General features: G+C 68.2%; 50 protein-coding genes and 3 tRNA genes (2 of these 53 only partly in view). 32 read left to right on the top strand and 21 right to left on the bottom strand.

The features are described 5' to 3' along the window. The 3 genes from AC0IZJ_RS06275 to AC0IZJ_RS06265 form a co-directional block, all read right to left on the bottom strand. Positions 1–971, bottom strand: partial view of a helicase HerA-like domain-containing protein gene (locus AC0IZJ_RS06275; RefSeq protein ID WP_471847764.1) — the 5' portion only. It extends 580 nt beyond the left edge of the window; 971 of the gene's 1551 nt are visible here — the first part of the coding sequence; it begins with the start codon at positions 969–971; its stop codon lies beyond the left edge, outside the window. Positions 972–1062: 91 nt separating this feature from the next. Beyond that, positions 1063–1776 carry a PEP-CTERM sorting domain-containing protein gene (locus tag AC0IZJ_RS06270; RefSeq protein WP_471847762.1) on the bottom strand — a complete coding sequence of 238 codons (714 nt, stop codon included), beginning with the start codon at positions 1774–1776 and terminating at the stop codon, positions 1063–1065. Positions 1777–1825: 49 nt separating this feature from the next. After that, complete coding sequence (locus AC0IZJ_RS06265; RefSeq protein WP_471847760.1) at positions 1826–3868, bottom strand: hypothetical protein; 2043 nt, start codon at positions 3866–3868, stop codon at positions 1826–1828. Positions 3869–4154: 286 nt separating this feature from the next. Here AC0IZJ_RS06265 and AC0IZJ_RS06260 point away from each other — a divergent pair, with 286 nt between their 5' ends. From AC0IZJ_RS06260 to AC0IZJ_RS06160, 21 genes are all read left to right on the top strand, one after another. After that, positions 4155–4877: a YebC/PmpR family DNA-binding transcriptional regulator gene (locus AC0IZJ_RS06260; RefSeq protein WP_471847758.1), complete on the top strand. Its 723-nt coding sequence runs from the start codon at positions 4155–4157 to the stop codon at positions 4875–4877. Then, a complete protein-coding gene (gene purD / locus AC0IZJ_RS06255) occupies positions 4877–6163 on the top strand; it encodes a phosphoribosylamine--glycine ligase (protein WP_471847756.1) in 1287 nt (428 codons plus the stop codon). The genes AC0IZJ_RS06260 and purD overlap by 1 nt, the downstream gene beginning before the upstream one ends. Continuing rightward, on the top strand, positions 6160–6780 hold the full coding sequence (locus AC0IZJ_RS06250; protein WP_471847754.1) for a 1-acyl-sn-glycerol-3-phosphate acyltransferase: 621 nt from the start codon (positions 6160–6162) through the stop codon (positions 6778–6780). The genes purD and AC0IZJ_RS06250 overlap by 4 nt, the downstream gene beginning before the upstream one ends. Next, a complete protein-coding gene (hemF, locus tag AC0IZJ_RS06245; RefSeq protein WP_471847752.1) occupies positions 6777–7712 on the top strand; it encodes an oxygen-dependent coproporphyrinogen oxidase in 936 nt (311 codons plus the stop codon). The genes AC0IZJ_RS06250 and hemF overlap by 4 nt, the downstream gene beginning before the upstream one ends. Further along, positions 7709–8296, top strand: a complete 588-nt coding sequence (nadD, locus tag AC0IZJ_RS06240) for a nicotinate (nicotinamide) nucleotide adenylyltransferase (protein ID WP_471847750.1) — start codon at positions 7709–7711, stop codon at positions 8294–8296. The genes hemF and nadD overlap by 4 nt, the downstream gene beginning before the upstream one ends. After that, positions 8297–8998: a ribosome silencing factor gene (rsfS, locus tag AC0IZJ_RS06235; RefSeq protein WP_471847748.1), complete on the top strand. Its 702-nt coding sequence runs from the start codon at positions 8297–8299 to the stop codon at positions 8996–8998. Beyond that, on the top strand, positions 8998–9465 hold the full coding sequence (gene rlmH / locus AC0IZJ_RS06230; RefSeq protein WP_471847746.1) for a 23S rRNA (pseudouridine(1915)-N(3))-methyltransferase RlmH: 468 nt from the start codon (positions 8998–9000) through the stop codon (positions 9463–9465). Before rsfS ends, rlmH begins: the two co-directional genes overlap by 1 nt. After that, the gene (locus AC0IZJ_RS06225) at positions 9462–10064 is read left to right on the top strand and encodes a Maf family protein (RefSeq protein ID WP_471847745.1); all 603 of its coding nucleotides are present in this window, start codon (positions 9462–9464) and stop codon (positions 10062–10064) included. Before rlmH ends, AC0IZJ_RS06225 begins: the two co-directional genes overlap by 4 nt. Positions 10065–10111: 47 nt before the next feature. Next, positions 10112–11596, top strand: a complete 1485-nt coding sequence (gene rng / locus AC0IZJ_RS06220) for a ribonuclease G (RefSeq protein WP_471847744.1) — start codon at positions 10112–10114, stop codon at positions 11594–11596. A 68-nt stretch (positions 11597–11664) separates the two neighbouring features. Beyond that, positions 11665–12963 carry a Tol-Pal system beta propeller repeat protein TolB gene (tolB, locus tag AC0IZJ_RS06215; protein ID WP_471847742.1) on the top strand — a complete coding sequence of 433 codons (1299 nt, stop codon included), beginning with the start codon at positions 11665–11667 and terminating at the stop codon, positions 12961–12963. A 93-nt stretch (positions 12964–13056) separates the two neighbouring features. Then, positions 13057–13593 (top strand): peptidoglycan-associated lipoprotein Pal, encoded by a 537-nt coding sequence (gene pal / locus AC0IZJ_RS06210; RefSeq protein ID WP_471847740.1) that lies wholly within the window; start codon positions 13057–13059, stop codon positions 13591–13593. Positions 13594–13610: 17 nt separating this feature from the next. Further along, positions 13611–14381, top strand: a complete 771-nt coding sequence (gene ybgF, locus AC0IZJ_RS06205; RefSeq protein ID WP_471847738.1) for a tol-pal system protein YbgF — start codon at positions 13611–13613, stop codon at positions 14379–14381. Beyond that, positions 14381–15166 carry a tRNA threonylcarbamoyladenosine dehydratase gene (locus tag AC0IZJ_RS06200; protein ID WP_471847736.1) on the top strand — a complete coding sequence of 262 codons (786 nt, stop codon included), beginning with the start codon at positions 14381–14383 and terminating at the stop codon, positions 15164–15166. Before ybgF ends, AC0IZJ_RS06200 begins: the two co-directional genes overlap by 1 nt. 70 nt (positions 15167–15236) lie before the next feature. Continuing rightward, a tRNA-Lys gene (locus AC0IZJ_RS06195) sits at positions 15237–15312 on the top strand. 72 nt (positions 15313–15384) lie between these two features. Next, a tRNA-Lys gene (locus AC0IZJ_RS06190) sits at positions 15385–15460 on the top strand. Positions 15461–16065: 605 nt separating this feature from the next. Continuing rightward, entirely contained in the window at positions 16066–16563 is a 498-nt protein-coding gene (locus AC0IZJ_RS06185; RefSeq protein ID WP_471847734.1) for a hypothetical protein, read from the top strand. Between the two features lie 7 nt (positions 16564–16570). Continuing rightward, complete coding sequence (locus tag AC0IZJ_RS06180) at positions 16571–17143, top strand: hypothetical protein (RefSeq protein WP_471847732.1); 573 nt, start codon at positions 16571–16573, stop codon at positions 17141–17143. 727 nt (positions 17144–17870) lie between these two features. Then, positions 17871–18230: a hypothetical protein gene (locus AC0IZJ_RS06175; RefSeq protein WP_471847730.1), complete on the top strand. Its 360-nt coding sequence runs from the start codon at positions 17871–17873 to the stop codon at positions 18228–18230. Positions 18231–18684: 454 nt separating this feature from the next. Then, on the top strand, positions 18685–19089 hold the full coding sequence (locus AC0IZJ_RS06170; RefSeq protein WP_471847728.1) for a hypothetical protein: 405 nt from the start codon (positions 18685–18687) through the stop codon (positions 19087–19089). Between the two features lie 207 nt (positions 19090–19296). Continuing rightward, positions 19297–19824, top strand: a complete 528-nt coding sequence (locus tag AC0IZJ_RS06165; RefSeq protein ID WP_471847726.1) for an SOS response-associated peptidase family protein — start codon at positions 19297–19299, stop codon at positions 19822–19824. Continuing rightward, on the top strand, positions 19805–19933 hold the full coding sequence (locus tag AC0IZJ_RS06160) for a hypothetical protein (protein WP_471847724.1): 129 nt from the start codon (positions 19805–19807) through the stop codon (positions 19931–19933). Before AC0IZJ_RS06165 ends, AC0IZJ_RS06160 begins: the two co-directional genes overlap by 20 nt. 4 nt (positions 19934–19937) lie before the next feature. Here AC0IZJ_RS06160 and AC0IZJ_RS06155 read toward each other — a convergent pair whose 3' ends face one another. Beyond that, positions 19938–20528, bottom strand: a complete 591-nt coding sequence (locus AC0IZJ_RS06155) for a hypothetical protein (protein ID WP_471847722.1) — start codon at positions 20526–20528, stop codon at positions 19938–19940. 470 nt (positions 20529–20998) lie between these two features. On the opposite strand from AC0IZJ_RS06155, the gene AC0IZJ_RS06150 reads away from it, so the two are divergent. Continuing rightward, a complete protein-coding gene (locus AC0IZJ_RS06150; protein ID WP_471847720.1) occupies positions 20999–21271 on the top strand; it encodes a hypothetical protein in 273 nt (90 codons plus the stop codon). A gap of 65 nt (positions 21272–21336) precedes the next feature. Here AC0IZJ_RS06150 and AC0IZJ_RS06145 read toward each other — a convergent pair whose 3' ends face one another. Beyond that, complete coding sequence (locus tag AC0IZJ_RS06145) at positions 21337–22155, bottom strand: substrate-binding periplasmic protein (RefSeq protein ID WP_471847718.1); 819 nt, start codon at positions 22153–22155, stop codon at positions 21337–21339. Between the two features lie 4 nt (positions 22156–22159). Continuing rightward, positions 22160–23671 (bottom strand): glycine betaine ABC transporter substrate-binding protein, encoded by a 1512-nt coding sequence (locus AC0IZJ_RS06140; RefSeq protein WP_471847716.1) that lies wholly within the window; start codon positions 23669–23671, stop codon positions 22160–22162. Between the two features lie 121 nt (positions 23672–23792). Between AC0IZJ_RS06140 and AC0IZJ_RS06135 the strand changes: the two genes are divergently transcribed. After that, positions 23793–23993: a hypothetical protein gene (locus tag AC0IZJ_RS06135; protein ID WP_471847714.1), complete on the top strand. Its 201-nt coding sequence runs from the start codon at positions 23793–23795 to the stop codon at positions 23991–23993. 71 nt (positions 23994–24064) lie between these two features. Here the strand turns inward: AC0IZJ_RS06135 and AC0IZJ_RS06130 are convergent, their stop codons facing one another. From AC0IZJ_RS06130 to AC0IZJ_RS06115, 4 genes are all read right to left on the bottom strand, one after another. After that, the gene (locus AC0IZJ_RS06130; protein ID WP_471847712.1) at positions 24065–32632 is read right to left on the bottom strand and encodes a GH36-type glycosyl hydrolase domain-containing protein; all 8568 of its coding nucleotides are present in this window, start codon (positions 32630–32632) and stop codon (positions 24065–24067) included. Positions 32633–32783: 151 nt separating this feature from the next. Further along, positions 32784–33122: a thioredoxin domain-containing protein gene (locus AC0IZJ_RS06125; RefSeq protein WP_471847710.1), complete on the bottom strand. Its 339-nt coding sequence runs from the start codon at positions 33120–33122 to the stop codon at positions 32784–32786. A gap of 49 nt (positions 33123–33171) precedes the next feature. Further along, complete coding sequence (locus tag AC0IZJ_RS06120; protein WP_471847708.1) at positions 33172–34593, bottom strand: sensor histidine kinase; 1422 nt, start codon at positions 34591–34593, stop codon at positions 33172–33174. Next, positions 34586–35269 carry a response regulator transcription factor gene (locus AC0IZJ_RS06115; protein WP_471847706.1) on the bottom strand — a complete coding sequence of 228 codons (684 nt, stop codon included), beginning with the start codon at positions 35267–35269 and terminating at the stop codon, positions 34586–34588. Before AC0IZJ_RS06115 ends, AC0IZJ_RS06120 begins: the two co-directional genes overlap by 8 nt. 180 nt (positions 35270–35449) lie before the next feature. Between AC0IZJ_RS06115 and AC0IZJ_RS06110 the strand changes: the two genes are divergently transcribed. From AC0IZJ_RS06110 to AC0IZJ_RS06095, 4 genes are all read left to right on the top strand, one after another. After that, positions 35450–36412: a Bug family tripartite tricarboxylate transporter substrate binding protein gene (locus AC0IZJ_RS06110; RefSeq protein WP_471847704.1), complete on the top strand. Its 963-nt coding sequence runs from the start codon at positions 35450–35452 to the stop codon at positions 36410–36412. Positions 36413–36563: 151 nt separating this feature from the next. Then, on the top strand, positions 36564–37082 hold the full coding sequence (locus tag AC0IZJ_RS06105; RefSeq protein ID WP_471848467.1) for a tripartite tricarboxylate transporter TctB family protein: 519 nt from the start codon (positions 36564–36566) through the stop codon (positions 37080–37082). 12 nt (positions 37083–37094) lie between these two features. Then, the gene (locus AC0IZJ_RS06100) at positions 37095–38579 is read left to right on the top strand and encodes a tripartite tricarboxylate transporter permease (protein WP_471847702.1); all 1485 of its coding nucleotides are present in this window, start codon (positions 37095–37097) and stop codon (positions 38577–38579) included. A gap of 107 nt (positions 38580–38686) precedes the next feature. Next, entirely contained in the window at positions 38687–39667 is a 981-nt protein-coding gene (locus tag AC0IZJ_RS06095) for a YihY/virulence factor BrkB family protein (protein WP_471847700.1), read from the top strand. On the opposite strand, the gene AC0IZJ_RS06090 is transcribed toward AC0IZJ_RS06095, so the two are convergent. From AC0IZJ_RS06090 to ssuE, 7 genes are all read right to left on the bottom strand, one after another. Then, complete coding sequence (locus tag AC0IZJ_RS06090; RefSeq protein ID WP_471847698.1) at positions 39638–40189, bottom strand: DNA-3-methyladenine glycosylase; 552 nt, start codon at positions 40187–40189, stop codon at positions 39638–39640. The two genes, AC0IZJ_RS06095 and AC0IZJ_RS06090, sit on opposite strands and share 30 nt — an antisense overlap. 36 nt (positions 40190–40225) lie before the next feature. Continuing rightward, positions 40226–41017, bottom strand: a complete 792-nt coding sequence (locus AC0IZJ_RS06085) for an ATP-binding cassette domain-containing protein (protein ID WP_471847696.1) — start codon at positions 41015–41017, stop codon at positions 40226–40228. Positions 41018–41261: 244 nt separating this feature from the next. Then, complete coding sequence (gene ssuC, locus AC0IZJ_RS06080; protein ID WP_471847694.1) at positions 41262–42020, bottom strand: aliphatic sulfonate ABC transporter permease SsuC; 759 nt, start codon at positions 42018–42020, stop codon at positions 41262–41264. A 2-nt stretch (positions 42021–42022) separates the two neighbouring features. Continuing rightward, positions 42023–43195 carry an FMNH2-dependent alkanesulfonate monooxygenase gene (gene ssuD / locus AC0IZJ_RS06075; protein ID WP_471847692.1) on the bottom strand — a complete coding sequence of 391 codons (1173 nt, stop codon included), beginning with the start codon at positions 43193–43195 and terminating at the stop codon, positions 42023–42025. A gap of 1 nt (position 43196) precedes the next feature. Continuing rightward, the gene (locus AC0IZJ_RS06070) at positions 43197–44144 is read right to left on the bottom strand and encodes an aliphatic sulfonate ABC transporter substrate-binding protein (protein WP_471847690.1); all 948 of its coding nucleotides are present in this window, start codon (positions 44142–44144) and stop codon (positions 43197–43199) included. Then, entirely contained in the window at positions 44141–45106 is a 966-nt protein-coding gene (locus AC0IZJ_RS06065) for a sulfonate ABC transporter substrate-binding protein (RefSeq protein WP_471847688.1), read from the bottom strand. Before AC0IZJ_RS06065 ends, AC0IZJ_RS06070 begins: the two co-directional genes overlap by 4 nt. A 124-nt stretch (positions 45107–45230) precedes the next feature. Further along, on the bottom strand, positions 45231–45788 hold the full coding sequence (gene ssuE / locus AC0IZJ_RS06060) for an NADPH-dependent FMN reductase (protein ID WP_471847686.1): 558 nt from the start codon (positions 45786–45788) through the stop codon (positions 45231–45233). A gap of 169 nt (positions 45789–45957) precedes the next feature. On the opposite strand from ssuE, the gene AC0IZJ_RS06055 reads away from it, so the two are divergent. After that, complete coding sequence (locus AC0IZJ_RS06055; RefSeq protein ID WP_471847684.1) at positions 45958–46233, top strand: hypothetical protein; 276 nt, start codon at positions 45958–45960, stop codon at positions 46231–46233. A gap of 552 nt (positions 46234–46785) precedes the next feature. On the opposite strand, the gene AC0IZJ_RS06050 is transcribed toward AC0IZJ_RS06055, so the two are convergent. Further along, positions 46786–46860 (bottom strand) — tRNA-Arg (locus tag AC0IZJ_RS06050). A 177-nt stretch (positions 46861–47037) separates the two neighbouring features. On the opposite strand from AC0IZJ_RS06050, the gene katG reads away from it, so the two are divergent. The 4 genes from katG to AC0IZJ_RS06030 all read left to right on the top strand — a co-directional run bounded on the left by katG (position 47038) and on the right by AC0IZJ_RS06030 (position 50510). After that, positions 47038–49245, top strand: a complete 2208-nt coding sequence (gene katG / locus AC0IZJ_RS06045) for a catalase/peroxidase HPI (RefSeq protein ID WP_471847682.1) — start codon at positions 47038–47040, stop codon at positions 49243–49245. A gap of 109 nt (positions 49246–49354) precedes the next feature. Continuing rightward, entirely contained in the window at positions 49355–49804 is a 450-nt protein-coding gene (locus AC0IZJ_RS06040) for an ArsR/SmtB family transcription factor (protein WP_471847680.1), read from the top strand. Then, complete coding sequence (locus AC0IZJ_RS06035; RefSeq protein WP_471847678.1) at positions 49693–50160, top strand: SRPBCC family protein; 468 nt, start codon at positions 49693–49695, stop codon at positions 50158–50160. The genes AC0IZJ_RS06040 and AC0IZJ_RS06035 overlap by 112 nt, the downstream gene beginning before the upstream one ends. Positions 50161–50162: 2 nt before the next feature. After that, the gene (locus tag AC0IZJ_RS06030; RefSeq protein WP_471847676.1) at positions 50163–50510 is read left to right on the top strand and encodes a GFA family protein; all 348 of its coding nucleotides are present in this window, start codon (positions 50163–50165) and stop codon (positions 50508–50510) included. Positions 50511–50516: 6 nt separating this feature from the next. On the opposite strand, the gene AC0IZJ_RS06025 is transcribed toward AC0IZJ_RS06030, so the two are convergent. The 3 genes from AC0IZJ_RS06025 to AC0IZJ_RS06015 form a co-directional block, all read right to left on the bottom strand. Continuing rightward, on the bottom strand, positions 50517–51047 hold the full coding sequence (locus AC0IZJ_RS06025) for a DUF6036 family nucleotidyltransferase (RefSeq protein WP_471847674.1): 531 nt from the start codon (positions 51045–51047) through the stop codon (positions 50517–50519). Beyond that, positions 51044–51718, bottom strand: a complete 675-nt coding sequence (locus tag AC0IZJ_RS06020) for a helix-turn-helix domain-containing protein (protein ID WP_471847672.1) — start codon at positions 51716–51718, stop codon at positions 51044–51046. Before AC0IZJ_RS06020 ends, AC0IZJ_RS06025 begins: the two co-directional genes overlap by 4 nt. A 61-nt stretch (positions 51719–51779) precedes the next feature. Further along, positions 51780–55174: the 3' portion of a translocation/assembly module TamB domain-containing protein gene (locus AC0IZJ_RS06015; RefSeq protein WP_471847670.1), read on the bottom strand. 562 nt of this gene lie beyond the right edge of the window; 3395 of the gene's 3957 nt are visible here — the last part of the coding sequence; its start codon lies beyond the right edge, outside the window — the gene reads right to left on this strand; its stop codon occupies positions 51780–51782.

Below are 55174 nucleotides of genomic sequence, written 5' to 3'. Positions count from 1 at the left end.
CGCAGCGCGTGCTGCACGCGGTTGCCGAGCTGGCCCAGCACGGCGTCTGGAATGTCCAGCGGGTTCTGCGTCACGAAGTAGACGCCCACGCCCTTGGAGCGCACCAGGCGCACCACCAGCTCGATGCGCTCGACCAGCGCGTCGGGCGCGTCCTTGAACAGCAGGTGGGCCTCGTCGAAGAAGAACACCAGCTTCGGCTTGTCCAGGTCGCCCACCTCGGGCAGCGTCTCGAACAGCTCGGAAAGCATCCACAGCAGGAAGGTCGCATACAGGCGCGGCGCGTTCATCAGCTTGTCGGCAGCCAGGACGTTGATGACGCCCAGACCACCTTCCGTCTGCATGAAGTCGGCGATGTTGAGCATGGGCTCGCCGAAGAACTTGTCGCCGCCCTGGGCCTCGATCTGCAGCAGGCCGCGCTGGATGGCGCCGACGCTGGCGGCCGAGACGTTGCCGTACTGCGTCGTGAACTGACTCGCGTTGTCGCCCACGTGCTGCAGCATCGCGCGCAGGTCCTTCAGGTCCAGCAGCAGCAGGCCGTTGTCGTCGGCGATCTTGAACACCATCTGCAGCACGCCGGCCTGGGTCTCGTTCAGCGCCAGCATGCGGGCCAGCAGCAGCGGTCCCATGTCCGACACAGTCGCCCGCACCGGGTGGCCCTGTTCGCCGAAGACGTCCCACAGCGTCGTCGGGCAGGCCAGTTTCTCGGGCGGCTCAATGCCGCGCTCCTTGAGCACGGCGAGCAGCTTCTCGCTGGGGTTGCCGGGCTGGCTGATGCCGGTCAGGTCGCCCTTCACGTCGGCCATGAAAACAGGCACGCCGAGCTTGGAAAAATTCTCGGCCAGCGTCTGCAGGCTGATGGTCTTGCCGGTGCCGGTGGCACCGGTGATGAGGCCGTGGCGGTTGGCCAGGGCGGGCAGCAGCAGGCACTCGATGTCGCCGTGGCGGGCCAGCAGGATGGGATCGGCGGGCATGGGACGTTCTCCGGATCAGGGCAGGGGTGCGCGGCGAGTCTAGCGGCGCTGCCGCGCGCCTCTGTGCGAGGTACCGGAGATGCCGGCCCGCCTATTGCCCGCGGCGCTTGATCAGGCCCAGCAACGCTGCGCCGCCGATCAACAGCAGCGCGGACGCGGGCTCCGGCACTGGCGCCAGCGTCACGCCGGTGACGGCCAGCGCCGACGCGCCGAGCGTGTCCGAGCCGTCGAAAACGCCGAGGCTGACGCTGTGAGCGCCGGCCGTGAGCGGTGCGCTGGTGAAGGTCAGGTAGGCCGTCTCGTCAAACATCGGCGAGGCCGTGCTGCCCAGGAATGTCGCGCTCTTGACGCTCGTCAGCTTGATGAGGGTCGAGTCCAGCACGAGGTAGGCCGTGTCGTCGGCCGGCGCGTCCTGCGGGTCGTCGCTCATGAGCTTCCACTGGAACGTCAGCCGCTCGCCGGCCGCAGCCGTGAAATCGGTGCGCAGCCCGGAACCGACGGTGGCGTTCATTGCGGTGAGCGCCCCGGCGCCGAGGCCGGCAAAGGACTCCAATGTGGCCGCCGCCACGGCGCTGCCGCCGAACAGGAAGCCGGACGTGCCGGCGGTGCCCAGCACGGCCTGGGTGGTGAATCCGGCGGGTGCGGCGCCGAACTGGGCGGTGGTATCCACGGCGACGTTGCCGGTGGTGGTCCAGCCCGTCAGGTCGCCGCTGGCAAAGTCGCCGTTGGTGACGCCGGCGGCGAACGCCGTCGATGCCGCGAAACCAAAGCTCAGCGCGGCCAGGGTGGTCTTCAATGTCTTCATAAGGGTCTCCAAGGAACAGCGGGTGAAGAAAAAAGCCGGGCCGGCGCTATCAGCGCACGGTGCCGACCTGGGTGATCTGCAGCGTGGCCTTCTCGCCGACCTCGAGGCCGGCCTTCACGCAATCGAGTGCGGCCGTGCTGACGCCAGGCTTGAACGACACCGACTGGCGCGAGCGCAGGTTGGTGCAGGTGACCTTGGCAATGTCCAGCCCGCCGATCTGCACGGCGGGCTGCGGCGTGTTGACCAGCGCCACCTGCGAGACTTGCACACGCTCGCCATGCAGGGACACGAGACCGGCCTTTTCGCAATCGAAGCTGCCGTCGCTGTCGACATTCATGCTGACCGACTGCCGCGTGTTGAGGTTGGAGCACACCACCTTGCCGCGGAGCAGGCCGCTCAAGGCCCCGTCGACGGGTTTGGCGCGCTTGCCGGCGACCTGCAGGAAGACGTGGGTGACCAGTTCCTTGTTGACGAAGCTCTTCTTCTCGGCGTCCCACTGCAGCGCGTCGGGCTCGACGACATCGCCCTCCAGGAAGACCGAGGCGCCTGGGAAGGGGTCCGTGGCCAGCGCGCCGATGACGTCGCCGTTCACTTCCTGGGCGCCGACGGTTGCGTCGCCCGTCGCCCGGCTGCGGAACTTGACGCGCACGTTGCGCCCGTCCTTGAGCAGGTTGCCGAGCACGAAGCGTGCTTCGCCCGGCTTTTCGGGCGACCCGGCGGGCAGTTCCATCGCCGTTGGCAATTGCAGCTGGCGCCAGGGGTTGATTTCCTCCTCCTGGATGTCGAACAGCTTCAGCCCGCCTGAAGCGCTGCGCAGCATGCTGTCGATGTGGGCCGGCCGTGGCAGCACGAAGCCGCGCCAGTTGCGCAGCACCAGGTTGGCCGCCGCAAGGTTGGCCAGGCCGAGCGTGAAGGTGCCGTCCGACGACAGCGTGCCGGTGTCGAAGGTGGGCACGCGCGGATGCAGCGGCAGCGCCGAGCCGCCAGCGTCGAGCAGGGTGGCGTTGACGATGACCACCTGATCCGAGGTGTTGACGATGTCTTCCTGCGCGAAATGCGTGCCGATATGGAACTGCTCGGCGCCGCGCACCTGGCCAGCGATGCTGCCCGGCTGGTTCGGGCTGGCCCAGCCCTTGGCCGACTGCCAGGTGACGAAGAAGCGGTTGTAGCTGACGCCCTTGAAAGTCCGCGTGCCCGACGCGGAGACGCTCGGCGCATTCCATGGGCTCAGCGAGCCCAGGTAGGTGGACACCGGCGTGAGCGAGGCGCTGCGGCTGAGCACCTCCATGCGCAGCCGGGACGCGGTGGCGGCGTTCGGGTTGACGAAGTCCCAGTTGGCCAGCGATTGCAGGGTGAGGCCGACGTTGTTGGCCAGGATGCCGAAATCCTGGTCGCTGAAGTGGCGCCGCTGGCTGACGCGGTTGGTGCAGGGCATCGAGGGCCCTGCCGGCATGATGTGGTTGGTGAAGGCGTCCTCGCCGGTGTGCACGACCGCGCTGTGCGAGAGGCCGTAGTTGTGCCCGGCCTCGTGCGCGGCAGTGCCGCCGATGCCCAGGGCCCAGCGGTTCAGCGTGTTGCCGGCGCCCGAGAGTTCGGCGCTGCAGAACACGCCATAGGAGCCGCCGAAGACGCGCGCATGGTCGATGACGTCGGCGTCGCCCGTGTCCACAGCCTCGGCGATGCCGAACAGCGAGGGGTCGGTGTCCGCCCCGATGGCGACGATGTTGCGCCGCCCGGGCGGCAGCACCAGTGAATCGGGGTTGGTCGTCGTCGGCGGCAGCACCTGGACGTTGAACTCGCAGTAGTCGGTGGAGACCACGTCGAAGATGCGATCACGCAATTGCGCCGTGGTGCCGGCGGGTGCGCCGGGCAGCGAGCCGATGGCGAAGGTGCGTGCGGGCGACACGTTGGTCGCGTAGTTCGGGAAGGTCGCGTCGTTGGCGGTCGGGTAGTACAGGAAAAGCTTGTTCGGCTTCATCGCGTCGATGGCGCCGTAGTTGTGATAGCAGGTGGGTGCGGCTTGGAGAGAGGTCGTCAGCGCGGCGGCGGCGAAGCCTCCGGCCAACCTGAAGCGAGCAGGCAAGCGGATCATGGATGTCTCCTGAGAAGGGGTTCCTGGCGGGCAGGACGCAACAAACTTAGGTGCCGGCTTCGGAAGCTTCACTCCCCATCAATGCAGGGAATATTGGCCTCGCTAACGGCTCGATTTAGGGGGGTTGAGCCAGGGGGAGGCGCCGTGAGATGACCCCGCCGGGCCGCAGCGTCGCGCCGGACGCAGCCGGCTGTCGTGGCGCGACCGGGCCGTGAGCAGGAGGCGGCCTCGTAGAATCGAGGGTTGCACGGCAGCTGCGCCGTGCTGCCAAAGGAGCAAGAGCCACATGGCCGGACATTCCAAATGGGCCAACATCCAGCATCGCAAAGGCCGCCAGGACGAGAAGCGCGGCAAGATCTGGACCCGCATCATTCGTGAGATCACTGTTGCTGCGCGCCAGGGCGGCCCCGACGTCAAGGACAACCCGCGTCTGCGCCTGGCCGTCGCGCTGGCCAAGGGCGCCAACATGCCGGCCGACCGCATCAAGTACAACATCGACAAGGCCAGCGGCAACCTCGATGGCCTGACCTATGAAGAGATCCGCTACGAAGGCTATGGCATCGGCGGCGCAGCCATCATGATCGACACGATGACGGACAACAAGGTCCGCACCGTCGCCGAGGTGCGCCATGCCTTCAGCAAGTACGGCGGCAACATGGGCACGGATGGCTCCGTGGCCTTCCAGTTCAAGCATGTCGGGCAGTTGCTGTTCGCGCCGGGCACGTCGGAAGACAAGGTCATGGAAGTGGCGCTGGAGGCCGGCGCAGAGGATGTCATCACCGGCGACGACGGTGCCATCGAGGTGTTGACCTCGCCCGCCGATTACGAAGCCATCAAGGCCGCGCTGGAAGCCGCAGGCCTGGTGCCCGAGCTGTCCGAAGTGACGATGCGCGCCGAGAACACCATCGCGCTGACCGGCGAGGACGCCGAGCGCATGCAGAAGCTGCTGGACGTCATCGAAGACCTCGACGACACGCAAGCGGTCTATCACAACGCGGAAATCGGCTGATGAAAGTTCTGGTCATTGGCAACGGCGGCCGCGAACACGCGCTGGCCTGGAAGCTGGCGCAGGCCGAGCGCGTCGCCCAGGTCTATGTGGCGCCCGGCAACGGCGGCACGGCGCGCGACGAGCGGCTGGAGAACGTGGCCATCTCCGCCACCGACCCGAAAGCGCTGGCCGACTTCGCTGTCGAACACAAGATCACGCTGACGGTTGTCGGCCCCGAGGCGGCGTTGGCCGCAGGTGTCGTCGACGAGTTCCGCGCGCGCGGCTTGCGCATCTTCGGCCCGACCCAGGCTGCCGCCCAGCTCGAAAGCTCCAAGGCCTTCGCCAAGGACTTCATGAAACGCCACGGCATCCCGACGGCGGCCTACGAAACCTTCACCGACCCGGCTGCCGCCCACGCCTATGTGGACGGCCGCGGCGCCCCCATCGTCATCAAGGCCGACGGCCTTGCAGCGGGCAAGGGCGTCGTCGTCGCGACGACCCTGGACGAGGCCCACGAAGCGATCTCGTGGATCCTGGAGGACAACAAGCTCGGCGTGACCCACAACGCTGGCGGTGCGCGGGTCGTAATCGAGGACTTCCTGGCCGGCGAGGAAGCCAGCTTCATCGTCGTCTGCGATGGCAAACACGTCGTGTCGCTCGCCACCAGCCAGGACCACAAGCGCCTGCTCGACGGCGACGAAGGCCCCAACACCGGCGGCATGGGCGCCTATTCGCCCGCGCCCGTCGTCACGCCCAATGTGCATGCCAAGGTCATGCACGAGATCATCAACCCGACCATCGCCGGCATGGCCAAGGACGGCCATCCGTTCACCGGCTTCCTGTACGCCGGGCTGATGATCGACGAGCACGGCCAGCCGCGCACCGTCGAGTTCAACACCCGAATGGGCGATCCCGAGACGCAGCCCATCGTCATGCGGCTCAAGAGCGATCTGTTCGAGCTGCTGATGCACGCGACCGACGGCACGCTGGACGAGGTCGAGCTGCAATGGGACCGCCGCGTCGCCCTGGGTGTCGTGCTTGCCGCCCACGGCTATCCGCTCGATCCGCGCAAGGGCGACGCCATCACCGGCCTGCCCGCCGACGACAGCGAGGCCATGGTCTTCCACGCCGGCACGACCGAGGCCGACGGCAAGCTGCTGACCAGCGGCGGCCGCGTGCTGTGTGTGACGGCGCTCGGCGAGTCTGCCCGCACCGCCGCGCAGAGTGCCTACGAGCTGGCCTCGGGCATCCAGTTCGCTGGCCGGCAATACCGCAGCGACATCGGCCACCGCGCCATCAAGCGTTGAGCACTGCGCCCCTCGTCCTGAACGGGCCGCTGCATCCGCACGGCCGCGAAAGCCGGCTGGCCCGCCGGGTGCTCGGCCTGTTCGGCTGGACGGTGGATGCACCGGGCCTGCCGGCCGAGCAGGGCGTCATCCTGGTCTATCCGCACACGTCCAATTGGGACTTCGTCGTCGGCCTGATGGCCAAGTGGACGCTGGGCCTGCAGCTGCGCTTCTGGGCCAAGGACAGCCTGTTCAGCCTGCCGCTGATCGGCCGCTGGATGCGCTGGATCGGTGGCGTCGCGATCGACCGCCGCAGCCGTCACGGCATCGTCGCCGACACGGTGAGCCAGATGCAGGCCGCCGCCGCGCGTGGCGAGCGTTTCTGGCTGGCCGCCGCGCCCGAGGGCACGCGCTCGCTGACGACCGGCTGGCGCAGCGGCGCCTACCAGGTGGCCGTGCAGGCCGGCGTGCCGGTGGGTCTTTGCTACTTCGATTTCCGCGAGCAGGTCGTGTCGCTGACCCGCTTCGTGCGGCTGACGGGCGACGCGCAGGCTGATTTCGCCGCCTTTGCCGACTACCTCGGCCAGCGCGTGGGCAAACGGCCCGAGCTGGCAAGCCCCATCCGCCCCCGCTCATGAACTCGCAAGCCGTTCGCGACTACCTGCTCGGCCTTCAGCAGCGCATCATTACCGCGCTGGAGGCTGTGGACGGCAACGCCTTTCTCAGCGACGGCTGGACCCGCGAGCCTGGAGGCCGGCTGGAGGGCGACGGTCTGTCGCGCCTCATCGAGGGCGGCGCCGTCTTCGAGCGCGGCGGCGTCAACTTCTCGCACGTCAAGGGCCGCGTGCTGCCGCCCTCGGCCACGCAGCACCGGCCCGAGCTGGCGGGTGCGCCTTTCGAGGCCATGGGCGTGTCGCTGGTGATGCACCCGCACAACCCCTTCGTGCCGACGGTGCACATGAATGTGCGCATGTTCGCGGCGCTGCCGGCCGACGGCCCGGCCGTCACCTGGTTTGGCGGCGGCATGGACCTGACGCCCTACTACGGCTATGAGCGCGATGCCCAACACTTCCACCGGGTGTGCCGCGATGCGCTCGCGCCACATGGGCCTGAGCTGCATCCCAAGTTCAAGGCCTGGTGCGACGACTACTTCTTCCTGAAGCACCGCCAGGAGCCGCGCGGCATCGGCGGCATCTTCCTGGACGACTATGCCGACGGCGGCTTCGACGGCGGCTTCGCCTTGATCCGCTCGGTGGGCGACGCTTTCCTGGCCGCCTATCTGCCCATCGTGGAGCGTCGCCAAGGCTATGCCTATGGTGAGCGCGAGCGCGACTTCCAGGCCTACCGACGAGGCCGTTACGTCGAGTTCAACCTCGTCTGGGATCGCGGCACCTTGTTCGGCCTGCAGTCCGGCGGACGCACTGAATCCATCCTGATGTCCATGCCGCCGCAGGTGAAGTGGCGCTATGACTGGACCCCGGAGCCCGGCACGCCCGAGGCGCGGCTCTATACCGACTTCCTGCGTCCCCGCGACTGGGCCGACGAAACCCCCACCGCACTGTGGCTATGAAGTTGGCTCTTTTCGGCGGCAGCTTTGACCCGCCCCACCTCGGCCATCTGGCCTTTGCCCGCTTCGCGCTGGAGGCGCTGGCGCCCGAGCGCCTGCTCTGGCTGCCCGCCGGCCGGCAGTGGCAGAAGCCCGACCAGGTCATGGCCGCCGGCGTGCATCGGGCCGCAATGATCCGCTGCCTGACCGGTGGCGAGCCTCGCTTTGCCGTCGACGAACGCGAGTTGCACCGCCGCGGCCCCAGCTTCACGGCCGACACGCTGAACGAGTTCAAGGCGGAGTGCCCGGGCGCCGAGCTGATGTTCCTCATCGGCCAGGATCAATACGCCCGCCTGCCCACCTGGTACCGTGCCGAGACCGTGGCCGCGCTCGCCACGCTGGTCGTGGTGCCGCGCGCGGGCGAGTCGGTCGTCACGCCGCCTGGCATGCCGCCGCACCGCCTGCAGGTGCTGAATCTGCCCGAAACCCCGATCTCATCCACCGCCGTGCGCGAGGCTCTCGCCTGCGGCGACGATATTTGCCCCTTGGTGGGCGCCGACGTCGCGAGCTATATTGACTCGCATCGTCTCTACGAGAAGAAGCCCTGAATGGACATTCGCAAGCTGCAACGAGCCATCGTCGATGGTCTCGAGGACGTCAAGGCTCAGAACATCGTCGTGTTCAACACCGAGCACCTGTCGCCCCTGTTCGAGCGCGTCATCATTGCCTCCGGCACCAGCAACCGCCAGACCAAGGCGCTCGCGTCCAGCGTGCGTGAAACGGTCAAGGGCCGCGGCCTGCAGGTCATGCGCACCGAGGGCGAGGACAACGGCGAATGGATCATCGTCGACTGCGGCGCCGCCGTCGTCCATGTAATGCAGCCGAGCATCCGCGACTACTACCACCTTGAAGAGATCTGGGGCGACAAGCCCGTCAAGCTCAAGCTTGGATCGAGCGAGGTCAAGCTGGTCAAGGCGTCAGAGGATGCCTCTGCCAAGCCTGCCAAGAAATCCGGCAAGCCCCTCGGCCCGGTCGGCGTGAAGCAGGCCGCACCGGCGAAGAAGGCAGCGCCCGCCGCCAAGAAGCCGGCGGCCAAGAAGGCACCGCGCGGTGTCGTCAGCGCCAAGACGCCGGCAACCAAGACGATCACGGTCGGCGCGACCAAGCCGGCAGGCAAGAAGCCCGCCGCCAAGAAGGTCGCGGTCAAGACGACGGTCGGCGTGAAGCGGGCGGCGCCTGCGAAGACGGCGACGAGCAAGGTCGTCGCCAGACAAGCCCCGGCCAAGAAGGCGGCTCCGAAGCGCGGCTGATGCGCCTCTTCCTCGTCGCCGTCGGCCAGCGCCAGCCGGCCTGGGCCGACACGGCCTACGAAGACTTCGCCAAGCGTTTCCCGCCCGAACTCAAGCTCGACCTCAAGGCCGTCAAAGCCGAGACGCGCGGCAGCAAGACGGCTGAGCAACTGATGGCGGCGGAGGCTGCGCGCATCGAGGCGGCCTTGCCGAAAGGCGTGCGCCGCATCATCCTGGACGAGCGCGGCGAGCGCCGCACGTCGGTGCAACTGGCCGAGCGTTTGAAGCTGTGGATGGGCGAGGGCCGCGACGCTGCCCTCATCATCGGTGGCCCCGACGGCCTGCATCCCGACCTCAAGGCCACGGCCGACGAGACGCTGCGCCTATCAGACCTGACGCTGCCCCATGCCTTTGCCCGAGTGCTGCTGGCAGAGGGCCTGTACCGTGCCTGGACCGTGACGACCGGACATCCGTATCACCGCGAATGAAGCCCTTCATCTACCTCGCCTCGCAAAGCCCCCGCCGCCGCCAGCTGCTGGCGCAGATAGCCGTAGCGCATGAGCTGCTGCTGCCTGGTGTCGAAGAGGACGCCGAAGCGCTGGAGGCCGTGCAGGCTGGTGAGCTGCCCGAGACTTACTGCGCCCGAGTCACGGCGGCCAAGCTGGACGCGGCGCTTGCGCGCCTGGCTGCTCGCGGCCTGCCGCCTGCGCCCATCCTCTGCGCCGACACCACCGTGGCCGTCGACGACCTCATCCTCGGCAAGCCCGAGGACGACGCCGATGCGCGCCGCATCCTGACGCTGCTGTCAGGCCGCAGCCACCGCGTCATCACGGCCGTCGCGGTTGCGGATGCGACCCGACGCGCAGCGACGCTGAACGTGTCCCACGTTGAGTTTGCGCCGCTGTCTGCGGCCCAGATCGACCGCTACATTGCCAGCCGCGAGCCCTTCGGCAAGGCCGGTGCCTACGCCATCCAAAGCCAGGCGGCCGCCTGGATCGTGAAGATTGCCGGCAGCTATACCGGCATCATGGGGTTGCCCCTCTTTGAGACTGCGGCGCTCTTGGACAAATTCGGCTTTGAGCTTTGACCTCTGCGCCTGCCACGGGCGCAGAGGTCAGCATTCAAAGGTTCGCGATGGAAGACATCCTGATCAACTGGTCGCCGCAGGAAACGCGGGTGGCCGTGGTCGAGAACGGCGCGGTGCAGGAACTGCACGTCGAGCGCACGTTGGAGCGGGGCCTGGTGGGCAACGTCTACCTCGGCAAGGTCGTGCGCGTGCTGCCCGGCATGCAGTCGGCCTTCATCGACATCGGCCTGGAGCGGGCGGCCTTCCTGCATGTCGCCGACCTGCACAGCGCCTCGCAGTTCGGCCACAGCCGGCACCAGAACGCGGATGCGCCACCCACGCCCATCGAGCGCCTCGTCTTCGAGGGCCAGCCGTTGACGGTGCAGGTCATAAAGGACCCCATCGGCACCAAAGGCGCGCGCCTGTCCAGCCAGATCAGCATCGCTGGCCGCATGCTGGTCTTCCTGCCGCAGGATGAACACATCGGCATCAGCCAGAAGATCGGTTCGCCCGAGGCACGCGAGGCGTTGCGCGCGCGCATGGCCGCGCTCGTGGGGACGAAGGAACAGGGCGGTGGCGGCGGCTTCATCCTGCGCACCAACGCGGAAGATGCGTCCGACGAAGAACTGGCCGCGGACATCGCCTACCTCCGCAAGACCTGGCACCAGATCCGCGACAAGGCGCTCACCACACCGTCCGCCAGCCTGCTGCACCAGGACCTCAGCCTCGTCGAGCGCGTACTGCGCGACCTGACCCACGAGCGCACCGCGCACATCCGCATCGACTCGCGCATGCAGTACGACGTGCTGCGCGAGTTCGGCGAGACCTTCATGCCGGCCGCCACGGCCAAGCTGGAGCACTACCGGGGCGAGCGGCCGATCTTCGACCTGTGCAATGTCGACGCCGAGATCGCCCGCGCGCTGATGCGCAAGGTGGAGCTGAAGTCGGGCGGCTCGCTGGTGTTCGACCAGACCGAGGCGATGACGACCGTCGACGTCAACACCGGTGGCTTCGTCGGCGCCAAGAACTTCGACGACACCATCTTCAAGACCAACCTTGAAGCGGCCGGTTCCATCGCCCGTCAGCTGCGCCTGCGCAACCTGGGCGGGATCATCATCGTGGACTTCATCGACATGACCCGCGAGGAGCACCGAACGGCGGTGCTGGCAGAGTTCAAGAAGCAGCTCGGCAAGGACCGCACCAAGGTCACCGTCGGCGGCTTCACTCAGCTGGGCCTGGTGGAGATGACGCGCAAGCGCACGCGCGAGTCGTTGTCGCGCATGCTCTGCGAACCCTGCCCGACCTGCGAGGGCCGGGGCCAGGTGAAGACGGCGCGTTCGGTCTGCTATGACATCCTGCGCGAGATCCTGCGCGAGGCGCGCCAGTTCTCGCCGCGCGAGTTCCGCGTCGTTGCCGCAGCCAACGTCGTCGAGATGATGCTGGACGAAGAGAGCGCCCATCTGGCCGGCCTGTCGGACTTCATCGGCAAGCCGATCTCGCTGACGGCCGAGCCGACCAATCAAACCGAGCACTACGACATCGTGCTGCTGTAGTGGGGATTGCGCCGGACAAGGCTTTGTCTGACGTTACAAGTGCTGCGGCTGCGGCAAAATCGCGCGCCATGCCTGAATCCTTCGCGCCAGTTTCCCGTCGCCGCAGCCTTGCGGCACTTGCTGCCCTCACTGCGGCGCTCGGTGCCGGCCCCGCCCTTGCCCAGGTCCGCATCGACATTGCCGGCACCGGCGGCACGCGCATCCCGGTCGCCATCGTCGACTTCCGCGACGAATCCAAGTCGCCTCAGCCCATTGCCGCCATCATCCGCGCCGACCTGGAGCGGAGCGGCCTGTTCAAGAGCGTCGACGCGCCCGGCGGCATCAGCGAGATCAGCGCCCCCGTCTTTGCCGAATGGAAGGCGCGGCAGGCTGACGGTCTCGTAGCGGGTTCAGTCAACCGGCTGGCCGACGGCCGCCTGGACATCCGCTTCAAGCTCTGGGACGTCGTCAAAGGCGCCGAGATCATCGGCCAGGCGCAGGCCGTGCATCCGGAGGACGCCCGTCTCGCAGCCCATCGCATTGCCGACGTCATCTACGAAAAGCTGACCGGCGAAAAGGGCGTGTTTGCCACGCGCATGGCCTACGTCACCAAGGCCGGCCGCCGTTTCAGCCTCGTCATCGCCGATGCCGATGGCGAGAGCGCCAAGGTCGCGCTGACCAGCCCCGAGCCCATCATTTCCCCTGCCTGGGCGCCCAACGGCCGCGAGCTGGCCTATGTGTCCTTCGAAAGCGGCAAGGCCACTGTGCGTATCCAGGACGTTCAGGCCGGCACGCGCCGCGTACTGGCGGACTTCAAGGGCACCAACAGCGCCCCGGCCTGGTCGCCCGATGGTTCGCAGCTCGTGCTGAGCCTGTCACGCGACGGCGGCACCCAGCTGTTCGTCATCAACCGTGACGGTTCCGGCGTGCGCCGCATCGCTCAAAGCAGCGCGATCGACACCGAGGCCTGCTACTCACCCGATGGCAGCAAGATCTATTTTGTCAGTGACCGCGGCGGCGGCCCGCAGGTCTACCGCATGCCCGCCACGGGCGGCACGGCCGAGCGCGTCACCTTCGGCGGCGGCTACAACATCAGCCCCGCCATCAGTCCTGACGGCCGAACCATGGCCTACATCACGCGCACCGGCGGTGCCTTCCGCCTCAGCGTGATGGACCTTGGCACCGGTCAATCTCAGCAGATCAGCGAAGCCAACGACGACGAGAGCCCGGCGTTCTCGCCCAACGGCAAGCTCATCGTGTATGCGAGTCGCGCCGGCGGCAAGGAAGTGCTGATGACCACCACGCTGGACGGCAAGATCAAGACGCCTTTGCTCGTAACACTGGCCGAGGTTCGCGAACCAACCTGGGGACCGTTTACATCCCAGTAACTTGACAGTTCGCACCATGTTGGACAATGCCCGGCCGCCGGTGCTGCCGGCTACGCTCTTTTCACTCGCCCCCCTGTCTGTGGAGACACTCTAATGAAGATCACCCGCTACGCGCTCACCCTGATTGCCGCTGCTGCCCTCGCTGGTTGCGGCTCCACCGTCAAGCTTGACGAGCCGGCACCGGTCGTCACTGCTCAGCCCACGACTCCCCCGCCCGCCCAGCAGCAAGTCACGACGCCGGCGGTGCCGCAGAGCCAGGTGAAGCCCATCACCCTGGAAGAGCAGCTCAACCAGCAGGTCCAGGGCAAGCGCGTCGTCTACTTCGACTTCGACAGCGACATCGTCAAGGAAGAGTACCGCCCGCTGATTGACGTGCATGCCAAGCGTCTGAACAACAACAAGAAGCTGGCGCTGAGCCTCGAAGGCAACACCGACGAGCGCGGCGGCCGCGAGTACAACTTGGCCCTCGGCCAACGCCGTGCCGAAGCCGTTGCCAAGTCGCTGACGCTGCTCGGCGTGGGCGCCAGCCAGGTCGAAGCCGTCAGCTTCGGCAAGGAGCGTCCGGCAGCCCAAGGCAGCACCGAAGAAGCCTGGTCCAAGAACCGCCGCGTCGAGCTCAAGGACAAGTGATGCGTGGCCTGCGCCTGATGCGACTGACGCTCCTGGCCCTCGCCGCAGGCGCGGCCTTCATGCAGCCGGCTCGCGCCGGCTTGTTCGAGGACGACGAGGCGCGCAAGGCCATCCTTGAGCTTCGCGCCAAGATCCAGGCCAACGACGATGCTGCGAAGCAGCGCGCCGAGCAGCTCAACACGTTGGTCCAGGACCAGCTCCAGCCGCTGCGCCGCAGCATGCTGGAGCTGAACAGCCAGATCGACGCGCTGCGTGGCGAGGTCGCCAAGCTGCGCGGCACCAACGAGCAACTTGCCCGCGACCTGGCCGACACCCAGCGCAAGCTGGTCGACCAGACGCAGTCCGTCGAGGCCCGCCTGAAGCCGCTGGAGCCCCAGAAGGTGGCACTCGACGGCCGGGAGTTCCAGGTTGCACCTGATGAACGCGCGCAGTACGACGCTGCCATCGGCCTGGTGCGCCGCGGCGATTTTGCCGAGGCCGTTGCTGCGCTGAATGCCTTCCTGAAGCGCTATCCCGCCAGCGGCTACACCGACTCGGTGCGCTTCTGGCTTGGCAACGCCCAGTACGGCAAGCGCGATTACAAGGACGCGATCGCCACCTTCAAGACCTTCATCGCCGGCAACCCGGATCACCCGCGTGCCGCCGAAGCCCTGTTGGCGCTGGCCAACTGCCAGGCCGAGCTGAAGGACAACAAGGCCGCTCGCCGCAGCATCGAAGACCTCATCAAGGCCTACCCCGGCACCGAAGCCGCGCAAGCCGGCAAAGAGCGGCTGGCCAGCCTGAGGTGATGGTCGCGGATCAGCTCCACGAGGCTGATCTGGAGCGCCGCTTCGGCGGCCTGCGCCGCCTGCACGGCGACGCCGCCTACCAGCGCCTGCGTACCGCACGTTTCGCGGTCGTCGGCCTTGGCGGCGTCGGCTCCTGGGCCGTCGAGGCGCTGGCCCGCAGCGGCGTTGCCGAGCTGACCCTCATCGACCTGGATCAGGTCTCCGAATCGAACATCAACCGTCAGATCCAGGCGCTCGGGTCGACCGTCGGGATGGCCAAGGCAGAGGCGCTGCGTCTGCGCATCGCCGACATTCACCCCGGATGCGCCGTGCGCGTCATCGAGGAATTTGTCGAGCCCGATAACTGGCCGGCGTTGATCGGTGACGCGGAGTTCGATGGCCTCATCGACTGCTGTGACCAGGTCCGCGCCAAGGCTACGCTGGCCGCCTGGGCGCGCGAACGCAGTCTGCCCTTCGTGACGGTCGGCGCCGCGGGCGGCAAGCGCGAGCCGCATCGCGTGCAACTCGGCGACCTCAGCACCACCACGCACGACCCGCTGCTGGCCTCGCTGCGCCAGCGCTTGCGCAAGCACCACGCCGCGCCGCGCGCGGGCAAGTTGGACGTGGCCTGTGTCTACTCGCTGGAGCCGGTCCACCTGCCCCCGCGCGGCGAGGGCGACACCTGCGACGTTGACGGCAGCCTGAACTGCCACGGCTACGGCTCCAGCGTCACCGTCACGGCGACCTTCGGACTGTGCGCCGCCGCAGAGTTGCAGCGCCTGCATCTGGCTCGTCGATCGGCTTGACGGCGCCCCGACTGAATCTTCTTGCGGGTCCCAAAAAAACCTGCCTATAATGGCGGGCTCTGCTTGACACGGGACGTTAGCTCAGTCGGTAGAGCAGCGGACTTTTAATCCGTTGGTCGCAGGTTCGAATCCTGCACGTCCCACCAAGTTTTTCAGCGCTGATTCGACGGAATCCACGCTACAATCACTGGCTCAGCTCGGTCACCCGGGTTGACTCAGGGCTCTTAGCTCAGTTGGTAGAGCAGCGGACTCTTAATCCGTAGGTCGAGTGTTCGAGTCACTCAGGGCCCACCAAAATTTAAGTAATGAAAACAAGCACTTAGCGCCCAACTAGCCTAGGTGCTTTTTTCTTGCCTGCGAGCATGTAGGCGCTGTGTAGGCATTTCTTGGCAACGCCAGTCTATGCCGTTCAACCTTGCCGAGGGCAGCGTAAGTCGAACTGTGACGGCGACGAGAGGGGTGAGTCAGAAGTGCTAGCTACGGCATCTGGTTGAACAAGGTGACCGGCCGGTGACCGCTTAGGCTGGCTGCTGACGCTGAGTTTTGGCGGCCCCAGCGACCGCTGCCGCGGGCACCGGTCGTTAAAGCTGAGTGACTGCTGCGCCCCCATGATCTGCCCTTCAGCGGAAATCGAGTTTGGGGCGCCCGGAACCCAACGGGCACCGACGGTCAGGGGCTGCTGTCGTGAACTGCGAACTGGTGGTACCGACCCGATGCAGTCCATCGCCTGTTGGTCAGGTGCGGCAGCAAGGTGCCCATAGAAGCCGAAGTTCGAGATCGACGACGGAGGACGGCGCCGCAGCGGTCCCGGCTATCACCCGCCGTTGGTGAGCGACAGGTTCTGGGAACAGATATCCTCTTAGGACAACGGACAGGGAGCGATTCAGATGGGCTCAACAATGACACTGCCACAAGCCAGACTGGAGCTGGCGCTGTGGCAAGCCGATGCCGACATCTCCAGCAGCAGCGATCTCTACATCCGTCTGACGGAGATGGGGCTCCCCTCGGAGGTTGCCATCCGTCTGAAGGCGTTGCTAGAGATCGTCAAACGGATTGGCGACAAAATGATCAGCATCGGCAAGATCATCGCGCTCAAGCTGATCGAGTTCATTGAACAGCATCCCAATCTGGCGACCGGCATCGCGCTGGGCGCGGCGGTTTCGTCGCTTGTCGCATCCATCCCCTTCCTTGGCCCAATCCTGGCTCCCATCGCTTTGCCGCTGGGGATTGCGGTTGGTGCCATCGCCGGCCACCGCGTGGACATGGCCCAGGGCGGGAATATGAACAGCGACTTGGGGCTCATTGCTGTTGCCAGGGACGTGATTGAGATCGCCCGCGAGTTCTTTCAGTTGTTCATCGGCACCCTGACGGCTGTTTCCGCCGAGTTCATTCAGTAACTCTGCGATGGCTCAGCACAAAGAAGTTAGCAAGAAGCAGTTGCTGAAGGTCATCGATGCACTCGAAGCATCACCCTCAGATAGGGTACGGATTCTGGGCGACCTGGGCATCACCTCGGTTGGGATTGGCCTCGGTGCCGCCGCAGCGGGCACCGCGGCTGCCATTGCCGGAGCCACCTCCATTCCTGTGGTCACTACTGCCGCATCGTGGCTGGGCGTAACCGCCGTGGCCGCCACGCCGGTAGGCTGGGTGATCGGGGTGGCATTAGCTGGCGGTGCGTTGGCTTACGGAGTTTCTCGCCTGATCCGGGACGGGGGCCTCTCCGAGGGGCGGAAGCGCGAATTGCTTCAGGTATATAAAGAACGGCTGCAAGAAGTGAAGCACCGGGAGCAGGCTCATGAAATCGCTGCACCGGACCGAAACCGATTCATCACATCCTTGCGCGAGATGATCGAGAAGGATGCGATCACGCCGAAGAAAGCGTTTCAGTTGATCGACGCGGTAGAGCGGGGAGCCATGCCATTGTCGCAGGCGTACTCGCTGGTGGCCGGGCTGCTAGAGCACCCTCACGCACGGTGATGTGTGGTCAGGTGCCAATCAACCAGCTCAGGACCAATGACACTGCAGCGACCGCTTCTCTGCAATCCGTAGGCACATGCCGTCAACCGGTCTGTGTCGAAACGACTCATCACAGAGGGGGCAGCTTACGGGCATCGGACCGTCAACGCCGGCTTTCTGGCGATGAAACCGAAGGGTCGCCGGCAATCAGGCTGATCTGAGTCCTTCGCGTGCGAACTCCACTTTCGCCCGCCTGGGCAGTCGCATCACGACCCGAAGCGGAATTGGCCTAACCGCAGTGAACGGCCGAAAAGCTGACCTTCACGGTTTGAGCTAGGGAAAGTTTGCTAACCCGGGCTGCCCCCGAGTAGCGCACGGTGCAGCTGAGACGATGTCAGCCAAGCCTGCTTGCCAGAGAATGTGAAGAGTCGGAAATACTAAGCGCGACGATACTTTTGCAGTAACCTGCTTGGTCTTGATGCTACGTTAATGCAAATCTGAACAAGTCCCTCGTGGCGCGCAGCGCCACGATTTGAGCGCTCTGCGGCATTGAAAGTCCTAGCCATCGCCTTGCTATCGCTGCGATTTTCGCCTTACAGCGCATCCCAAATCAAGGCACCATGCTTTTGCGGGGACTTATTCGGCGTCGCCTTCAATAACTTGGGCGCAAGCGCGCCCGTTTTCTACATCAACGTGCGGATCAATCATTAGAGGGGATGTCATTGTGTTCAAGGTGAAACTGTATCGCATGATTCACTCGGTCTCGCCATCAAAGGAAGAACTGGAGCAGTTGACAAGTGAAATCCTTCCCTGGCAAAAGCGACGACAGGGTGCGTACAATTTAACAGGGAAGCCATGGTCCCATGCAATTTTTGAAACTGAGCTTCCGTTTGCGCCCTTTCCGGGTTTGCGGTTGGATGTTAATTGTGTGGGTACGCTATATCCGATAGTCAAGGTCGAGTGGCGTGCCTACAACGAGGAGTCGCCACACTTTTACTGCATTTATGAAGATGCATATCCGAATGAACGCCTAACTTACGAGGCTATTCGCGATCACCATAAGGAGAGCGGCTGGACGGTAGCGGAATTCGGAACTGTCAATGATTGATCAGTAGTTCGGGCGTTGAAATCACGTCTCATGCAAGAGAGCGGATGCTATTGAGTCGGCGCCTAAGTATTGAACTCGTCTTCTAGGCGCTCCCTGGGGCGGGGAGCCCCAAAGGTTACGCGCAGACTCAATAGGGGAACAGTGCCGCACGAACAAGTTCGACGGTTCTTGCAGGGCAGAGTGCCGGCGCCAGTGCTGGCTTGACCCACTTTCGGTCTGTTGACCTCCAGTGACCCACCGTCGTAGGACACATTTGCGGGCAGCGGCCACATCTAAGGCGCCCAGTGGAGTTATTTGATAGTTGGCACCATGGGTCAATGGCACACCGGCACAAACACCGCAGGGGTGCCATTGATGTCGGGACTGGCGGTGATGCCTAACCCACAGCGCAAGCGGTGTCGACGTTAATGAGTAGGAATCAATTCAAATCATGCCAATCACGACAATGACTGCGATGTGGAATTTCCTGCAGGTGTATACGCTCACACCTGCAGGACAACAGCGTGCAGTAAACCAGAACAACGAGTGGGGCGGTTACTCGAAGAAGCTGTCCATGCCTGTTTTCACCGGTTGGTTCGATATGGTCAACTACGACAAAGAGAAGAAGACGACGACCGCATTAGTTTGCGATACGGCATGGACGGGCAGACCAGTTGGATTACCAAATCAGGAGCGCTGGCTTCAACACGCTGAAGCTGAAGGGGGAGGATTAGCAGCCTTCTTTATCATCCACGCCGAAGACCCAAATTCCGAAAAGCGAAGTGTTAAATACATAGACGACGACAAAGTCTTCGTTGGGCCCATTGTTCGCGACGGGGGTAAGACCTACATTGTTGGTCAGCCGCGCCTCCTGAAGTGAAATTTCCCTGTCACTGCCATACAGTGCGGCCTGACCATTCGCTTGAGCCGACTCAGAGCTTGAACCGGTTTTGTTGACGCTCCGAGATATTTTCGCGATTCTCGGAAGCCGGGCTACCAGATGACAGCAGCCAGCCTATAGCGGAGAACCAATGACGCGTTGCGATCGGTTCATCCTGGCGTCGCTCTCGCTCGACAAGCTGGTCTCATGGCGAGCTATCGTCGCGCGAGCATGTGCAACCTCTACCACGTCACCCCCTATAGCGATTTCGCCACCTTTATGGCACGGCAGGCGGCGCGTTGGGTCATCCTGGACTACGAGATGCGCACGGTGGCTCCGAACCAGTACGGCGTCTTCTTCCGCGCCGGCGGAGAAGGCGTTATCGGTCAGGTCGGCCAGTGGGGCTTGATTCGACCGGGTCAGCCTGCGCGCATCGACTACCTGGCCAGTAAGATTCCTGGCAAACGGGACCGGCCACGCAGCACAAACAACGCGCGCATCGAAGGCATCGAGAAGAAGATGACCTTCAAGGCAGTTTGGGCCAATGGCCGGCGATGCCTTGTGCCGGCGGCTTGGTACCCAGGAGCGCAATTGGGAGACCGGCAAGAACATCTGGTGGCAGCTCAAGCGCGCCGACGGCGAGCCCTGGATGCTGGCTGGCCTTTGGTTCGAATGGACGGACCTGAAGACCGGCGAGTTGGTACCCAACTTCACCATGCCCACCACCAACTGTGACAGCCATCCGCTGCTCAAGCGGCTGCACAAGCCTGACCCCGAACTGGCGCCCGACGCGCAGGACAAGCGCTCGCTGGCGCATATCGAGCCTTCGAACTGGAATCGCTAGCTAGCTAGCCCTTCTTGTGGCGCGGTGAGTTTCTCGAATTTCGGCCGAACGGCACGCTGTTGATGGCCGCTCGTGTTTGCTTGAAGTAGCTTTCGACAGAGCTCTCGCTCATGTTGCGTTCGAGGTGCCGCTGCTGGATGTCGGCGATAGCACTCTCTATTGGAGCGGTCACCTTCTCCTGTCGATACTTCTCAGCGAGATCCCAACATAGCAGGCCAATCAGCGGGCCTATCAAGCCATCTTTTCGGTTGATCTTGTGCTTTTCAATCAGGCCTTGAAATTCGTCTTCCAGGAAAGCGTTGATTAGGCCATCAGAAACGCGACTACCAGCTGGCGACCATTGGTCCGGCCGACGCATGGCGTACTGGTAGAGCAGCTCCCGCACCTGTCGGTAGACCTCCTCGATGGAAATCTCCATCGCCATGTCAAAGACCATCCCGAATCGCTCGATCGTTCGATCTCCCTCCGTTCGAGTGGCAGCTACTGCCACGCGATCGTCCACTGGAATGTGCCCAACACGCCGGTCGACTTCGAGCAGCGGGACGGCCGCATCCATCGCTATCGCAACCATGCGGTCAGGCGGAACGTCGCTCATGACTGGGGTCGGGTTGCGTTTGCAGTCAATCACTTGGGAGGAGTCGCCCAATGGAAGCGCATCTTCGAGACCTCATCTCAGAGCATGATCGCAACCGGAATCGACAAGGAGGGGATGAAACCTTCTTGGGTCTATCAGCGCAATGACGGCCCTGTAGATGAACATCGGGTCCCCGCTTGGATGGCATCGCAGCAAGGGCGGTCAGCCGAGATTGAGCGGCATGTGCCGACGATGGCACACAGCAAAGACTGCTCCCGCTACGCGGAGATGACCCAGGCAGTGGGCTGCTACCGCTTGGTGTTCGCGCAACCGCGGCAAGAGGACTTGCTTGCGCACCTAATGAAGGTGCGATCTGAACGTGGCGCTCCGCTCCTTGACGCTGATCTGGCAATCAACCTCCGGCCTCCGCTGGCCGGCGCTGGATTGCTTTGACCACGCATTTGGGAACGCGATGTAACCAAAGGGGGCCGATGGCAACAGATACGCTCAACCGGGCGGGCGACGGCCTGCGCCGCCTAGCTAGTTTCGTGCTGGACAGGCACCTTCTGTACGTTGGTGCGCACACCTGGTCGAACCGCACCGCCGAACAGCCGTTGACGGTGCTGTGGGCCGCGCGCACCTTTCATCCGCAGCGCTTCCGCCAATGGGACCTGACTGCGGAGGCGCGCCGTTTCTATGCCGACTTCTTCGGCACGCCCCTCACCGACGCGCAGATCGCGGAAATCCTGAGCGGCGAACTCTAGGCTCGCACCTCCGGCAGAAAAGAGAAGGCCTGACACCGCAGCCAGGTGAACTGAAGGTCAGTGTGTCAGGGCTGCGGCAGCGGCCGGGCGCTGCCGTTCAGGCTGCCCGGCGGGTAGCTGTCGTTGAAGAGCTGCCACACGCGGCCCGACCTGGCCGTCTGCCTGAGGGCTGTGCGCAGCAGGAGCCGGTCGGCTTCATTCAGGCTGTGCCTGGACAGGTAGACGCCGCTCGCCCCCCAGTCCAGTTCCACCAGCGGCTCAACGTGGACCTGCCTGGCGAGCGGAGCGAGGTCTGCCTCCTGCGTCAGCGTGACGATGAGGATGCTGGCCGTCATGACCGTGCCCTGGGCGAGGCCCTGGCGCAGCGCACGGGCGACGCCCGCAGCGTCGGGCTCCTCGACAAGCCGGTGCTGGGCACGCAGCGTGGCGATGGCCTGGTCGTAGGCCGGGCCGTAGGTGAAGCTGCGCACGACCGCCAGCTTGTAGCCGCGCCGGGCGAGCAACTCGGCCAGCGAGCGCGGCGTCTGCCCCTCCCGCTGCAGCGTCACCAGGCTGGCGCGCACCTGCAGCAGGGGGACGAACTCGCCATGGACATCGCGCGAGGCGGCGTGGGCGGCGGGCAGCAGCAGATCGGCCTGGCCGGACTCATACATCTGTTGCAGCCGGGCGCGCGGCACGCGGTGCATCCTGAACTCGCAACCGTGGGCAGCGCCCAGTTCGCGCAGCAGCGTCGGATACAGGCCGCCGACGCGTTCGCCATCGAAGCTGACGCTGACGCCGACCGGCGCCATCGGCACGTCGACCGGCCGGGAGCAGCCGGCCTGCGCCGTGGCAGCCGCCAGCAGGCCCCATGCCCAAACGCCCGATCGCGCCCTTGCATCCATGCCCTCAGCCCCGTCTTGTTTTATGCCGATTGTGAGCCCCTGCGGCCCGGCGTTCCAGCGCGTCGAACAGCAGCTGCACGGCGACGGCCAGCACCGCAGCGGGCAGGGCACCGGCCAGCATCAAGGCGCTGTCGTTGACGGCCAGGCCGGCAACGATGCGCTCGCCCAGGCCGCCGGCGCCGACAAATGCCGCCACCGTGGCCGTGCCCACGTTGGTGACTGCCGCCGTCTTCACGCCGGCCATCAGCGTGGGCAGGGCCAGCGGCAGCTCGATGCTGCGCAAAGCCTGGCTGCGCGTCAGGCCCAGGGCCAGCGCGGCATCAAGCAGGCCGGTGGACACGGCCTGCAGCCCCGCGTGGGTGTTGCGCACGATGGGCAGCAGCGCATAGACGAACAGGGCCAGCAGGGCCGGCACGAAGCCGATGCGGCCCACCAGCGCGATGAGGAAGGCGAGCAGGGCCAGCGAGGGCAGTGTCTGCAGCAGGCCGGTGACGGCCATGACAGGTGCCGCCAGGCGCGGCAGGCGATGCGCCGCAATGCCCAGCGGCACGGCCACCGCAATCGCCAGGGCCAGCGAGCCCAGCACGAGGGCCAGATGCTGGGCGAGCAGCTTGGCAAGATCGGGCGCCAGCAGCCGCGCAACGAAGCCCTGCGGCGCTGCGGTGCCGGTCGCGCCTTGCACAAAGCAACGTGCCACGTCCGCAAACGGCCGGCCTTCCAGCTCGGCGGCCGCGTTGAGCTGGATCATGCGTGCCTCGGTCAGCCGCCCGGCCAGGCCCAGCAGAGGCCGCTCGTCCACTGCCGCGCGCATCAGCAGCACGGCGTCGTAGCGCGGGAAGAAGCTGCGGTCGTCGCGCAGCACGCGCACTGGCTGGCGGGCCAGCTGGGCGTCGGTGGTGTAGACGTCGATGAGGTCGACCTGGCCGCCGGCCAGCGCCTGGTAGGCCAGGCCGTGGTCCAGCCCGCTGCCGGTCTGCAGCGCCAGCCCATAGGCGCGCTGCAGGGCCGGCCAGCCGTCGGCGCGGGCGATGAATTCATGGGACAGGCCAGGCTTGAGCGCCGGCGCCTTGGAGGCCAGCTCCGAGATCGTTGCAATGCCCAGCCGCGCTGCGTCGGCCTCGCGCATCGCCAGCGCATAGCTGTTGTTGAAGCCCAGCGGCACGGCGGCTTTGAGGCCCAGAGGCTTGAGCCCGGCGTTGATCTGCTTCAGCGGCGCCTGCGCATCGGCGGCGGCTTCGCGCTTGAGCAGTTCTCGAACGATGGTGCCGGTGTACTCGGGATAGACGTCGATCTGCCCCTGCTGCAAGGCCGCTGCCAGGATGGCGGTATTGCCCAGGCCCTGGCGGTGCTCGGCGGCGATGCCCTGGCTGGTGAGCGTCTCGCTAACGATTTCTCCGAGCAGATAGCTTTCGGTGAAGCGCTTGGAACCGACCTTGAGCGGTTGGGCATGCGAATTGCCCAAAAGGGTGATCGCGCAAGCCGCAAGGACGAGGCGGAGCAACAGGCGGCAAGTCATGGCGTCATGTTGCCTGAGTCGAAGTAGGTGCCGTCCTACCGTGGCTGCTGCCGGTCTCCGAATGCGAAATCGCAATTGCCCGCATAGAGTTGCGAGCTAACCCCCCAGGAAGGAGCACAAGATGTCCCGCGCCACCGATCATTTGCTGCGTCAGCATCTGGAAAGCCTTGGCGCACACCTGCGTCAATGCCGAATGTCTGACCGCAGCCAACGAGCCCTGTGCTCGCTTGAAGCCATCGATGCCGTCGTCGGCCAGCGCCTGTTCACGACGGTGCTGCTCGGCGGCCTGGTCATGGCGCTTTTCCTCGGAGTCACCGCCTAGCGCCAGGCGGCAAAGCTTGCCGAAGGAAAGGGCGGCCCCGCGGGGCCGCTTTTCTTTTTTACACCTGTGTTTCAAACCAGAGCGGGTTCGGCGCGCAGCACCGAAGCGTGTTCCGAGGCCGGCACCCACAGCTTGAGGTCGCCCGGCACCTCGGCCAGCACCAGCGCGGTGCCCGGCGCGAGAAGGGTATAGCCGGCCGGCACCCTGGCTGCCGCCTGTGCGGATGCCCGTTGCACCAGCACCTCCACCTGGCGGCCCTCCACGGCCAGCCGCACGCGCGCCTGGGACCAGTGCGGTGGCAGGCAGGGCTGCACGCGCAGCTCGCCGTGGCTCAGGCGCACCCCGCAGATCGACTCGACGGCTGCGCGCAGCAGCCAGCCCGCCGCCCCTGTGTACCAGCTCCAGCCGCCACGGCCGGCATGGGGCTGTGCGGTCTCGATGTCGCCGGCCACGGCAAACGGCTCCAGCCCATAGACGGCGCCATGCGCGCCGCGGTGGGCCGGGCTGATGGCCGTGAACGCGGCCCAGGCGCGCTCGGCCTGGCCGAGGCGGGCGCTGGCCATCAGCGCCCAGGTGGCGGCGTGGTTGTACTGGCCGCCGTTCTCGCGCACGCCGCCGGGGTAGGCCTGGATGTAGCCGGCCTCGGGCTGGTGGTCCTTCAAGGGCGGCCACAGCAGGCGCAGCAGGTGGGCGTCGCGGTCGTGCAGCTCGCGCCAGGCGCTGTCCAGGGCCTGCGCGGCGCGCTCGGGGCGAGCGGCGCCGGTCAGCACGGCCCAGGCCTGCACGATGAGGTCGATGCGGCACTCGCTGGCGGTGTGGGTGCCCAGCACCGAGCCGTCGTCGAACCAGCCGCGGCGGTACCACTCGCCGTCCCAGGCGTTGGCGTCCAGGGCGGCGCTGAGCTTGTCGCGCGCGCGCTTCCAGGTCTCGGCCCGCGCTGTTTCTCCGCGGGCGATGGCCATGGGGCGCAGCGCGTCGATGACGGCGCACAGGAAGAAGCCCATCCATACCGACTCGCCGCGCCCCTCGGCGCCGACGCGGTTCATGCCGTCGTTCCAGTCGCCGGTGCCAAACAGCGGCAAGCCATGGGCGCCCACCGGCAGGCTGACGTCGATGGAGCGCGCTGCGTGCTCGTAGAGGCTGGCCGTGTCCGCGCTGATGGCCGGTGTTTCGTAGAGGTCCTCTGCGCCCTCGGGTACGGCGCGGCCTTCGATGAAGGGCAGTTGCTCGTCGGCCAGCGCCGTGTCGCCGGTGCGCTCGGTGTACAGCGCCAGTGCCAGCGCCAACCACAGCCGGTCGTCGGCGAAATGGGTGCGTACGCCGGCACCGGCAGGCTCGTGCCACCAATGCTGCACGTCGCCCTGCGGGAACTGTCGGCGCGCATGGCGGCGGATCTGCTCGGCCAGACGCTCGGGCGCGTGCTGCACCAGCGACATCGCGTCCTGCAGCTGGTCGCGGAAGCCGAACGCGCCGCCGGCCTGGAAGAAGCCCGCGCGGCCCCAGATGCGGCAGGCCAGCACCTGCGTGGGCAGCCAGTGGTTGACGAGGGCGTCGAAGCCCGCATCCGGCGTGGCCACCTGCACGGGGGCGCTCAGGTTGCGCCAGACCTGGCGTTGCGCGGCCAGGCGCTGCAGCGGGTCCACCTTCCAGGCCTCGCGGGCCTGGTCGCGCGCCGCGTTCAGGCTGGGCGCGTGGCCCAGCAGCACGGTCGCGTGCCAGGCGTGGCCGGCTTCCAGGCGCAGCGGCACGGCGAGCAGCGCCGCGGCGTCGGTGTTGGGGCCGGCCTGGCCGTCCAGCGCATGCGGCATGACGAGGCGACCCTCGTCGTCGAACAGCAGGCGCCGGTCACCGCTGGCCTCGATGGCCGCGTTCCACAGCCGCGGCGGATTCAGGTCGGCGGTAAAGCCGGCCTCGTGCGGCCAGGGCCACAGCGCATGGTCCTCGGCCAGGCTGTCGACCTGGTCGGGCGTCACGTCGCCACCGCGCGTCGGCCGCAGCGCCAGCCAGGCGGTGTGGCCGCCGAAGCCGTTCAGGCCGTCGGCCTGCGTGGCCAGCACCAGCAGCGGCACCTCGCTGGCATTGCTGGGCGTCGGCGCCTCGATGCGCGTGACGACGCTGCGGCGCGCGCTGCTGTCCATGCCCAGCTGCCATTGCGCGCCGGCCAGCAGGCGCAGGCGGCGCGGTGCGCTGCCGGGCGCGGCGTGCAGTTCGATCTGGCATTGGCGCACGGCAGCGCTGGCGTCCACCGTCCAGCGCAGGCGCACGACGAGGTTGGGCAGCGTGAAGGCGAGGGCCGTGGCGCCGGGCAGGTGCGCCACGGGCTGGTGGGCGCTGGCGCGGCCCAGCAGCCAGGCGCAGCCGCTGTCCAGGCAGTGCAGGATCAGCCACTCGCCGGGCGTGTCCAGCAGCGCGTCGTTGGACCACGGCGTGATCTGGTGCAGGCGGCTGTTGCCGGCCCAGGCCATGCCGGCGCCGCGCTCCGACACCTGGCAGCCAAAGCTCTCGTTGGCGATGACGTTGACCCAGGGGCGCGGCGGCTGGCTGGCCGGCGCCAGCTCGAACACGCAGGCGCCGCTGGCGGCGTCGAAGTCGTGTGGCGGCTGGGCGGCGCCGGGCTCGGCGGGGCTCCACAACACATGGGTGGCGAGCGCCGCGCGGCGGGCCTTGGCGGCCTGTTCATGCGGCGCGGCGATGCGTTCCAGCTGCTGGGCCAGTGGGCGGCCGTCGGCAAACCAGCGCACGCGGGCGAGCAGGTTCAGCGCGAAGCGGGTGTCGTCCTGCACCGCGCCGTCGGACAGCACATGCAGCCGCGCGCGGCCGCGCTGCTGCTGCTCGGCCAGCGAGCGCAGCGCGCGCGACACCGGCGCCAGGTAGGAGGCCGGTTCGGCGTCCAGCACGACGATGTCCACCGGCAGCGGGCTGCCCTGGGCCTGCAGCAGCGCGCACAGCTCGCGCACCATCAGCACGCCGGTCGTGTCGGCCACGCGGATGAGGATGATGGGCGCGTCGCCCGACACGCCGTGGCGCCACAGCGCGTCGCGCTGGAAGCTGCCTTCCAGCGCCGGCACGCCGTCGCGCGCGGCCTGCGAGGTCAGCAGCGTCTGCAGCGCCAGGCCGGCGCGCCAGGCGCCCGGGGCCAGGCCGGCGCCCTGGGTGCGCACGCCGGCCATGGTGTGGGCCAGCATCAACGTGCGCTCGCGCAGGGCGGTCTGGGCCAGCTTGTCGAGGGCGTGGTTGATCGTCTGCGCCTCGGGCGCGGCGGCCGTGGCGATGGTCAGCGTGATGCGGCCGCCGGGCGGCAGCGTCAGCGCCAGGTGCAGCAGCGAGATGGGGTCGTTGCCGGTGTCCAGCGCGCCGGCCTCGGTGCTCAGGCCGGGCAGGGCGCCGCCGCGCACGGCCTTCGCGTCGGCACGGGCAATGGCCCCGCCGGGCTGGCCGGCGCGGCCGCCACGGGCCAGCCAGTGGGCGCGGTCGGCGCCGGCCTGCAGGCGGTCCAGCCGCGCGCCGCCTTCCACCTCCACGCCGACCAGGGCATGCACCGCGTACAGCGGCGCCTCCTTGTGGCCGCGCGGCAGGCGCTGCCAGTGCAGGGCGCGCTGCTCGGGCGCCCAACGGGCCTGCAGAAAGAGCTTGCCGAAGGCCGGGTGGGCCAGGTCGGCGCGTGCCGGGGCCAGCACGGGCTCGAAGCTGGACACCAGCGCCAGGCGGCGCTCGCGGTCGGACAGGTTGCGCAGCGTGATGCGGCGCAGCTCGACATCGTCCTCCACCGCGACCCAGACCTCGGTGTGCGCATGCAGCTGCTCGCCCTCGGCCGTGAACTGCGCGCTGGCCGGGTGCAGGCGGGCGCTGTAGCGCCACTGCGGGCCGGGCGTGGGCCGCAGCGTGAGCGAGCGCCAGGGGTTGATCTCGGCACCGCCGCGCCAGTGGCCCTCGGCGGTGACGGGCCAGGGCGTGTCCAGGTCGCGCAGATGCAGGTGGTGGCCGAGCAGGTCCTGGGCGAGGTCGTCGTGCCAGCGGTTCACCAGCACCTGCGCGCCGGGCTCGCCGAACATCAGCGCGCCGCCACCGTGCTCGCGCAGCATGGCGGTCAGGCGGCCATGGCCCAGCCAGGCGGTGGCGGGCAGGGCGCGGCCACGCGTGTCGGGCACGACCAGGGAGATGTGGGCGCGGCGCGGCGCGGCGCGCGTGGGCGTGGCAGGCGGCTCCTTCAGCGGCGGCACCTCGTGCGGGGCTCGCTCGTGCAGCAGCCAGCGCACGGCGGACAGGCGCGGCTCCGCGTCGGCCCAGCGCTGCGGCGCACCGCCGCACAACACCTCGGTCAGCGCCACGAGGGCCATGCCCTGGTGGTGGCTCATGGACGTGCCGATGCGCTGCACGCGCGGGCCCACACGCGCCGGCGCGTCCTCGCTGTCGCTTGGCGTCTCGGGCTGGCGGCTGGCGGTGTAGTCCAGCGCCTCCATGAAGCCATGCTCGTGGCGTGCGCCCAGGGCTTGCAGATGACGCAGGTTGGCGACCGCCGCGCGCGGCATCACCATGGTCGCCATCAGGCTGGCATAGGGCGCAATGACGACCTCTTCCGGCGGCGTGTCGCGCAGCGCCAGGGCGGCGTTGCCCTGCGGGCCGTACTGGTAGGCCAGGCTTTCGTCGCGCTTGGCATAGGCGCTCTCGGAGACGCCCCAGGGCAGGCCCTTGGCCTTGGCTGCGCGGATCTGCTCCATGACGGTGGCGCGGGCGGCTTCCTCCAGCGCGCTGCCGGCGGGCTCGTCCAGCACCAGGGACGGCATCAGCATCTCGAACATCGAGCCCGACCAGCTCTTCAGCCCGGTCACGGCGCCGCGCGAGAAGAAGGGCCGGCCCAGCGCACCCCAGTGCGAGGCGGGCAGGTCGCCCTTGGCGATGCCGACAAGGCTGGTCAGGCGGGCCTCGGAGCACAGCAGGTCGTAGTGGTTCTGGTCGAGCCGTTCGCCGCCATGCTCGACCCCCGGGGGCGCGACGGCGCCGATGTGCAGCAGGCGGCGCTGCGTGTCGTAGAGCCAGGTGAAGTCATGCGCCAGCGCCATGGCGCGGGCGCGGTTGGCCACCTCGTCCAGCGCCAGAGCCACCTCGGGCGGCGGCGGGAAGCCGTCGCCACCGCGCGCAAAGCCCTCGCAGGCCGCAGCGACGACGAGCAAGTGGGCGCACAGGTTGCCGCTGTCGACGGCCGACACGTAATGCGGCTCCAGCACGGCCAGGCGCTGCGTGTCCATCCAGTTGTAGAGATGGCCGCGGTGCTTGGGTAGCTTGTCGAGGGTGTCCAGCGTGCGCTTGATGCGCTCCGCCAGGCCCACGTCGTGCAGCCAGCCAAATTCGCGCGCGCAGCAGGCAGATAGCAGATACAAGCCGATGTTCGTGGGCGAGGTGCGGTGGGCGATGGCAATGTCGGGGTCGAACTGCACGTTGTCGGGCGGCAGGTCGTTGTCGTCCTTGGTGACCCAGCGCTCGAACCAGCGCCAGGTGTCGCGCGCCACGCCGAGCAGGTAGTGGCGGCCGTCGTCGTCGATGGCCTCACGGCGCGGCCGGGCACGCGGCCGGCTGGCCAGCGCAATCCACAGCGGCGACAGCAGCCAGGCGGTCAGCAACGGCAGCGCGATGTGCCAGGCGACGTCCAGGCCGATGAAGTTGGCGTTGACCAGCAGCGTGATGAGCACGCCGGTGGCCAGCGTGAGCTTGCGGTGCTGGCGCCACAGCGGCAGCCAGTCGGTGCGGGCGGCGGCTTCCGCCGCGTCGGCCGTCGTCCACTCCAGCAGGCCGCGGTGCGTGACCTTCTGGCGCCAGACGGCGCGGGCGATGGCGTCCAGCTGCAGCCACGTCGTGGCCGGCAGCATGGCCAGGTGCCACGCCGTGCCCGCCGCCGTGCGGCTCAGCTCGATCGCGGCCTGGCGGTAGAAGCGCGGCAGCGAGATGCGGTCACGCGCCGGCGCGCAGGCGGCCAGCGCGCCCATCAGCGGCCCGACGCCGAACGCCGCTGCCACGGCGGCAAGCGCCCAGCCCGGCGACAGGCCCAGGCCCAGCCAAGACGTGATCAGCAGCAGCAGCGAAGCGGGCGCGACGAGGCTGCGGCGCAGGTTGTCCAGCATCTTCCAGACGTGGATGGCGCGCAGGCCCCAGCGGCGCGGGTGGTAGATGAAAGGCAGCAGCTGCCAGTCGCCACGCGTCCAGCGGTGGATGCGCGCGGCGGCCACGTCGGCATGCATGGGCGCGGCCTCCACCAGCACCACGTCGCTGACGCCGGCGCAGCGCATCAGCGAGCCTTCCAGCAGGTCGTGGCTCAAGACCTGGCCTTCCGGCAGGCGGTGGGCCAGCACCTGGGCGGCGGCCTGCACGTCGATCAGCCCCTTGCCGGTGGCGCTGCCTTCGTCGAACAGGTCCTGGTAGACCTCGGAGGCGGCGTTGCTGTACGGGTCCAGCCCGGGCTGGCCAGCGAACAGGCTATGGAACCAGGTGCCGTGCACGGTGGAGCTGCCGGCGGCCGTGGCCAGCGGCGTGGCGATGCGCGGCTGCAGCATGCCGTGGCCATGCACGACGGTGACGGCGCCGCGCGGGGAGGTCTGCACACGCGGGCGGTTCAGCGGGTGGGCGGCGATGGCGACCAGCTCACGCAGGGTGCCCGGGGGCAGGGCGGTGTCGCTGTCCAGCGTGACGAGATGGCGGATGCCGGGCGCGGGTGTGGACAGGGCGCCGAGGTCGACGAAGCGGTCGGGCAGCGTTTCTGGATCGTTGCCAGCCAGCAGCACGACCAAGGCTTCGGTCTTGCCGCGCTTGCGCTCCCAACCGATCCACTTCTGCTCGGTCTCGCTCCAGCGGCGCTCGCGGTGCAGCAGCAGGAAGCGCGGCAGGCCGCCGCAGCTCGGCCCGTAGCGCTGGTTCAGGGCGTCGACGCCAGCGCGCGCCCGGGCCAGCAGCTCGCTGTCCTGCGGCAGGTGCTCGGCCTTGGCGTCGCCAAAGTCGCTGAGCAGCGCGAACTGGGCTTCGCCCTCGAGGTTGGCGAGATGGTGGCGCTCCAGCTGTGCCAGGAGCGTCGCGATGCCCTTGGCGCGCGTCAGCATGCAGGGGATGACGACGAGGGTGCGCGCCTCGGCCGGGATGCCGCCTGGCCAGGACAGGCGCGGCAGCCGCAGTGGCCGGGAGCTTTCACTGATCAGGCGGTTGGCCAACGCCACGATGGCCTCGCTGGCAGGCAGCGCCGCCAGCAGCGCGGCGGCCACCGTCATCGGCCAGCCGGCGTCGCGCGGCAGGCCCAGCGCGAGCAGCAAGGTCATCGCCGCAGCGCTCAGCAGCGCCAGGCTGGTCAGGTAGACCGCGGTGCGGTGGCGCAGCAATGCCGCGCTCGCACGCTCGGCCCAGAAATCGCGGATGCGCAGCGCTTCCAGCAACTGCGGCCGGCCGCGGCCGGTCAGCCAGTGCAGCGGCGCGCGCTCGGCGGCGTCGGCGGCCCAGGCCGGGTCGTTGCACAGCCCGCGCAGCACTTCGGCCACATCGGCCTCGGGCAGGTTGTGCCGGGCCGCCAGCGCCTCGATGGCATGCACGGCGCGGTCCTGGCTGCTGTCCTGCTCCTGGCGGTAGACGTCGACCCGATTCAGCGCCTTCAGCGCCGGATGCACGGTCTCGAACAGGCTGGCCCAATCGGCCGCGCCCAGCCGGCGCAGGCTGCCGATGGCGTTGCGGATGCTCTGGTGGTCGGCCGCGCTCTCGGTCTGCTCGGCGGCCTGTGCAGCGGCGGCATCAGGCAGCAGGCCGGTGATCCAGTCGCGTGCCGCCACCCAGGACGAATCGGGGCTGTCGCGCTCATCGTCCTCGATGGGCTGGCCGAGGGCGCGGTCCACCAGGCGATCATGCAGACGCAGGGCCAGCGCCTGCACGGCGGGGTCGCGTGGCCAGCGAGCCTCCCAATCGGCGAGCTGCCGGCGCACGGCATCGGCGCCGAGCTGCGGCAACGCCTCGAAAAGTGCCTGGGCCCCGCGCCGCCCGAGATGACGCCAGGCGGCGCGCTCCGCCAGGCGGCGCAGGTTCTCCACCAGCACGACGCGCAGCGTGGACGGCAGCGCCCACAGCTCGCGCAGCGTCAGCGCCTGGGCCTCGTGATGGCCGTCCAGGAAATGCTGCATCAGCGTCATGTCCAGCGCGCTGTCGGCGTGCGCCACCCAGGCCCAGGCCACGCCGTAGACACGCGGCAAGCCTTGCAGCGGCTCGTCAGCCAGGCGCGGCAGGCGCTGGAAGTAGCTGCGCGGCAGGTCGTGCAGCACCTCGTCGAGCTGCTGCTGCACCAGGCGGGCGTTGTCCAGCAGCCAGGCGTGGGCGGGGTCGGTGTCGGCCTGCAGGCCATGCTCGGACAGCACCTCCAGCGCGGCGTCCCAGACCTGCAGATTGCTCTTCAGGCGCGGGAAGAACGGGCGCGGCTTGCGGCTGTCATCCTCGACGCGCTGGGCCGCGGCCAGGCTGCGGCCATGCTCGGCAAAACGCTCCGCGCCGAACTGCACGGCCCGCACCACCGGCGCCGCCGCTCCCGGGCCTGCGGCCACGCGGAGAAAGTCGGTCGCGGCACCCCCCGGTGTCAGGTCTTGCGGCGGGGGTGCGGGCGTGAGGGGGGACGGCTCGGTCATGCTTGCACTGTCCACGCGGGCGCGCGGCTACGGCGACGGCATGCGTGCCGAGCGGATGTCAGTGCAGTCCTACAGGTAGGGCGACATGCTCAGCCTTCGCTCGCCATGCGGAAATTGACCCGTTTTGGGGCCGTCGAACTAGGGGTGATGCTCAGCCCCGGGCTCGAAGGCGGCGCGCCAGCTCGGCGTACTCCGCCGCCACCCGGGCCGGCGTCGCATCCGCCAAGTGGGCGCGCAGCACCCGCCGGAGCGTCTCCGGCTGCGGCGTCAGCGGGCCGGCGAAGCGGATGTGCTCGTCGTCGGCGATCAACAGCGTCGGGAAGGTCTCGATGTCCAGGTCGCCGATCAGCTCCGCCTCGTCCTCGATGTCGATCCAGCGGATGCGCAGGCCGGCCTGCGGCAGTTCGGCGCAAGCGACTTCAAAGATTTGTTGATAGGACTCACAGGTGCGGCACCAGGCGGCGCAGAGGCAGGCGACGTGGACGGTCATGGGACGGCATGGTGCCATGGTGGCAGCCCGCCCTGCGGCAGCGTGGGAATCAGCCGGCCAGAGGCAATTCAACCCGCGCATCCAGCCCGGCAACGCGACCGTCATCCAGGCGGTTGCTCAAGGCCAGTTGCCCACCCAGCGACTGCACCAGCGCCTGGCAGATGGCCAGCCCGAGCCCGGAGCCCTTGCTGGCGTGGCCGACGGCAAAGGGCAGGAAGAGGCGCTGCTGCTGCTCGGCCGTCAGGCCCGTACCGCTGTCGGCGATGAGCAACCGTGCCTCGCCCGCCTGAGCGGTCAGCGCGATGCTCAGGCCTCCATTTGCCGGTGTGTGCTGGATGGCGTTATGCAGCAGGTTGCGCGTCAGCTCGCGCAGCGCCCATTCATGGCTGGCAATGGCTGCCGGCTCGGTGTGGATGTCGAAGTCCAGCCCCTGCTTGGCGATCAGCGGGGCCAGGTCCAGCGCCACGGCACGCACGATCTCGGCCCAGTCCTGCGTCGGCATGGCCTCGCCCTGCTGGCGCATCTGCTCGGCGCGGGCCAGGGCCAGCATCTGGTTGGCGAGTTCGGTGGCGCGGGCCACGGTCATGTCAATCTCGGCCAGCGCCTGCAGCGGCTCCACGTCGCCCTGGCGGGCCGACTGCACCTGCACCTTGAGCACGGCCAGCGGCGTGCGCAACTGGTGCGAGGCATCGCGCACAAAGCGCCTCTGGTGCTCCAGAAGCCGCGCCTGGCGGGCCAGCGCGTCGTTGGTGGCGACGATCAGCGGCGCCAGCTCGGCCGGCATGTCGGGCGCCTGCAGCGGGCTGAGGTCATCGGCGTCGCGGGCCTGCAGGGCGGCGCTGAGCTCGCGCACCGGCCGCGTGGCACGCTGCACCACGGCCCAGACGACGATGGCGATGACGGCCAACAGTGCCGCCTGCCGCCACAGCGTGTGCAGCAGGACCTGGCGTGCCAGGCTGCGGCGGAGCGCCAGCGTCTCGGCGACCTGGATGGTGGCCTGGCCCATGCCGGTCTGCCCAGCCACCGGCTGCACCAGCACGGCCATGCGCACCGGCTCGCCGCGGAAGGTGTCGTCGTAGAAATCCACCAGCGCGGGGTAGGCCGCCTGGTCGGGCAGCTTGCCCTGCCAGGCGGGCAGGTCGTCGTAGCCCGACACCATCTCGCCCTGGAAGCCCAGCACCTTGAAGTAGAGCCGGCTGCGGCTGTCGGTCTCGAAGGCCTCCAGCGCCGCATAGGGCACGGCCGCCACGAGCCGGGCCTGGTCGCCGCTGCCGTCCACGCCCAGCAGCTCGCCGATCGACTTGGCCGACGCCAGCAGCGTGCGGTCGTAGGCCGTGTCGACGGCGCGCAAGGTGTCGCGGTACAGGCTGAGCGTGTTCAGCGTCACCAGCAGGCCCACCGGCAGCAGGATGCCCCACAGCAGGCGGCTGCGCATGGACAGGCGGCCCAGGCGCCTGGCGAAGTCAATCATCGGCTTGCAGCAGGTAGCCCAGGCCGCGCAGCGTGACGAGTTTGGCGCCCGTCGTGGCGAGGCGCTTGCGCAGCCGGTAGGCCACCACCTCGATGGCATCGGGCTGGGCATCGGCAGCGTCGGCAAAGACGAGGTCGAAAAGCTTGTCCTTGGCCACCGCCTGGCCGGGCCGCACCAGCAGCGCGCGCAGCAACGCGGTCTCGCGCGGCGGCAGGTCCAGCGGCTGGCCCTGGTGGACGACGGCGCCGCTTTCCCCGTCCACGCGCAGCCCGCAGAAGCTGGGCGACTCGGCGGCACGGAAGCCCTCGCTCGCCTGACCCTGGCGTCGCAACAGCGCGCGGATGCGGGCCTCCAGTTCGTCCAGGTCGAAGGGCTTGGGCAGGTAGTCGTCGGCGCCGGTGTTCAGGCCCAGGATCTTGTCGCCCAGCGTGCCGCGCGCCGTGATGATGATGACTGGCGTGGCGAGGCCTTCGGCGCGCGCCTGGCTCAGCACGTCCAGGCCGTCCAGGCCGGGCATGGACAGGTCCAGCAGCACGACGTCGGGCACGCTCGCGCGCCAGCGGCTCAGGGCCTTGGCACCGTCGTCGCAGATGCCGACCTTGAAGCCGCGACGCTCGAAGGAGCGCTGCAGCGTGGTCTGCATGGCGGCGTTGTCTTCGATCACCAGCAGCTTCATGGGCCGGGAGGCTAGCACCGGGTCACCTGATGGTCGGAGCTAAGGTTTACCCCGACGGATTGGACAGCCGAATGACAGCCTGACCGTCGAGGATGGCCCCCAAGAAGCAAAGGCTTCTTACGCTGCACGCCAGCGCGTGGGCCCCCCAGAATGGCCCCTTCCAAGACCAAGGAGACAAGCATGCGTCGAGACACCTTTCTGAAGTCCCTCGCGGCCCTGGCCGCCACCGGCGCGTTTCCGCTGGCCGCCCAGGCAGCCGGCGTGCCGGTGAAGATGATGATCCCCGCCAACCCGGGCGGCGGCTGGGACACCACCGGCCGCGCCTTCGGCAAGGCACTCCAGGACGCAGGTGCCGCGTCCTCCGTGCAGTACGAAAACAAGGGCGGCGCGGCCGGTGCGCTGGGCCTGGCCCAGTTCGTCAACGCCAGCAAGGGCGACCCGCATTCGCTGCTGGTCATGGGCGCCGTGATGCTGGGCGGCATCATCACCGGCAAGCCGCCGGTGAGCCTGTCGCAGGCCACGCCGATTGCCCGCCTCATCAGTGAGTACAACGTCTATGTCGTGCATGCGGCCTCGCCGCTGAAGACGATGAAGGACGTGGTCGACCAGCTCAAGAAGGACCCCGGCAGCGTCAAGTGGGGCGGCGGTTCGCGCGGCGCCACCGAGCACATCGCCGCGGCCATGATCGCCCGCGACGTGGGCGTAGATGCCGCCAAGATCAACTACGTGCCCTTCCGCGGCGGCGGCGAGGCGACGGCGGCCATCCTGGGCGGCAACGTCACCATCGGCGGCAGCGGCTTCAGCGAGTTCCAGCCTTATCTGGACAGCGGCAAGATGCGCGCCCTCGCCGTCACGGCGCCGGCCCGCATCAAGGGCCTGAACGCGCCGACGTTGAAGGAGCTGGGCATCGACGTCGAGATCGGCAACTGGCGTGGCGTCTATGCGCCTCCCGGCATCACGGCCGAGCAGCGCAAGGCGCTGACGGACATGGTCGTGCAGGCCACCAAGAGCAAGAGCTGGGCGGAGTCCATCGAGAAGAACGGCTGGACGCCGGCGCTGCTGGCAGGCCCGGAGTTCGACGCCTTCGTCGACAAGGAGTTCGCGACGCTGCGCGCGATCATGGTCAAGTCCGGAATGATCTAGAGCCCCTCGCCTGGCCCGCCGCGCTGAACGCGGGCGGGCCAGTCGATCCCCCGAGGGGATGGCGATGCTCGCGGCATTCAGCCGCTCGCACATCGCCACAGCGGGCCGGCTTGGGAGCGGCCCGGCGCTCGGCCCGAATACCAATACGGAGATGTCCTCGATGAGCGGTCTTCCTTCCACATCTGGACAGGCGCTGGTGGGCGTCGGCGTCCTCGCAGTTGGCGCCGTCATGGCGTTCGGCGCCACCTTCATCTCCTCTGACGCGGGCTATGCCGGCGTCGGCCCCAACGCGCTGCCATGGCTGGTGTCGGTCGTGCTGATGATCTGCGGCGCCTGGCTGGTGTGGGAGGCGCGCAGCGGCGGCTATCGCGAGATGGACGAGCCGTCCGGTGCCGAGCGTGGCGACTGGCAGGCGGTGGCCTGGGTGGTGGCCGGCGTGGTGGCCAATGCCAGCCTCATCACGACCATCGGTTTCATCCTGTCCTGCGGCCTGTGCTTCGCGCTCGCGGTGCGTGGCCTGCGCATGGCGGAGGGCAAGGCCGGCGGGGGTGCCAAGCGCAGCGCCATCGACCTGCTCACCGGCGTCGCCATCGCGGCCCCGGTGTTCTGGATGTTCACCAAGCTGCTCGCCATCAATCTGCCCGGCCTGACGGCCAGCGGCTGGCTCTGAAGGAACGCTCACATGCTCGACCTCTGGAACCAACTGATGGGCGGCTTTGCCACCGCTGGCACGCCCATCAACCTGCTGTGGGCCTTTCTCGGCTGCGTCATCGGCACCGGCATCGGCGTGCTGCCCGGCCTCGGCCCGGCGGTCACGGTCGCCATGCTGCTGCCCATCACCTCGCAGGTCGAGCCGACCGCGTCGATGATCTTCTTCGCCGGCATCTACTACGGCGCGATGTACGGCGGCTCGACGACGTCCATCCTGCTCAACACGCCCGGCGAGACGGGCACGATGGTGACGGCGCTGGAAGGCTTCAAGATGGCCAAGAGCGGCCGTGCCGGCGCGGCGCTGGCCACGGCGGCCATCGGCTCCTTCGTGGCCGGCACCATCGCGACGGTGCTCGTCACCTTGTTCGCGCCGATCGTGGCGGATTTCGCTGTCACGCTGGGCCCGCCGGAGTACTTCCTGCTGATGCTGCTGGCGTTCACCACCGTCAGCGCAGTGCTGGGCAAGAGCACGCTGCGCGGCATGACGGCGCTCTTCATCGGCCTGGCGCTGGGCCTGATTGGGCTGGACCAGATCACCGGCCAGGTGCGCTACACGGCGGGCGTGCCGGAGTTCATGGACGGCATCGAGACCGTGCTCGTGGCCGTCGGCCTGTTCGCGGTCGGCGAGACGCTCTACATGGCGCTCTATGAAGGCCGCAGCAAGCAGGAGATCAACAAGCTGAGCAGCGTGCACATGACGAAGAAGGAGTGGAAACGCTCCATCCCGGCCTGGCTGCGCGGCACTTTCATCGGCTTCCCGTTCGGCACCATCCCGGCGGGCGGCTCGGAGATCCCGACCTTTCTCAGCTACGCCGTCGAGCGCAAGCTCAGCCCGCACAAGGAAGAGTTCGGCACGACCGGCGCCATCGAAGGTGTGGCCGGCCCGGAGGCCGCCAACAACGCCGCCGTGACGGCCACCCTCGTGCCGCTGCTGACGCTGGGCATTCCGACCTCGGTCACGGCCGCCATCCTGCTCAGCGCATTGCAGAACTACGGCATCCAGGCCGGCCCGCAGCTGTTCACCACGTCCTCCACGCTGGTGTGGGCGCTGATCGCCTCGCTCTACATCGGCAACGTGATGCTGCTGGTGCTGAACCTGCCGCTGGTGGGCCTGTGGGTCAAGCTGCTCAAGATCCCGAAGCCGCAGCTCTATGCGGGCATCCTGATCTTCGCCACGGTGGGCGTTTACGGCATGCGCCAGAGCGCGTTCGACCTGTTCCTGATGCTGGCCCTGGGCCTGATGGGCGTCGCCATGCGGCGCTTCGACTTCCCGACCGCACCGGTCGTCGTCGGCATGATCCTCGGGCCGCTGGCCGAGGCGCAGGGGCGCAATGCGCTGTCCATCGGCAGCGGCAACTGGGGCGTGTTCGTCGAGCGGCCGATGTCGATGGGTCTGTTGGTGCTGCTGGCTGCGGTGCTGGTGGTGCCCCGGCTGTACAAGCTGATCCGACGTTGATCCGGCATTTCGCGCCTGTCGGCATCGGCCTACATGCAGAGGGGCCGCGCGCCGGCCTGCATGTCCGTCGGGCTGCCCTGCAATGAAGCCATTGCAGGGGTATCGCGATGGCAGAAGGACTCGGACACACGCTTCAGGCTTCTCCGGCTGAAGGGGCGCAGCGCGCGCTGAAGGAGGCGTCGCGCTGGTCGGTCGGCACGTGGTGGAAGCTCATCAAGGACGCGCTGAGCAGCTGGCTCGACGACTACGCGCCGAGCATGGGCGCCGCGTTGTCGTACTACACGGTGTTTTCGCTGGCGCCGCTGCTGGTCATCGTGGTGTCGCTCGCAGGGCTGGTGTTCGGCACGGAGGCCGTCCGGGGCGAGATCTTCGGGCAGATCGCGGGTCTGATGGGCGCGGAGGCGGCCAAGGCGGTCGAGGACATGCTGGCCGCCATGAGCAAACCCAGCACCGGCGTTCTCGGCACCGTCGCGGGTGTTGCGGTGCTGCTGATCGGCGCAACCACCGTTTTCGGCGAGCTCCAGGACGCGCTCGACCGCATCTGGCGCGCGCCGGTGCGGCAGAAGACGAGCGGCATCTGGTCGCTGGTGCGGCAGCGCCTGCTGTCCTTCGGCATGATCCTCGGCATCGCCTTCCTGCTGCTCGTCTCGCTGGTGGCGGGCGCGGCCATCTCCGCCTTGGGCAAGTGGTGGGGCGGCTGGTTCGAAGGCTGGGAGGTGGTGGCCCAGATCGTCAACGTGGTGCTCGGCTTTGCGCTGACCACGGCGGTGTTCGCCCTCATCTACAAGGTCATGCCGCGCGTCAAGGTCGGCTGGGGCGACGTGTGGGTGGGTGCCGCCGTCACGGCGCTGCTGTTCACCATCGGCCGCTTCCTCATCGGCCTGTACATCGGCAAGACCGGTGTGGCCAGCGGCTTCGGCGCGGCGGGCTCGGTGGCGGTGGTCTTCGTGTGGGTCTACTACTCGGCGCAGATCTTTCTGGTGGGCGCCGAGTTCACCTGGGTCTACGCCCAACGGCTGGGCTCGCGGCGCGGCATGGCGGCGGTGGAGCGGCGAGTCTCAATCCAGCCGACGGCTCAGGAAAGGTGACCCGGCCACACCGAAGCGCCAGGGCAGCTCGGCCGCCTTGGTGATGCCGATGCGGGCGCCGGTGGCGATGTCCACGAACTTCGTTGGCGCGCGCAGCTCGAAGGGTGGCCGGTCCAGGGCGAGCCCGTCCAGCGCCTTGTCGATGCCCAGCGCCTGGCCAAGGCGGCCGGGGCCCGAAGCGATCAGGCGCGGCTGCGCCGTCCGGCGGCGTTCGCTCATCACGTCGATGCCGTGCGTCGGTTCCAGCGCGCGGATCAGTACGGCCGCGCCGTGGCCGGCTTCACGGCAGACGAAGTTCAGGCACCAGTGCAGGCCGTAGATCAGGTAGACGTAGGCATGGCCCGGTGGGCCGAACATCGCGCCGTTGCGAGCCGTGGGGCCCTTGAAGCTGTGTGACGCGGGGTCGTCCAGGTCATAGGCCTCGGTCTCGACGATGACGCCGCCGACGCCGTCCACGAGCAGCGTCCAGCCCAGCAACTGCTGGGCGAGGGCGACGGGACTGTCTCCAAAGTTCAGTGTCATGGCGCAAGCGGGGCAAGCCGCTTGCCATTCTCCGGGTTACGCGATTGCCGGATGGCCAATGATGTGCCGCAGCACCCTGTCTTCCAGTTCGGCGAACCCCGGCGCGGCGCGCGAGCGTGAGCGGGGCAGCGTCACCGCCGCGTCCAGCGCAATGCCGCCGCGGTCGATGAGCAGCACGCGGTCGGCCAGAGCCACGGCTTCGGCCACGTCGTGCGTGACCAGCAGCGCCGTGAAGCCGTGCCGCTGCCACAACTGCTCGATGAGGCGGTGCATCTCCAACCGCGTCAGCGCGTCCAGCGCGCCGAGCGGCTCGTCCAGCAGCAGCAGGCGCGGGCGGTGCACCAGCGCGCGTGCCAGGGCGACGCGCTGGCGCTGGCCGCCCGAGAGCGTCGCCGGCCATTCGTCGCCGCGCCCGGCCAGGCCGACCTGGGCCAGCGCCTCCATCGCGCGGGCCTTGGCGTCGCGGCCGGTGAGGCCGAGGGCCACGTTGTCGACGACGCGCTTCCAGGGCAGCAGGCGGGCGTCCTGGAACATCAGCCGGCGTTCGCTGTCCGTGCCGGCCTCGACGATGCCGGCGCTCGGCGCGTCCAGACCGGCGATGAGTCGCAGCAATGTGCTCTTGCCGCAGCCGCTGCGGCCCACCAGGGCGACGAACTCGCCCGGAGCGACGTTCAGGTCCAGGTTCTGCAGCACATGGCGGCTGCCGAATGACTTGTCGACGCCGCGCAACTTGAGCGCAAGGCCGTTGGACGTGTCGCGTACGGGCGCCGCCTTTTCGGTCACGTGCTCGGGTGACTGAACCGGGTTGTCGATCTCGGTGAGAAACATGTCAGATTCCTTCAGCCTGGATTCGGCAGTTGGGCGCGCCCGAGGGGCTGGCGAGGCGGGTTGCTGGCAAGGCGCGACGACGCAGTGGGCTCTCGCCCACCAGGAGGAGCAACGCAGTCAGCGGCCCGAAGCGCCAGACCAGCGGGCGTGCAGCGCTGGTTACCGGAGTGGTGTCCGTCGTGCAATGGTTTGGGTCCAGATGCATCCTGACCTTCGTTGAATAGCAAGCGGTCAATTGCCGGATCTAGGCTGTGGCGTAACCGCGATGCCAGGGCAGCCAGGCTTTCTCAAGCCCGCGGGCGACGACATCGGCCAGCTTGCCGAGCAGCGCGTAGAGCAGGATGCCCACGAGCACGATGTCGGTCTGCAGGAACTCGCGGGCGTTCATCGTCAGGTAGCCGATGCCGGCCTCGGCCGACAGCGTCTCGGCGACGATGAGCAGCACCCACATCAGGCCCAAAGAGAAACGCAGGCCGACGAGGATGGAGGGCAGGGCGCCAGGCAGGATGACTTGTCTATACAACCGCCAGCCCGACAGGCCGTAGCTGCGCGCCATCTCGATGAGGTCGCGGTCGACGTTGCGGATGCCGTGGAAGGTGTTCAGGTAGACGGGGAAGAAAACCCCCACCGACACCAGCACCAGCTTGGCCGCCTCGTCGATGCCGAACCACAGGATGACCAGCGGAATCAGCGCCAGCGCGGGGATGTTGCGCAGCATCTGCAACGTCGTGTCGAGCAGCGCTTCGGCACGTCGCCAGGTGCCGGTCAACAGGCCCAGCACCAGGCCCAGGCCGCCGCCGATGGCCAGCGCCGAAAAGGCCCGCGCCGTGCTGACGGCGACGTGATGCGCCAGCTCGCCCGAGCGCAGCAGCTTCCAGAACGCGGCCAGCACGGCGGCCGGCTCCGGCAGGATGCGCACGGAAAGCAGGCCGCTGCGCGACGCGATCTCCCAGGCGACGAGGATGGCGGCGGGCAGCAGCCAGGGGGTGAGGCGGCGCAGCATGGTCAGGACGCGGACACGGCCTTGGGCACGTAGCTGTTGGCCACGACCTCGCCGAACGGCCCGGTCAGCGCCGGTTGCCTGAGCTTCTCGCGCACATCCAGCGGCAGCAGCGGGAACACCAGCTCGGCGAAGCGGTGCGCTTCGTCCAGGTGCGGGTAGCCGCTGAGGATGAAGTACTCCAGGCCGATGTCCGAATACTCCTTGATGCGGTCCGCCACCTGCTGCGGGCTGCCCACCAGGGCTGTGCCCGCGCCGCCGCGCACCAGGCCCACGCCGGCCCACAGGTTGGGAGAAATCTCCAGGCCGGCGCGCACATTGTTCTTGTCGAACTGGCCGCCATGGAGCTCGGCCATGCGGCGCTGGCCGACCGAGTCCATGGTCTTGAAGCGGGCCTGGGCGGCCGTCACGGTGGCTTCGTCCAGCTCGGACAGCAGCTCGGTGGCGGCGCGCCAGGCTTCGTCTTCGGTCTCGCGCACGATGACATGCAGGCGGATGCCGTAGCTCAGCTGGCGGCCCCGTTGCGCAGCGCGCTCGCGCACGTCTTGCAGCTTCTTCTCGACATCCGCCGGCGGTTCGCCCCAGGTCAGGTAGGTGTCGACCTGCTCTGCGGCGAGGTCGTGTGCCGGGCCCGAGGAGCCGCCGAAAAACACCGGCGGGTAGGGGTTGTTGATGGGCGGGTAGAGCACTTTGCCGCCCTTGACGCTGAGGTGGTCCCCGTCGAAGTCCAGCGGCTCGCCGGTGTGCGAGCGGGTCAGCAGGTCACGCCAGATGCGGATGAACTCGGCGGATTGCTCGTAGCGCTCGGCGTGGCCCAGGAACTGCCCGTCGCCGGCCAGCTCGTCGGGGTCGCCGCCGGTGACGAGATTGACGAGCAGGCGGCCACCCGAGAGCCGGTCCAGCGTGGCAGCCATGCGGGCACTCTGCGAGGGGGCCACGAGGCCGGGGCGCAGCGCGACGAGGAACTTGAGGTTTTTCGTCGCGTCGATGAGGCCGGCGGCGACGATCCACGAGTCTTCGCAGCTGCGGCCCGTCGGCAGCAGCACGCCTTCGTAGCCGAGGCTGTCGGCGGCAATGGCGATCTGCTTGAAGTAGGCGTGGTCGGCGACGCGCGCGCCGCGCGAGCTGCCGAGGTAGCGGCTGTCGCCGTGGGTGGGGATGAACCAGAAGATCTTCATGTCATGCCTTCTTGATGGGTGTGGCAATGGCGTCGGCGACGCGGATGCTTCGGGGAATCAGGCCCAGCTCGGTGAACGAGTCGGCCACGAGCTGCTGCTCCTTGATGATCTCGTTCGTCAGCGGCGCCACCGGCGCGGCGCCGCGGCGCTCGACCATCTTGTAGACCGTGGCCAGTGGCAGACCGGCGAACTCGGCGTAGCGCTGCACGGCGTCGCGGCGTTCGGCGCGGGCGCGCGTGTCGGTATCGGTCAGGGCCTCGAACAAAGTCTTCACCAGCGCGGTGTCGCGGCTCAGCGCGCGCGATGCGAGGTAGAAGGTGTTGTTGTTCGTCAGCCCCCGGCTGGTGGCCAGGGCGCGCAGCTCGCCAGTCACTTCAGCGGCGGCGTAATACGGGTCCCACACGGCCCATGCGTCGACCGAGCCGCGCTCGAAGGCGGCGCGGGCGTCGGCAGGCGGCAGGTAGACGGCCTGGATGTCGGACCAGCCGAGGCCCGCCTTCTTCACCGCCCGGACGGTCAGGAAGTGGGCGCTGCTGCCCTTCTGCAAGGCGATGCGTCGGCCCTTCAAATCGGCCAGCGTCTTCAGCGGCGAATCAGGCTTGACGAGCACGGCCGAGCTGTCGGGCTTGGGCGGCTCGGCGCCGACGTAGACGACGTCCTTGCCCGCCGCCTGCGCGAACACCGGCGGTGCGTCGCCGGTGGCGCCGAACTCCACGCTGCCCAGGGCCAGCGCCTCCAGCAGCTGCGGGCCGGCGGGGAACTCGGTCCACTGGATGCGCGTGCCAGGCAGTCGCTGCTCCAGCAGGCCGTAGCTCTTGAGCAGCGCGAGGTTGAAGGAGCCCTTCTGGAAGCCGATGCGCAGGGCGGGCGATGCCTGGGCGCGCGTCCACACCGAAGCCGTCGTGGCGAGGATGGCGACGGCGGCACGCCGCGTCGTCTGGATGCTCATTTCGCAGCCTCGGCGACCTTGATGGAGCCAGGCAGGGCGTCTGCCACGCGGATGGGGTTGGGGATCAGGCCCAGGCCGTGGAAGGTGTCGGCGATCTTCTGCTGCTCGGCCGCGACGGCGGGCGTCAGCGGCTTCACGCCGAACTGGTAGCGCGTCAGGCTCAGCTCGACGACCTCGGTCGACAGGCCCTGCAGCGGCGCAATGACGGCGGCGGCGGCCTTGATGTTGGCCTTCAGCCAGACGGCCTGCGCCTGCGTGTCCTCGAACAGCGCCTGCACGACCTTGGGCTGCTTGTCGACATAACCGCGCTCGGCCAGGTAGTAGGCGTAGTTGTTGACGATGCCGCGGCCGTCCTGCAACACGCGCGCACCGCTCTGCTTTTCGACGGCGGCAAGGAAGGGGTCCCAGATCACCCACGCATCCACCGCGCCGCGCTCGAAGGCCGCGCGCGCGTCGGCCGGCGGCAGGTAGACAGGCTGGATGTCGCCGAACTTCAGGCCCTGCTTCTCCAGCGCCTTGACGATCAGGAAGTGGACGTTGCTGCCCTTGTTCAACGCAATCTTTTTGCCTTTGAGCTCGGCTACCGACTTGATCGGTGAATCCTTGGGCACGACGATGGCTTCGGCCTCCGGCGCGGCCGGGTCGAAACCGATATAGACGAACTTGGCGCCGGCGGCCTGAGCAAAGATGGGCGGTGCTTCGCCGACGAAGCCCACGTCAACGGCGCCGACGTTCAGGCCTTCCAGCAACTGCGGGCCGGCGGGGAACTCCACCCACTTCACCGACACGCCCAGCGGCGCCAGGCGCTTTTCAAGCGAGCCGCTGGACTTCTGCAGCGTCAGCAGGCTGGCCGATTTTTGGAAGCCGATGCGAAGAGTGCCGCCCGATTGGGCTGTGGCATGAAAGCTGGCGGCGGCGATGAGCAGCGGCGCGGCCAGGCGGAAGAGAGAACGGAGAAACATGAGAGGGTGTCCTGTGCAAAAAAGTCCCGGCGCTCGGTCGCACCCGATCCGCGCCGGAGCGCCGGGAAGAAGTCGCCGAACCCGGTGGGGTGGCGAGGAGACAAGAAGTGGCTTGGCTGGCGGTTCAACGCCGACAGCTGAGTTCGGCAACGCTGCGCATTCGCGCGGCCGGCGCGATGGGTTCGAGCGCACGGTCCAGCCGGGCGAGCAGTTCGGGCGCCGGTACATAACCGCCCGCTTCATGGCGTTGCAGCTGGGCGTCGGTGGCAAATACACCGTCCAGCACATGGCGAGCGCCCAGGGCCGACAGCACCGGCTTCAACGCGTAATCCAGCGCCAGCAGGTGCGCCGCACTGCCGCCGGTGGCCAGCGGCAGCACCGTCTTGCCGCGCAGGGCCTCGGGCGGCAGCAGGTCCAGAAAGACCTTCAGCAAGCCCGAGTAGGCCGCCTTGTAGATCGGTGTGCCGACGATGACGAGGCTGGCGGCGGCGATGGCGTCGACGGCCTGAGCGATGGCCGGCTCCTGGGCGTCGGCCAGCAGCAGCGCGGCGGCCGGCAGCTCGCGCACGGCGACATGCGCGTTGCGTGTTGCCACGCCTTCGAGCCGCGTGACGGCGAACTGCGTGAGCCAGGCAGAGCGCGAGCGTTCACTGGGACTGCCGGAGATGCTGGTGATGTGCATGATGGCCTGCGTGTGTTCAGGCTTTGCACGATAGGGAAGGGCGCTTCCTCGCGGAACGAAGGAAAGCGGCGATGCTTATTCGCGGAGCGTTGGCGCGGAGTTCCGCCGCCTTCGCAGGCATGACGGTTGCCGGTCCTTCAGCTCTTGAAACATCCAAGGAGCAGCAGCCATGACCAACAACCCCTTGCGGCATGTCGGCCAGACCGCACGGCCTGAAGAAGCCGCGCAGACGCCAGACGAACAGGCCGGCGACGCCGGATCGGAAGCGCGCCAGCAGAACCAGACGGATGAGGCCGATGGCAAGCTCCCGCAGCACCCGGTCGCGAAGCAGCCGGATCAGAAGGAATCGGCAGCACCGGGAGCGCGTCGGCCAGTCCCTGGCGCGAAGGAGATTCGCGACCTCGAGCCCGGCGAGCCACCGCCGGAGTCGAGCGCCGGCTCCTGAGCAGCGCACGAAAGAAGGCGCAGGTCTCAGGCTCGTTCAGGAGGCCTCGACGCACTGGGTCGATGCGGACATCAAGCGCGCTTGCGCGTCGATGCTGTTCCTGAAGTTTGCTGAGGCCTGCGCCCGGAACGAAATTTAGGCTGGCCGCCCCGGGCCTCGGGTAGGAACGCGACGCTCTTGCCCGTCAGACAAATCCGGCAGTCGCGGTTTCGCTGGCTCACCCCATGAGCCGCTGCGGCGGCAGCATCTGCGCCATGACTGAAGCCCTCAACCCCACCACGCCGCTCCCTGCTTCAACCAGCGACAACGGCATCCTCGCGCGCGTGCCCGGCCAGTGCATCGCACAGGCCAGCAAATCCCTGCCCGACCCAGCCTGTGCCGTTGACGACGAAATGAGTGTCGAGATCGACGCCGCATGGGCAGGTCGCGTGCGCCTGACGTTCAGGAAGCGGCACTACAGCAGGCCGCGAGGCAAGACGTCCTATGCCGCCTGGCTCTGCCACCACGCCGAGAGCGTGATGCCGGCGGGTGGCGTGCCGTGCAGCTCTGAACTGGTCCCTCCGGCGGGAATCGAACCCACATTTGCCGCTTAGGAGGCGGCCGTTCTATCCATTGAACTACGGAGAGGATCACCGGCACGGCAAGGGCCATGCGAGGGCGCGGATTCTCGCATGCAGCGTGGGCGCGCTTGGCAGCCGCGAGCGGCGGCATTTCTGGCTATCGCCGCGATTGGGACGTTTGCGTTGCTGCCCCCGGGGTCGACTTCTAGACTGCGCCGCACCGCTTACATCCCTGGAGGCAACGATGACCACCGATTACAAGTGCCCGTTCTCGGGCAGCACGACCCGCCTGCACACCTCCTCCGGCAGCCGGGGCAACCGCGACTGGTGGCCCAACCAGCTGAACGTGGCCATCCTCCACCAGCACTCGCCGCGCGCCAACCCGATGGGCACGGCCTTCAACTACACCGAGGCGTTCAAGACGCTGGACCTCGACGCCGTCATCCAGGACCTGCACGCGTTGATGACCGACTCGCAGGACTGGTGGCCGGCCGACTACGGCCACTACGGCCCCTTCTTCATCCGCATGGCCTGGCACGCCGCCGGCACTTACCGCACCCACGACGGCCGCGGTGGCGCGGGCACCGGCGCGCAGCGGTTCGCGCCGCTGAACAGCTGGCCCGACAACGGCAACCTCGACAAGGCGCGCCGCCTGCTCTGGCCCATCAAGCAGAAGTACGGCAGCAAGATTTCGTGGGCCGACCTCGTCGTGCTGACGGGCAATGTCGCGCTCGAATCGATGGGCTTCAAGACCTTCGGTTTCGCCGGTGGCCGCGCCGACATCTGGGAGCCCGAGGTCGACATCTACTGGGGCCCCGAGAGCGCCTGGCTGGCGACCAGCGACAAGCCCGGCGGCCGCTACAGCGGCGAGCGCGACCTGGCCAACCCACTGGCCGCCGTGCAGATGGGCCTGATCTATGTGAACCCCGAAGGCCCGGACGGCAACCCCGACCCGGCGGCTTCGGCGCGCGATGTGCGCGAGACCTTTGCCCGCATGGCGATGGACGACGAGGAGACCGTGGCGCTGGTGGCCGGCGGCCACACCTTCGGCAAGGCGCACGGTGCAGGCGACCCCAAGCATGTCGGGGCCGAACCCGAAGGCGCAGACCTCATCGAGCAGGGCCTTGGCTGGTCCAACAGCTTCGAGACGGGCATCGCGGGTCATGTCATCACCAGCGGCCTGGAAGGCGCCTGGAAGCCCAACCCGACGACCTGGGACAACGGCTATTTCGACACGCTGTTCGGCTACGAGTGGGAGCTGACCCGGAGCCCGGCGGGCGCCCAGCAGTGGCGGCCCAAGGGCGGTGCAGGCGGCGATACGGTGGTCGACGCGCATGACCCCGGCAAGCGCCACGCTCCAATGATGTCCACCGCCGACATGGCCCTGCGCGTGGACCCGGCCTACGAGGCGATCTCGCGCCGCTTCCACGCCAATCCGGAGCAGTTCGCCGACGCCTTCGCCCGCGCCTGGTTCAAGCTGACCCACCGTGACATGGGCCCCATCGCGCGCTACCTCGGCCCGCTGGTGCCCAAGGAGGAACTGATCTGGCAGGACCGGGTGCCGGCGGTCGACCACGCGCTGGTCAGCGAGCAGGACGTGGCCGCGTTGAAGGCGCAGGTGCTGGCCTCCGGACTGAGCATTTCCGAGCTGGTGTCGACGGCGTGGGCCTCGGCCTCCACCTTCCGCGGCAGCGACAAGCGCGGGGGTGCCAACGGCGCGCGCATCCGCCTGGCGCCGCAGAAGGACTGGGCCGTCAACGAACCGGCGCGGCTGGCCAAGGTGCTGGCCAAGCTCGAAGCGATCCAGCAGCAGTTCAACGTGAGTGGCAAGACCATTTCGCTGGCCGACCTGATCGTGCTGGCCGGTGGTGCCGCCATCGAGGAGGCCGCGAAGCGGGCCGGGCAGCGCATCGAGGTGCCCTTCGCGCCAGGCCGCACCGATGCCTCGCAGGCGCAAACCGACGCTGAGTCTTTCGCCGTGCTGGAGCCGGTGGCTGATGGTTTTCGGAACTATCTGAAGCCGGGCGTGGATGGCTCGCAGGCCGCCGAGCTGCTGCTGGACAAGGCTCATCTGCTGAACCTCAGCGCGCCGGAGATGGCCGCGCTGATCGGCGGCTTGCGCGTGCTGGACACCAACTTCGGTCAATCGAAGCTGGGTGTGCTCACCACGCGGCCGGGCCAGCTGACGCAGGACTTCTTCGTCAACCTGCTCGACATGCGCACCAAGTGGCGCCGGTCGGAGACGCAGCCCGAGGTCATTGAAGGCTGCGACCGCGGCACGGGCGAGGTGAAGTGGACGGCCAGCGTGGTGGACCTTGTGTTCGGCTCCAACTCGCAGCTGCGCGCCATTGCCGAGGCACTTGGGGCCAGTGACGCCAACGCCGCCTTCCTGCGCGACTTCGTCGCGGCCTGGGTCAAGGTCATGAACGCGGACCGGTTCGACCTGCGCTGAACCCGCCCAACTCCTGGCTCCCCAGAAGGGCCTGTGCGCTGATCCGGCGCACAGGCCCTTCGTCATTGCCCGCTTGACAAACGGCGGATTGAATCAAATACTAAACCAAATGGTTAATCAAACGGACGCCACCCTCGACCTCGTGTTTGCCGCCCTGTCGGACGCGACACGGCGCCGCGTGCTCGAGGAGCTGGACGCGGGCAGCGCCAGCATCAGCGAGCTGGCCCAGGCGCACGAGATGTCGCTGCCCGGCTTCATGAAACACCTCGCCGTGCTGGAAGCCGCCGGCCTCATCGCCCGCGCCAAGGAGGGGCGGGTGGTGCGCTGCGAGCTCGATGCCCTCCCCATGCAGGCCGCCGCGGCCTGGATCTCGCGCTATGAGCGCTTCTGGACCGAGCAGCTCGATGCGCTCGGCCGTTACCTGCACCACCAAGAGGACATCACGCCATGCAAAGCGTCACCCAAGAGCAGCGGGCGCCCGCCCAGGTCCGCCTCGAGCGGCACTACCCGGTCGCCGTCGAAAAAGTCTGGCGCGCGTGGACCGAGCCGCAAGCGCTGAGCCGCTGGTTCAACGCCGGCAAGCCCGGCGCCGTCTCCGAGGCCGAGATCGACCTGCGCGTGGGCGGGCGCTACCGCATCGTCACGCGCCTGGCGGACGGCCAGGTCAACGACGTCGGCGGCGAATACCTGGAGATTGCGCCGCAACACCGCCTCGTCTTCAGCTGGGCCTGGCACAGCACGCCCGATCGCGTGTCGCGCGTCAGCATCGACCTTTCGGCGCAAGGGGGTGGCACTGCGCTGCTGTTCGTGCACGATCGATTCTTCGACGAGCAGGCCCGCGCCAACCACGAGCGCGGCTGGCTGATGGCCTTCGAGCACATCGACCGCCTGCTCAACACGCCCCAGGAGGCTTGACGATGAAACACCAAGGAAGCTGCCATTGCGGCCGCATCAAGTTCGAGGTCGATGGTGAGATCGATTCCGGACTGTCCTGCAACTGCTCCATCTGCCAGCGCAAGGGCTCGCTGCTGTGGTTCGTGCCGCGTGCGTCGCTGCGACTGCTGACGCCCGAGAGCGACGCGGCCAGCTACACCTTCAACAAGCACGTCATCCAGCACGTCTTCTGCCCGACCTGCGGCATCCACCCATACGGCGAAGGCAAGGCGCCGGACGGCAGCGCGATGGCGGCGGTCAACATCCGCTGCATCGAGGGCATCGACCTGGGGGCGGTGCCGGTGCACCACTACGACGGGCGGTCGAAATAGGCCGCTTCAGCCGGCCTTGGACCAGCGCATGATCGCCGCTCGAAGGCGACGCTTTGCGTGCTCGTCGAGCGGCATGTCCGGCAGCCGGGCGAGCGCCTGAGCAGGCAGCACGTGTTTGTGCTGTAGCAGCGCGATGCAGAACAGCCGGTCCTTCTCCCGGCCCGCCGCAGCCTTGGACAGGAAGAGATCGACGAGGTCCAGGCAATAGCCCACGCGGTCGTTGGTCGCGGCGTTTTGCACGCGGTGCAAGCGTTGCTGCCAGCCGCTCGGCAACACCGCAGTGTCGGGGCCGACGCCTTGGGCGTAGTAGCCGTAGGTCTCATGGAACTGCGAGCCCTCACCCAGCGCGCCATCGATCTTGTCTGCAAGCTCAGGCGCGGCCAGCGGGTAGATGTCGGCCTCAGCGGACATCGTGAAGACGGGCTCCGGGTTCGGAATGGCGCCCAGGATGGATTGGCTGCCGACGATGACGAACTCGTACTGGTCTGTCACTGCCGCGCTGGCGCGGATCAGGTGCTCCAGCTCGTCGCGTGTCATGACTCAACCCGGTTCGGAGTAGCGCCCAGCGCGACGCCTTTCTTGAGCTGACTGATGTCTGCCAGCACACGTTGGCGCACCTTGTCAGGCAGCACGGTAATGAGCGGTGAGGCTTGTCGAAGCTCTTGGGCGCGCCGTGTGCGGCCGAGCACCTTGCGCCAGCTGCGCCGCTCGAGGATGCCTTGCCATTCCTGCCACAGGCTGGTGGTGTTTGATACGCGGCCACTGAGCCAGCGCTCCAGCGTGGCCTGCGCTTGGTCCACCAATTCCGGCTGCTCTCGCACGAGGCGCACCGCTTCCTCGTGCAGCGCCAGGCTTTGCAGGTCCTGCGCATCGTGGCGGGTCGTGTCGGCCGTGACGTTGACCTGCACGACAGGGCGGGCCCGCCGTGACCGCGCCGCCGCCGATTCCGCCGGGGCCGCCTGCAGCGCGTCGCCCGCCAGCAAGGCCAGTTCGCCGCTGATGCCAAGTGCCGACATGACGCGCAGATAGGTGCCGAGCGAGGGCCCGGGATCGCCGGCCTCAACAGCCGCCAGTGTTGTCCGTGAAATGCCCACCTGCTGCGCCATCTGCACCGTGCCGAGCTTGCGCGCCTTGCGCAGGCGTCGCAGGCGATCACCGAACTGCAGAAGCAGCTGGCGTTCAAGCACTGCGGTGGTGGTCACGGTCATTTGTCCAGAATTCTATTCTTTTGAGAATAGATTGATCATTTTTCTGGACAAACAAATTCAGCTAGTTCCACTTCCACTGCCAGATCAGGTCCAGCGCGTTGTCATCCCCGCTCTGCGCCCGCAGCGTGAAGCGTTGGGCAATGCGGTAGATGAGTTGCCAGGAGCCGGTCGTCGCGTTCAGGCTGCGCTCGTAGCCCACATACCAGCGACGCGAGATCTGCTTGCCCAGGCGGACGATGGTGGATTTCGTGTCGCCATCGCTCTGCGACAGCGACAGCTCGTCCAGCCCCAGCTGGCGCAAGGCCTTGCCGGTGGCGCCTTCGCCTTCACCGCTGAGCAGCGCCAGGGCTGCGCGTTGCAGCAGAGCTGTGTCGGTGCGACCCAGGCCGTCGGGCTCACGGCCCAGCAGCAGCCAGGAGAGCTTGTCGGTGTCGCTCATGTCGGGCTCGGAGTACAGGCTCACGCGCGGTGCCAGCGCCGTGCCGCCGACATAGACGCCCACACGGATATCGAGGTTGGGGCGCACGGCCAGCAGGTCCAGGGACGGGTTTTCCAGCGCGCCGGTGAACGTGATGTCGCCGCGCTCGATCTCCAGCTTCTGGCCATAGGCCGCGTACTGGCCGCCATCGGCGTCGAGCTTCCCGGTCACGCGCAGCGGGCCATCAGCCTTCTGCGTGATCTGCAGCTGGCCGCGCAGCGTAGTCGCCAGGCCGCGGCCGCGCACCTTGAAGTCGCGACCGAAGTCCAGCGCCAGGTTGACCTGCGTGCTGCGTGCGGGCTTGGGTGCGGCTGGCGCGGTGGGACCCGCGTTGCGCGAGCTGCGCAGCACGGTCACGTCGTCGGCCAGCGTGGGCGCGTCGCCGCGCGTGAAGTCGAACAGGCCCTCGTCAGCGCGCAGCTTGCCGGCGAGCTGCAGGCCGTTGTCGTCGAGGTCGAGCGTGGCCTCGCCGCTGGCGACGATGCGGCGGTCCACGCGCGACAGCACACGCATCTTGTCCGCCTTGATCTCGACGTGGGCGCTGGGCTTGGTGCCCAGTTCGGCGCGACCGGTGGCGCGCAGCCAGCCGTCGCCGGCGCGGGCCTCCAGCTGCGTCAGCTCGGCGTGCTGGCCCTTGAGGTCGAGCGTGAAGCGACCCTCGGTCACGTCCACGCCGAAGAGCAGGTGCCGCAACGCGATGGCCTCGCCCTCGGCGCGGCCGGTCAGGTCGGGGCCGCCGAGCTTGCCGCCGATCTGCATGGTGGCGGACGCACGGCCGCCCAGGCGCCAGCCGGCAGGCACCCAGCGGCCCCAGGTGGCAAGGTCGGCCACATTGGCCTGCAGCACACCGTCGATGGGCGTGGTCGCATCAGGCCAGAGCTTGGCCGGGCGCATCGTCAGCGCACCGCCGAAGCTGCCCAGCTCCTTGCCGGCCAGGCCCTGGGCGAACTGCCAGACACCGTCGCGCACGTTCAGCGCCAGGCGCAGGTCGGTGAGGCCCAGCGGCCGGGTGCCGAACTCGTCGGTCACGTGCAGGTCACCGCTCTGGCGGTCCAGCAGCACCTCGGCTGTCAGCTTGTCGTTGAGCAGCAGCGAGGCATGGCCGCTGATGCGCAGGTCGCCGCCCCAGCCGAAGTCCGGCTGCCAGCGCGCCATCAGCGGCGCCACGGCGAGGTCGTCGAGCAGCAGGTCGGCGCGCGCCTCGGGCCGTTCGCCGCCTCGCCAGCTCAAGGCCTGCCAGCGAACAAAGGCGCCGCCCACCTCGGCGCGGCCGGGCTCGGCGGTGACCTGCAGGCCGGTGTCGGCCAGGGCGACACGCAGGCCGATGTTGCTGGCGGCCAGTGTGGCCGGGGTGTTTGGGCGCAGCGGCGCGATGTCCAGCTTGGCGATGCGACCGACCCAGGCCTGGCCATTCCAGCCGCCCTGGGCCTGCAGCGTGGCGCCCAGGTTGTAGTCCTGCTCGGCGCGCGGCAGGCGGCCGGCGAGCTGGGCCTTCAGCTCGTGGGCGCTGCGCCGGCCTTGCAGGTCCAGCTTGACGAGCTTGAGCTGCGCTTGGCCGTTGCGCACACCGCCGGCTTCCAGTTGCAGGGACAGCGGTGCATCGCCATCCGTGCCTGGCGGCGGCAGCGCCCAGCGGGCCTTCGCGCTGTCCACCGTGATGCCATTGGCATTCAGGCTCTTCAGCGTCGCATTGCCGCTGCCGCCCAGCTGCCAGACCGCCGTGGGCATGGCCTTGGGCGTGGCCTTGCCCAGCGAGGCGGGCTTGACGCGCAGCAGTTGCAGGTCGCCGCCGCCATCGGCCTGGCCGGCGATGGGGCCCTGGCCGAACAGCGCCAGCAGCGGGTTCAGCTCGGCGAGCCTAGGCGCCTGCAGCTTGAGCTGGGTGGCCACGGCGTCGGGTCGGGCCTGGCCGTTGGCCTGGACGCTGTTCTGCCCCAGGCGCGCGTCGACGTCGAAGGCGGCCGCGTCCGTCGCGCGCGGGCGCTTGACGCGGAACTGTCCTTGCGCGGCCAGGCCGGCAAACTGGCTGGGCAGCAGCTTGGCTTCAGCCGTGCCGGCCAGGTTGTCCAGCGTGCTGCCGCGCAGGTCGACTTGGGTGTCGGCGTTGAGGCGGGTGGTGCCCGGCAGGCGGGCCCAGGCCGAGCCCGGCGCGCCGCGCCACAGCAGACGTGGGTCGAATTGGCGCAGCTGGGCCTTGAGCTTGGCGGCGGGCGCGCCTGCATTTGGCGCCTCGACGCTGCCGCTGGCCAGCAGCTCGGCGTCGCCGCTGGTCAGGCGCGCATCCTCGATTTGCCAGCTGCTGCCTTGCTCGTGCAGCCGGCCTTGCACGCGCGCCTGCACGCGCAGTGGGCGCTGCTCCAGCGTGCCGCGCAGGTCCAGCTTCGCGGCCAGCGGCTGATCAGCGCCGCCGGATAGCAACAGCGGCCCGTCCAGCCTGGCTGGCGTGGCGCGGGCGTCCAGCAGTTCGGGGCGCAGGCCCTGCACGCGGGCGTCCAGCTGCCACCGGCCGCTGGCCTCCCGCTGGCCCTTGCCCTGCACCCGGGCGCCGCCGTTGAGTTCGGCGTCCAGCGTCGTCAGTCGCAGGCTGGTGAGCTGGTCGGGCCGGCCGGCCACGGAAAGGTTGAGCTGCTTCACAGGCAGGGCGCCCTGGTCCCAGCGGCCGGCGCTGTCGTTGCGCAGCTCCGCCTGCAGCGTGGCCTCGGTGTTCAGCGCCGGCGCGGCCAGCTTGGCGGTACCGGTCAGCGCCGTGCGCGGCAGGCCGGGCATGACGGCGGCCAGGTCGAACTTGTCGGCCCGCAGTTGCAGCGCGTTGACAGGCCAGGGCGAGAAGGGCTGCACCTGGCCTTCGGCTTTCAGCGTCTGGTGAGCGGCCTCCAGCTCAGCCTTCGCGCTGAGCTTCGCCAGCGGCCCGCGCGCGGCGGCCACGGCGAGCCAGGGCAGGTCGGTTGATTCGTTCTGTTGAACCGTTAGCGTGGCTT

The sequence above is a fragment of the Roseateles sp. AC306 genome (assembly GCF_979253795.1).
This window is presented reverse-complemented; position numbering and strand designations above follow the sequence as displayed.

What these genes read in the sequence shown, in the direction of transcription:
- AC0IZJ_RS06270 (WP_471847762.1), bottom strand. Translation starts at nt 1,776, where the DNA reads ATGAAGACATTGAAGACCACCCTGGCCGCGCTGAGCTTTGGTTTCGCG.
- AC0IZJ_RS06265 (WP_471847760.1), bottom strand. Translation starts at nt 3,868, where the DNA reads ATGATCCGCTTGCCTGCTCGCTTCAGGTTGGCCGGAGGCTTCGCCGCC.
- AC0IZJ_RS06260 (WP_471847758.1), top strand. Translation starts at nt 4,155, where the DNA reads ATGGCCGGACATTCCAAATGGGCCAACATCCAGCATCGCAAAGGCCGC.
- purD (WP_471847756.1), top strand. Translation starts at nt 4,877, where the DNA reads ATGAAAGTTCTGGTCATTGGCAACGGCGGCCGCGAACACGCGCTGGCC.
- hemF (WP_471847752.1), top strand. Translation starts at nt 6,777, where the DNA reads ATGAACTCGCAAGCCGTTCGCGACTACCTGCTCGGCCTTCAGCAGCGC.
- nadD (WP_471847750.1), top strand. Translation starts at nt 7,709, where the DNA reads ATGAAGTTGGCTCTTTTCGGCGGCAGCTTTGACCCGCCCCACCTCGGC.
- rsfS (WP_471847748.1), top strand. Translation starts at nt 8,297, where the DNA reads ATGGACATTCGCAAGCTGCAACGAGCCATCGTCGATGGTCTCGAGGAC.
- rlmH (WP_471847746.1), top strand. Translation starts at nt 8,998, where the DNA reads ATGCGCCTCTTCCTCGTCGCCGTCGGCCAGCGCCAGCCGGCCTGGGCC.
- AC0IZJ_RS06225 (WP_471847745.1), top strand. Translation starts at nt 9,462, where the DNA reads ATGAAGCCCTTCATCTACCTCGCCTCGCAAAGCCCCCGCCGCCGCCAG.
- rng (WP_471847744.1), top strand. Translation starts at nt 10,112, where the DNA reads ATGGAAGACATCCTGATCAACTGGTCGCCGCAGGAAACGCGGGTGGCC.
- tolB (WP_471847742.1), top strand. Translation starts at nt 11,665, where the DNA reads ATGCCTGAATCCTTCGCGCCAGTTTCCCGTCGCCGCAGCCTTGCGGCA.
- pal (WP_471847740.1), top strand. Translation starts at nt 13,057, where the DNA reads ATGAAGATCACCCGCTACGCGCTCACCCTGATTGCCGCTGCTGCCCTC.
- ybgF (WP_471847738.1), top strand. Translation starts at nt 13,611, where the DNA reads ATGCGACTGACGCTCCTGGCCCTCGCCGCAGGCGCGGCCTTCATGCAG.
- AC0IZJ_RS06200 (WP_471847736.1), top strand. Translation starts at nt 14,381, where the DNA reads ATGGTCGCGGATCAGCTCCACGAGGCTGATCTGGAGCGCCGCTTCGGC.
- AC0IZJ_RS06185 (WP_471847734.1), top strand. Translation starts at nt 16,066, where the DNA reads ATGACACTGCCACAAGCCAGACTGGAGCTGGCGCTGTGGCAAGCCGAT.
- AC0IZJ_RS06180 (WP_471847732.1), top strand. Translation starts at nt 16,571, where the DNA reads ATGGCTCAGCACAAAGAAGTTAGCAAGAAGCAGTTGCTGAAGGTCATC.
- AC0IZJ_RS06175 (WP_471847730.1), top strand. Translation starts at nt 17,871, where the DNA reads ATGATTCACTCGGTCTCGCCATCAAAGGAAGAACTGGAGCAGTTGACA.
- AC0IZJ_RS06170 (WP_471847728.1), top strand. Translation starts at nt 18,685, where the DNA reads ATGTGGAATTTCCTGCAGGTGTATACGCTCACACCTGCAGGACAACAG.
- AC0IZJ_RS06165 (WP_471847726.1), top strand. Translation starts at nt 19,297, where the DNA reads ATGGCGAGCTATCGTCGCGCGAGCATGTGCAACCTCTACCACGTCACC.
- AC0IZJ_RS06160 (WP_471847724.1), top strand. Translation starts at nt 19,805, where the DNA reads ATGCCCACCACCAACTGTGACAGCCATCCGCTGCTCAAGCGGCTGCAC.
- AC0IZJ_RS06155 (WP_471847722.1), bottom strand. Translation starts at nt 20,528, where the DNA reads ATGAGCGACGTTCCGCCTGACCGCATGGTTGCGATAGCGATGGATGCG.
- AC0IZJ_RS06150 (WP_471847720.1), top strand. Translation starts at nt 20,999, where the DNA reads ATGGCAACAGATACGCTCAACCGGGCGGGCGACGGCCTGCGCCGCCTA.
- AC0IZJ_RS06145 (WP_471847718.1), bottom strand. Translation starts at nt 22,155, where the DNA reads ATGGATGCAAGGGCGCGATCGGGCGTTTGGGCATGGGGCCTGCTGGCG.
- AC0IZJ_RS06140 (WP_471847716.1), bottom strand. Translation starts at nt 23,671, where the DNA reads ATGACTTGCCGCCTGTTGCTCCGCCTCGTCCTTGCGGCTTGCGCGATC.
- AC0IZJ_RS06135 (WP_471847714.1), top strand. Translation starts at nt 23,793, where the DNA reads ATGTCCCGCGCCACCGATCATTTGCTGCGTCAGCATCTGGAAAGCCTT.
- AC0IZJ_RS06130 (WP_471847712.1), bottom strand. Translation starts at nt 32,632, where the DNA reads ATGACCGAGCCGTCCCCCCTCACGCCCGCACCCCCGCCGCAAGACCTG.
- AC0IZJ_RS06125 (WP_471847710.1), bottom strand. Translation starts at nt 33,122, where the DNA reads ATGACCGTCCACGTCGCCTGCCTCTGCGCCGCCTGGTGCCGCACCTGT.
- AC0IZJ_RS06120 (WP_471847708.1), bottom strand. Translation starts at nt 34,593, where the DNA reads ATGATTGACTTCGCCAGGCGCCTGGGCCGCCTGTCCATGCGCAGCCGC.
- AC0IZJ_RS06115 (WP_471847706.1), bottom strand. Translation starts at nt 35,269, where the DNA reads ATGAAGCTGCTGGTGATCGAAGACAACGCCGCCATGCAGACCACGCTG.
- AC0IZJ_RS06110 (WP_471847704.1), top strand. Translation starts at nt 35,450, where the DNA reads ATGCGTCGAGACACCTTTCTGAAGTCCCTCGCGGCCCTGGCCGCCACC.
- AC0IZJ_RS06105 (WP_471848467.1), top strand. Translation starts at nt 36,564, where the DNA reads ATGTCCTCGATGAGCGGTCTTCCTTCCACATCTGGACAGGCGCTGGTG.
- AC0IZJ_RS06100 (WP_471847702.1), top strand. Translation starts at nt 37,095, where the DNA reads ATGCTCGACCTCTGGAACCAACTGATGGGCGGCTTTGCCACCGCTGGC.
- AC0IZJ_RS06095 (WP_471847700.1), top strand. Translation starts at nt 38,687, where the DNA reads ATGGCAGAAGGACTCGGACACACGCTTCAGGCTTCTCCGGCTGAAGGG.
- AC0IZJ_RS06090 (WP_471847698.1), bottom strand. Translation starts at nt 40,189, where the DNA reads ATGACACTGAACTTTGGAGACAGTCCCGTCGCCCTCGCCCAGCAGTTG.
- AC0IZJ_RS06085 (WP_471847696.1), bottom strand. Translation starts at nt 41,017, where the DNA reads ATGTTTCTCACCGAGATCGACAACCCGGTTCAGTCACCCGAGCACGTG.
- ssuC (WP_471847694.1), bottom strand. Translation starts at nt 42,020, where the DNA reads ATGCTGCGCCGCCTCACCCCCTGGCTGCTGCCCGCCGCCATCCTCGTC.
- ssuD (WP_471847692.1), bottom strand. Translation starts at nt 43,195, where the DNA reads ATGAAGATCTTCTGGTTCATCCCCACCCACGGCGACAGCCGCTACCTC.
- AC0IZJ_RS06070 (WP_471847690.1), bottom strand. Translation starts at nt 44,144, where the DNA reads ATGAGCATCCAGACGACGCGGCGTGCCGCCGTCGCCATCCTCGCCACG.
- AC0IZJ_RS06065 (WP_471847688.1), bottom strand. Translation starts at nt 45,106, where the DNA reads ATGTTTCTCCGTTCTCTCTTCCGCCTGGCCGCGCCGCTGCTCATCGCC.
- ssuE (WP_471847686.1), bottom strand. Translation starts at nt 45,788, where the DNA reads ATGCACATCACCAGCATCTCCGGCAGTCCCAGTGAACGCTCGCGCTCT.
- AC0IZJ_RS06055 (WP_471847684.1), top strand. Translation starts at nt 45,958, where the DNA reads ATGACCAACAACCCCTTGCGGCATGTCGGCCAGACCGCACGGCCTGAA.
- katG (WP_471847682.1), top strand. Translation starts at nt 47,038, where the DNA reads ATGACCACCGATTACAAGTGCCCGTTCTCGGGCAGCACGACCCGCCTG.
- AC0IZJ_RS06040 (WP_471847680.1), top strand. Translation starts at nt 49,355, where the DNA reads ATGGTTAATCAAACGGACGCCACCCTCGACCTCGTGTTTGCCGCCCTG.
- AC0IZJ_RS06035 (WP_471847678.1), top strand. Translation starts at nt 49,693, where the DNA reads ATGCAAAGCGTCACCCAAGAGCAGCGGGCGCCCGCCCAGGTCCGCCTC.
- AC0IZJ_RS06030 (WP_471847676.1), top strand. Translation starts at nt 50,163, where the DNA reads ATGAAACACCAAGGAAGCTGCCATTGCGGCCGCATCAAGTTCGAGGTC.
- AC0IZJ_RS06025 (WP_471847674.1), bottom strand. Translation starts at nt 51,047, where the DNA reads ATGACACGCGACGAGCTGGAGCACCTGATCCGCGCCAGCGCGGCAGTG.
- AC0IZJ_RS06020 (WP_471847672.1), bottom strand. Translation starts at nt 51,718, where the DNA reads ATGACCGTGACCACCACCGCAGTGCTTGAACGCCAGCTGCTTCTGCAG.